We start from the raw sequence: 57671 nt of genomic DNA on the forward strand, positions 1-57671 counted from the left end.
TGCTTCTTCGCGGACGAGTGCAGCTGCAGCACCTGGGAGGACGGTACAAATAGTGACCTTGCGGTCAGTTCCTGCAACGTTGATTGGAGCGGTTGCAGATGGAATGAATTCCTGCAGTGCAACGAGCTGGGACTCCATTGCCAGACCTTCGAATGGGCGTGGTTCACGCTCAAGTGCTGCGCGTTCTGCGGCGCGTGCTGCAAGTTTTGCCTGACGGCGGCTCATGCCCTCAGGTAGCTGTTCATTCTTCTTATTCTTCTTTGCCATGCGCATTAGCGTACATGGCGGGCTTGGACTGTGCTTTCAAAAGCTCGGCTGCGTGGTCCGGATAGTTCGTCGCCAGCATGTCCACGCCCTGGTCGCGCGCCCACAGCATGTCTTTTTGCTTGTCGACGGTGAAAAGATAGGTGGGCATACCCTTGATTCCGATGAGTTTCGGATCCATTTTCGCCCGCTCAATAGAAAGGCCAAGGCCAGTTGGTGAACCACAACGAAGGTCTTTCGGATTCCCCCATCGTTCCCAAGACCTGCGCAAATGGATGCGATCAATTTCTGGGGCAAGCCGTTCCATACGAGAAATTGCAGGAAGCGCAAAAGAAATAATGTGAATGTGCGGATCTTGCATGAGCCCGCGGTACTTCAAAATCTTTGTTACTTCTTCTTCCAACATGATGGCATAACGCATCGGATGCTTAGTTTCTATATAGAGGTGCTTATCTGGATAGTCTTCTAAAATATCCAACAGGTTATTCAGGGTAAGCACCTTTTGGGGTGCTTCTTTGCTGCCAAAGTTGAGGTCAAGCAGTGTTTCTAGATCAAGACGGGATACTCGGCCTCTGCCATCAGATACGCGATCCACGATGGGATCATGAATATTGACCACTTCACCGCATTTGGTCAGCCTCACGTCAGTTTCAATTCCGTGAATTGGCAATTCAAGAGCCGCTCTAAATGCAGCTTCTGTAAGTTCCGGGAATCGCGAAGATAATCCTCGGTGCGCGATGATCTTCATGTTCACATCTCTCCTAGCCCTAAAATACCCGCTACCTCTTCTAGTATCCTCCCAATTTTGCATCTCCGCAGCGTGGGGCGAGATATCTACATTACAACCAATTTGTGATGCGCGTTACAGAAATTGCATAAGCTGGTCATACTGCAGAATTGGCCCCTTATACACATTGCATAAGCTGGTCATACTGCAGAATTGGCCCCTTATACACAAGGAAATCATCATGTCCGAAGAGCTCATCAGGCAAGAACTCGACCCAGCAGTCGCAGCATTATTGACGCCTGAAAATTCACTGCCCACTGTGTCCGATGAAAGCTACATGCTCCTCAAAGAAGCAACTTTTACAGGTCCAGCACTGGCCCAAGAGGCTGCCGCTGCACACAATGTCACCTGGGAAGACCACACAATCGATGGTCCAAACGGCCCCATTGAGGTCACAGTATTAAAACCTGCGGAATTTAAAGGAAACTCTCCGCTCTACATAGCAATTCATAGTGGCGGCATGGTTCTTGGCGATCGCTGGACAGGCCTTGGCTCCTACGATGAATTTGCGTGGATCAATGAACACAACATGATTGTCGTGACCCCGGAATATCGCCTCGCACCCGATAATCCCGCGCCAGCCGGAGTGGAAGATTGCTACGCCACGCTCGTTTGGGCAGCATCCCAGGCGGAGGCATGGGGACTCAATAAAGATCGCATTATGGTCGGCGGAGCTTCCGGCGGTGGCGGACTGGCCGCAGGCGTTGCCCTCATGGCTCGCGATCGAGGCGAAGTGCAGCTTTTCGCACAGTGCCTGATCTACCCCATGCTTGATGATCGCAATGCAACCATTTCCGCGCAGCAATACGGCGAGCCTTATGGCAAGATTTGGCCGCGAGAATCCAATGAATGGTCCTGGAATGCCATCCTTGGTGAAGGTCACGAAGATCGGGAAGTAAGTCCCTACACAGCTCCCGCTCGAGCAACTGATCTCGCAGGACTTCCCACCACGTATATCGATGTTGGATCCGCAGAAATGTTCCGCGATGAAGATATCAAGTACGCACTTCGCCTCCTAGAGTCCGGAGTACAGACCGAACTCCATGTATGGCGTGGCGGTTTCCACGGATATGACGGATTAGGCACAGGAACGCCCGTCGCAGATGCAACGACAGAGACCCGCAGCGGTTGGATGAGGAGAATTCTCACCTAAACCAATACAATCCCAAGTAGCAATCGTTTGCATAATTCCCCACTTCAAACAGAAGTAAAGGGGATCCAACTTAAACAGGCAAATTTATCGCGACTAAACTCCCTCGCAGTGTTAAATTATTCAGTGATGACCATGCATTTTCGTAGAGAATGTGGCGCAAATCTCATCACCCGTGTAGTTTGATCATACTTATTTCATCCAAGTCAATTACTGAGAAGGATTTTCCCTATGGATACTTGGGAACAAACCCTTGGAACGGGCGCATTGCTCGGCATCGCTGCCGGAGCAATCGCCCTTATCCTTGTTCTTGTTATTGTTTTTAAACTGCACGCCTTCCTCACTCTCGTGCTTGTTTCCATTCTCACCGCACTCGTTGCAGGCATTCCAATGAATGCAGTGGTGGACACCCTACTCGGCGGATTCGGAGGAACGCTCGCTTCAGTTGCCCTGCTTGTTGGCCTTGGCGCGATGCTGGGCAGACTCGTGGAAACATCAGGTGGTGCAAAATCCCTAGCCGATGCGATGGTTCGAATTTTTGGTGAAGCACGCGCACCATTCGCTCTTGGTGTGGCATCACTGATCATGGGCTTCCCCATCTTCTTCGATGCTGGTCTTGTGGTTATGCTGCCGGTTATCTTCGCAGTAGCCCGTCGACTTAATGGTTCAGTTCTTACCTTCGGTATTCCTGCTGCTGGTGCTTTCTCTGTCATGCACGTGTTCGTGCCACCTCATCCAGGCCCCATTGCGGCTTCTGAATTCTTTGGTGCGCAGGTTGGATATGTACTGATCGCAGGCATTATTGTCGCGCTGCCAACGTGGTACTTGACCGGTTACCTGCTGGGTAAATTCTTAGGCCGGAAATTCCCACTGCCAGTTCCAGATCTTCTCAGTGGTGGAGCTCAAGAAGAAGATCAGCCTCATAACCCTGCAAGTGCAGCGTCAATTATTGTCATTTTGCTCATTCCGATGCTGCTCATTTTCGGAAATACTGGCACCTCAATGGCAGTGTCCGCAGGCGTTCTTGATGCGGAATCAGCAGTGGTCAAGGTCTTGGGCTTCCTAGGTGAAACCCCAGTTGCTTTGCTGATCACCGTGCTTATCGCACTGTTCTTCCTCGGCAACCGTCGCGGCATCAGCGGATCTGCACTGGAGAAAACTGTTGAAGGCGCGCTCGGCCCCATCTGTTCCGTCGTGTTGATCACCGGTGCTGGTGGCATGTTCGGTGGAGTGCTGCGTACCTCCGGAATTGGTGGAGCTTTGGCAGATTCCATGTCTGATCTGGGACTACCTGTTATTGCTGGCTGTTTCATCGTGGCAGCGGTTCTTCGCATCGCCCAGGGTTCTGCAACTGTTGCTCTCACTACTGCGGCAGCGCTGATGGCTCCTGCTGTTGCAGCTACCGATTTCAATGAGTTCCAGCTGGCTGCGATTGTTATTTCCACTGCTGCAGGTTCTGTTATTGCCAGCCACGTCAACGATTCCGGTTTCTGGCTAGTTGGCCGTTTGATGAATGCAGACGTTCCAACCACGCTGAAAACTTGGACAGTAAACCAGACTTGCATTGCCATCGTTGGCTTCATTCTGGCTTATGCCATGTTCGGTTTGGCGTCCTTGCTCTAAGGATTTTCCAGGTGCTACCCTGAGCCGTTTTAAGAGGTCGACTTTCCCGAATGAACATTTACATGGAAGCGACTCTCAGAAGTCCTTAAAAGCGATTTTAGGGAGGGCACTTTTCAGGGGCAGACCTTGAAGTTTTCACCAAACCAAATGAGAGTGCCCACGGCAGCTTAAAACCTGCTCCGTGGGCACTGTGGTTTGGTTATCCAAGCTCGAAACCGGTCACAGCTGCCCAAATTTCAGATTTCATGGGCTCGTGGGCACTGTCGTTTGGTTTCCAGAGTCTGCACCAGCCAGCATGTCAAAATCTCGCAATTTCTGAAGATCTCTGACATTCTGAAGCGCTTTTTCGCACCCGAAACCCGGTTTATTCTTCCCAGCTTTTCACCTTGCGCAACAACAACCTACTTTTGCGCTGCGATGCTCCCAGCTTTCGGCTCATTTTCGTCAGTACCTTGATGGCATCGTTGATGTGGGGGCCCTTGTTCAGCATGACACACTCAGCGCGCAAGGCCATTGCGGCATCGGTGATTTCTGCGCGGGAAGGTAGTCCGTTTTTGGCCATGTTTTCCAGCACTTGGGTGGCCAGGATTGTCGGAATATGAGCTGCTTCGGCGAGAGCCATGATCAACTGTGGAACTTCAGCCATGCGGTCAAAGCCCAGTTCAACGGCTAGATCACCGCGGGCGATCATGATGCCAAAGTTTTCGTGGCGCATGCCGGTGAGCAAGATTTGAGCCAGGCCTTCAAATCCTGGAATGGTTTCAATCTTGAGCACTAATCCGAGGCGTTCCACTGCTGCAGGATCGTTGATATCTTCGAGTGCTTGGAGGAGATACTCCACGTCAGCGACATCGCGGATGAAGGAAATCGCTGCGATATCAGCATATTTCACCACAAAGCGCAGGTGGTCGAGGTCTTCTTCGGTCAGGCTTGGCAGCGGAAGTTCGGAATCTGGCAGGTTGATACCCTTATAGGCTGCCAGGTTCACGCCTTGTGGGCGAGCGCGAGTAACTTCAAGTTCTACGTTTGTGACACCGTCAGCTGTGTTTTTCTCGATGCAGACTGCAGAGATGGCGCCGTCGTCGAAAAGCACGCGGTGTCCAACCCTGATCGCGCCGACTGCCTGGGGCAGGGTGCAGCTGATGCGCGGGGTGCGTCCGGATCCGGAGGAAGGATCATAAACTAATTCTTCATCTGTGAGAATGAGGCGGTTGCCCACTTTTAAGTTGATGCGCTGGACAATGGCGGGGATTCCGTAGACGCGGGAACGATCATAATCGTGTTCTAGAAGCGTGCCGTTGGAAACATATGCTTTTTGTGGGCCTTCGGCCAGCACTGCGCCGTCAAAAGTCCTGGTGACGGTGAAGGCACGGCGGGAACCACGGGTATCGGGAACGTTGATTACGCTGCCGGTTTTCAGCTTGGTAAACCAATCGGGAGCAACTTCGATGGGTAATGCTTCGCGGCCGGGAAGATTTGTTGGAATGGGAACAGGATCAGAGCCATGCGCAGTGATCCACAATTTTGCTGGTGTCAGCACTTTTCCGGCTTCATTGCGCGTTACTCGCGCACGCCCGACTTCTGCGCCCGGTGCAATTTCACCAGTGCGTACCTTTGGGCCAGCCAAATCCATGCTCACACGGATTTCTCGGCCTACCTCTTCCGCAACAGCATGGATGTTGTCGATCATTTGCTTCCAGATGGTTTCATCATCATGGGCACAGTTGATGCGGGCGAGGTCCATGCCACTTTTGGCGAATCCACGAACCAATTCAATATCAGTGGCAGCTTCGGTGGGCAGAGTGACCATGATGCAGGAAGGGGTGTCTGGCAGTGGTTCGCCGAGAAGGATTTCTGCGTGCTCATCCAAAATTTCATCCGCATCTTCAAATGCGTCAACGACTTCAGATGGTTGGTATAAAGGGCCTTCTCCAGCGAAAGCGCCAACAACGTTTCGGGCTGCTTTGAGTCGTGCTTGCACTGCTGGTTCAGTGGTGGTCAGCCGGGTGGCACCTACTGAAGAAAGTCGTTGCTGCAGGCCACGGAGGTCTTTGGTGCGCAGATGTGCATAGTGCATGAGGTTGCGGGCACCCACATAATGGGTGGGAGAAACTTTGCCAATCGCTTCACTGTGAGTTTGTGTCACCTCATCAAGCTCGAGAATCAACTCATCGAGTTCAGTCTTGATTTCTCGAAGAATGTCCTGGTCAAACTCATTCATTTGCGCTCCTTAGGCTACAAATACACACAAACCTCGGTCTAGTTCATATTTTGCACCTAAACCACACGGTTGGCAGCGCAAGTACTTCCGCATATGCTCTCGAAATCAAGCAAGCACTCACACCACCAGAGAAAACTAGAAGAACTGCTGTTGAATCTCGCGCAGCGTGTTCGCGGAGTGTTTGAAGCGATTCATTTCATGATCGGTGATTTCAAGTTCCACCACGCGGCGAATACCTCGACGGTTGATGATGGCTGGAGTGCCGATGTAAATATCTTCTTCGCCGTATTCACCATGCAGTAGTGCAGATACTGGGACGGCTACATCTTGGTTTTGTAGTACCGCGCGGGTGATTCGGGCAAGGCCCATGCCGATGCCATAGGAAGTGGAGCCCTTGGCGTCAATGATGTGATAGGCAGCGTCGCGGGTGTCTTCGAAAATTTTCTCCAGGCGACCCTCCAGTGTGGGATCTTTATCCAGCATGCGGCTGAGTGATACGCCTGCGACGGTGGCGGAAGAGATGACAGGAAGTTCGGTATCGCCGTGTTCACCAATGATGTAGGCGTGCACGGAGCTTGGGGCTACTTCATAGAGTTCGCCCAGCATATAGCGGAATCGTGCAGAATCGAGGACGGTCCCGGAGCCGATGACGCGGTGCCAATCCAGTCCGGAGAATTTCCAGACAGCGTAGGTGAGAATGTCTACGGGGTTGGATGCGACGAGGAAAATTCCATCAAAGCCGTTGTCCATGACATCGCCGACGATGGATTTCATGATTTTGACGTTTTTGTCCACCAGCTGGAGGCGAGTCTCGCCAGGCTTTTGGGCTGCGCCGGCACAAATGACAACCATGGCTGCGTCTTCGCAGTCAGCGTAGGTGCCCTTGGTGACACGGGTGCGGGAATCTGCCCACACCACGCCATGGTTGAGGTCCATGACATTGCCTTCAAGCTTTTTCTCATCGATATCAATGATCGCAAGGTGGTCGGCTATACCTTGGTTGATCAGGGCATATGCGTATGCCACTCCGACATCACCTGCGCCAATGAGGACGATTTTGTTACCGACAGTCTCTTTCATAACAATCCCGCTTTCTAAGTTCCCGCTCGCCGGGCAGCTCAGAAAATCAGCAAGAGCTTTTGCCCGGATTCCTTTGTTACACCTTTAATTATGCCCGAAAATGTGGTCAGACCAGACATTAATCTTTGTTGAAACAATCACATCCTGCAGACCCCATGGAGCTCTGCAATGATGGCTCATTATGGTTTCGCTCCCCAGATTAGCGTCCAGAGCTCTCCCCCGCCTGATAACAAAGGCAAAGATCAAACCTGCTCTGCGCTTTAGCGCACAATTACTTTCAGAACTCACGCCGGGACTCCGGATGTCTCCTCGCTATCGTCGCAACCGTATCTTGCCGGAGAATATGGGTGCGGGATTTATCGGAGCAGAAATTGCCTCTTGGTGGGCCCTCTCGCCATCGCTTCTTCCCCGCCCCTGGTGGGTGACCGCCGCTAATCTGGCGGTTTTACAAGCTGTAGGTCATGCGATGGCAACTGGAATTCACTCAGTTCTTCCCAGCACCAAGCTCACGTTTTCCAAGAATGCCACCCACATTGCAGTCGGTGCGGTCACCACAACAGCCACCATCGTCGGAGTGGTACGACACCGCGCACAGATCCGGCTCATTGGCGCTAAAAATTCCGGCCCGCAGGACACCATCGCAGGTATGGGCGTAGGAATTTTAGGCTATGGTGCACTGTTAATCGCAGGTGAATTTACCCAACACAGCATCAACAATGTCAAGCGCATTATTGAGCGCATTTTTCCCGCGTGGCTCAGCTTCATTGTCGCAGTCACAGTCATTACTTTAAGCACTCTGACCTTGGCTGATCGTGTGGTACTCAGACGCATGCTGCACAACGCGGCAATCCAGGCCGAACACCTGAATCGGGTGGTTTTTCCTGGCACTGAGCAGCCGTGGGAGCCGGAGCGTTCGGGCAGTCCGTGGTCTTATGAGCACTGGGATGCGGTCGGTTCGCAGGGGCGCGCGGTGCTGTCCGGCGGTCCACGCAAAGACGATATCATCGCGGTCACCAAATCCTCGCCGCTTGATACTCATGAGCCGATTCGTATTTTTGTGGGCATGGTTCCAGGACGGTCACTAACCAATCAAGTGGATCTGATAATCAGAGAAATGCACCGCACGGGAGCGTTGCGCCGCGATTATATTGTGCTCAATAATTCCACCGGAACCGGTTGGATCACGGATTGGTCCGCGCATACTTTTGAGTTTCTCAACCGCGGAAATTGCGTCACCATTTCCATGCAATATTCATTCCTGCCCAGTGCGCTGAGCTGGTACAAGGACAATGACGGCCCCATTAATGCGGCGAGAATGCTTCTCGATGCCGTCCTCCAGGAGCTAGCCAAGCTTCCCGCCGGCAGTCGCCCGAAGCTGTTTCTTGCGGGAGAGTCACTGGGGGCATATGGGTTGGCCGAGGTGTGGGGAGACGTCGAAAAGCTTCTTGGCACCGCTGACGGTGTGCTGTTATCTGGCACGCCGCGGTTTTCGGAGTCCATGAATGCGCTGCGCGCGCGTCGCGATGCGGGCAGCTCTGAGCGTTTGCCGGTGCTTGCTGGTGGGCGACATATTCGTTTTGCAGGGGCCCCGGAGCACCTTGATATGGCCACTACCTGGGAGTTTCCCCGGATGATCATTGCACAGCACGCCTCGGATCCGATTGTATGGTGGGATGCACAGCTATTTCTCAAGCGCCCCGGTTGGCTGAAATATCCTGACCGAGATCATCAGGATGTATTTCCGCGCCTGCGGTGGGTGCCGTTTGTGACGGGTTGGCAGGTGGCACTTGATTTGCTCACCTCCACTGCGGCGCCTGGCGGGCATGGGCACAATTATCATGAGGAATTTATTGATTATTGGGCGGCACTTCTGGATCTCGAGGTCACCCCCGAGCTGCGCCACAGCATTGCGTATTGGATCCGCTCCAACCACATCAAACGCTAATGTAAACCCATGACGACGCATGCGATCCTTTTTGACCTCGACGGTACTCTTGTCGATCACACCTCCGCTGCCCACGCCGCTCTGAAGGCTTGGTCCCCAACGTTGGGCATCGAACCAGACTTTGAGCGCTGGATCGAATTGGATAAATGGGGCTTTGCCCGTTTTGAGCGCGGCGAGACCACACATCTAGGTCAGCGCCGCGACCGCATCCGGGCATACCTTAAAGATTTAGCGCTTGACGACGCCACCTGCGATGGCATTTACACCGGCTACCTCACCGCCTATGAAGAAAACTGGACTGCCTACCCCGATGCCTTGGGAGTCCTCCAACGCGCGGTGGCAACTGGCGATCCGGTAGGAATCTTGACCAATGGTGCCGCTCCCATGCAGCAAGACAAACTTGATCGCACTGGCCTTAACCTGCCAGAACTAGTCATGTTGGCCGCCTCCACTCTAGATTCCGCCAAGCCCCGGCCAGAAATGTATGCCCGTGCGCTGGCTCATGTGGGCGCTGCATCCGCAACCATTATTGGCGATGATTGGGTCAATGATGTGCAGGCTCCCCGCGAGCTGGGCTGGACCGCCTTTTATATCGACCGTTCCGGAGCTGATCCCCGCGCAGACATCTCCTCCCTGGATGAACTGTTTCACTAGACTCGCGAGTACCGCTGTTATTTCTTCTTAAGAGTTAAGGATCGCTATGAAAATTGGTGTCATTCTAGGAAGCATCCGCGAAGGCCGCTTCGGCCAAGGCGTTGCAGAGTGGGCCATGGAACAAATCGCATCATATGACGCTCCCGATGCGGAATTTGAACTCATTGACCTCAAAGCTTTCAACGTCCCTCTGTTGGAATCAGTCACTGTGCCAGGAGCTGCCAACAAGCAATACGATGATCCCAATGTCACAGCGTGGTCTAAAGCCATCGATGCCTGTGACGCCTTCATCTTCATCACCCCGGAGTACAACCATGGCGTTCCCGGCGCGTTCAAAAATGCCTATGACGTGCTAGGGAATGAGTGGCTGGATAAACCAGTTGCTTTCGTTTCTTATGGTTCGGTCGAAGGCATCCGTGTTGTGGAGCAATGGCGCCAGATCATCGCCACCTTCAATATGTACGATATTCGTTCCCAACTGACCTTTTCTACTTTCACGGAAAACAAGGATGGAGTGTTCAGCCCTAACGATCGGCGTGCTGGTGAATTGGTTCGGCTTCTTGATGGCCTCCTATCGGTTCTGCGCGCTTAGGGCTCTGAGATACTGATGAGTGTGAAAGCGCATGAATCTGTCATGGATTGGGTCACCGAAGAACTCCGCAGTGGTCGGTTAAAAATCGGTGATCATCTCCCCAGCGAGCGAGCTTTATCTGAAACTCTTGGAGTTTCTAGAAGCTCACTGCGGGAGGCGCTTCGTGTGCTCGAAGCACTCGGCACAATTTCTACTGCCACGGGTTCCGGACCTCGTTCTGGAACCATCATCACGGCAGCTCCCGGACAGGCACTGTCTTTGTCAGTGACGCTGCAATTGCTGACCAACCAGGTTGGCCACCACGATATTTATGAAACCCGCCAGCTTCTTGAAGGCTGGTCAGCGCTTCATTCTGATCCAACACGTGGCGATTGGTCGGTGGCGGAGGCACTGCTGGAAAAAATGGATGATCCCACACTGCCTTTGGAAGATTTCCTGCGCTTCGATGCAGATTTCCACGTGGCGTTATCCACAGGTGCAGCCAACCCGTTGATCAGTACATTGATGGAGGCACTCCGGCTTTCCGTTGCTGATCACACCGTGGCGCGTGCCCGCGCGTTACCTGATTGGCAGGCCACCGCAGCTCGTTTACAGCAAGAACACCGCGCTATTTTGTCCGCACTTCGTGCCGGCGAGTCTGCTACAGCTTCTTCGCTGATCAAAGACCACATCGAAGGCTATTACCAAGAAACAGCCACCGCGCAGGCCGATTAATGATCCGCACCTTGTGGGCAGTCAGCGATCTGCACGTTACTTTCGCCCAAAACCAAGACACAGTGGATGCGCTTATGCCCCAACATTCAGGTGATTGGTTGATCGTTGCTGGCGATGTAGCCGAGAAAATTCCTGATGTGGTGCGCACGCTTGCGGGATTGGTGGCGCGTTTCGATACCGTCATCTGGGTTCCCGGCAACCACGAACTGTTCAATCGTAAAACTGACCGCATCAACGGAAAAGCTCGTTATCGCTCCCTCGTTGGGCAACTGCGCGCGCTGGGCGTGATCACACCCGAAGACCCCTATCCAGTCTTTGGTGGCGTGACCATCTGCCCACTTTTTACACTTTATGATTATTCTTTCCGCCCGGTTGGCCTCAGCGCGAAACAGGCTCTCGCCCAAGCCAAAATAACACTAGACGATGAACTAGCGATTGCTCCCTATGTGGATATTCCACAGTGGTGTGCCGAAAGAATTTCCTACACAGAAGACCGCCTCAAGGCCACAAAAGGGCCAAAAGTACTGGTCAACCACTGGCCCCTTGTTATCGAACCCACCCACCGACTCTTTGAAAAAGACATCGCACTCTGGTGTGGCACCACTGCCACCAGAGATTGGGCGGTTCGATACAACGCCCTCATGGCCATCCATGGACACCTGCATATTCCCGCCGAAACACGCGTCGATGGCATTAGTCATGTGGAAGTTTCTTTGGGCTACCCCTTTGAAAAGCACCCACCGCATCTGCAGCGGCCGTGGCCTTTTCCGGTCATGCAGATTAACTAATTAAGGTTTTTAGGGGGGTATTGGACGTTCTTCCAATACCCCCCTTGTTCACTGCACCCTATTGACATTTAAAGGTGATCTGTCTTACATTCTTGTGGTCTGACCATGAGGTTGGGCCACTAGGTTCAACTGCGTCCCTTAAACCCCACCGCAAGAAGAGGTCACCGATGACAACCACTGCATCAAATCAAAGTGCACCGCCGAAACAGCAGCTTAATAAGCGCGTCCTGCTGGGCAGCCTCAGCGGCAGCATCATTGAATGGTTCGACTTTCTGGTCTACGGAACAGTCGCTGCCTTGGTATTCAACAAGATGTACTTCCCCACCGACAATGAGTTTCTTTCCACGATCCTGGCTTATGCATCCTTCTCCCTTACTTTCTTCTTCCGCCCTGTCGGTGGCGTTATCTTCGCTCATATCGGTGACCGCATCGGACGCAAGAAAACCCTGTTCATCACCTTGATGCTCATGGGTGGCGGAACAGTAGCCATTGGTTTGCTGCCGGATTACAATTCCATCGGCATTTGGGCACCCATCCTGTTGATGCTCCTGCGCATCCTCCAGGGCATTGGCATCGGCGGTGAATGGGGTGGCGCACTGCTGCTTGCTTATGAATACGCACCAAAGAACCAGCGTGGACTCTATGGCGCCGTTCCTCAGATGGGCATCTCCATCGGTATGCTGCTCGCAGCCGGCGTTGTTTCCCTCCTGACGCTGATGCCAGAAGAACAGTTCCTCACCTGGGGCTGGCGCATCCCATTCGTGGGCTCCATCGTCTTGGTATTCATTGGCCTCGCCATCCGTAATGGCCTAGATGAAACCCCTGAGTTCAAGCGCATCCGCGATTCCGGCCAGCAAGTAAAAATGCCTTTGAAGGAAGTCCTAACCAAGTACTGGCCAGCTGTTCTAGTCTCCATTGGTGCAAAGGCTGCCGAAACCGGCCCGTTCTACATCTTCGGCACCTACATCGTGGCGTATGCAACCAACTTCCTGGGTATTCGTAACAACATGGTGCTCCTGGCCGTTGCTTGTGCAGCACTGGTTGCCACCATCTGGATGCCACTGTTCGGTTCCTTCTCTGACAGGGTCAACCGCGCAACGTTGTACAGGCTCTCCGCATGCGCAACCATCGTGTTCATCGTGCCTTATTACTTGATCCTCAACACAGGTGCTGTGTGGGCACTGTTTGTCACCACCGTTTTCGGCTTCGGCATCCTCTGGGGCAGCGTAAACGCTATCCTGGGCACCGTCATTGCAGAAAACTTCGCACCCGAGGTCCGCTACACCGGCGCTACTCTGGGGTACCAGCTTGGAGCTGCACTCTTCGGCGGCACTGCACCACTGATCGCAGCATGGATGTTTGAAGCTTCTGGCGGACAATGGTGGCCAATCGCCATCTATGTCGCAGCATGTTGCATGATCTCCGTGATTGCATCGTTTTTCATCAAGCGTGTTGCACACCAAGAAAACTAGAACCAACTTCTTTAAAAAGGATCCTCTAACATGGTCAAACGCCAACTTCCCAACCCAGCTGAACTTCTTGAACTGATGAAGTTTAAAAAGCCAGAGCTCAACGGTAAAAAGCGCCGCTTGGACTCCGCGCTCACCATCTACGACCTGCGCGATATCGCTAAACGACGCACCCCCGCCGCCGCATTCGACTACACCGATGGCGCAGCCGAGGCCGAATTCTCCATCAAACGTGCTCGCGAAGCTTTTGAGAACATCGAGTTCCACCCGGACATCCTCAAGCCTGCAGAAAACGTAGACACCAGCACCCAGATCCTCGGTGCATCTTCCTCCATGCCTTTCGGCATTGCACCCACTGGCTTTACCCGCCTCATGCAGACTGAAGGCGAAATTGCTGGTGCTGGCGCTGCTGGTGCAGCAGGAATTCCTTTCACCCTCTCAACCTTGGGTACCACCTCTATTGAAGACGTCAAAGCAACAAACCCAGGTGGTCGAAACTGGTTCCAGCTCTATGTCATGCGCGACCGCGATATCTCCTATGGCCTGGTCGAACGTGCAGCTAAAGCAGACTTTGACACCCTGATGTTCACCGTGGATACCCCTGTCGCCGGCTACCGCATCCGCGATTCCCGCAACGGTTTCTCCATCCCACCACAGCTGACCCCATCTACCGTGCTCAACGCAATTCCACGCCCTTGGTGGTGGATCGATTTCCTCACCACCCCAACCCTGGAATTCGCATCCCTTTCCTCTACTGGAGGCACCGTCGGAGATCTCCTCAACTCCGCCATGGATCCCACCATCTCCTATGAGGACCTCAAAGTCATCCGTGAGATGTGGCCTGGAAAGCTCCTGGTCAAGGGTGTGCAAAACGTTGCCGATTCAGTGAAACTTCTCGATCACGGCGTCGATGGCCTGATTCTTTCCAACCATGGTGGACGCCAGCTCGACCGCGCACCAGTTCCATTCCACCTGCTGCCACAGGTCCGTAAGGAAGTCGGCGCTGATCCAACCATCATGATCGACACCGGCATCATGAACGGCGCAGACATCGTTGCAGCTGTTGCCATGGGTGCTGATTTCACTCTTATCGGACGTGCTTACCTCTACGGTCTCATGGCTGGTGGACGTGAAGGCGTAGATCGCACCATCGCCATTTTGCACAGTGAAATCAACCGCACCATGGCACTTTTAGGAGTCTCCTCCCTCGAAGAACTCGAACCACGCCATGTCACTCAGCTAACCAAGATGGTTCCTGTTTCTGACAATGTGAAGAACCTCAGCGACCTCGTCTAAGACCTGTTGCATCTGCCACTTGTGGCCAATTGGAGAGAATTCAATTGACCACAAGTGGCATCATTATTTTTAAAGCCCCTCGAAAGTTCCACTTATCAGAAAGAGCACCATGAGCAATGAATTAAGCGCCATCACCACCTGGACTTTTGAACAAGAAGTTCCCATTCCCAACGATCTTGGCACAATCCTCGTCCCTGGCGAACGCCCTATCACCGCTTATAAGACTTTTCGTGATTCCGCCGTGTTCACCGATCGTCGACTAATTGTTCGCGATGCCCAAGGTATCCGCGGCAAAAAGGTCGAGATGTATTCTCTCCCTTATTCTTCAATCAATATGTGGTCTTCAGAGAACTCCGGAACCTTGGATTTCAATTCTGAGCTCGAGCTTTGGACTAAAGCTGGGCACATCAAAATTAAGCTCGGCAGAAATGCCGATATCCGTCGCCTTGATCTTCTCATCGCTCACGCAGTGTTCGGTGTTTTAGGAAATTAATTAGAAAACTGCCCGCATTCATGGTGAATGCGGGCAGTTTTTTAACAAGCAGTATTAAAAGGTGACTTTAAAGTTTGATGCCGAAGTTAGCCAATACCTCAGTCAATGCTCCGCCACCTGCAAAGAGTCCACCGACAAAGCCGAAGATAGCTAGCAGTGGAGCAAGAATTGCGGCCAAGCCGAACTCAGAAGAACCGGACTCGGAAGAGGAATCTTCTACTGGAACTTCAGATTCTTCATCGCGCTGTTCCTTGGACAGAGTGAACTGATCCACAAGTGCACCGGTAACAGCATCCTTGGTGGTCACAGTCAGACCTTCTGAAGTGAGTTCAACGTTGGTGTAATCCTGTACCTTGTCCTGATCCCAGATTGCGGTGTAGGTACGGATCTTGCTCTGCTCAACGGTGTCCTGGAAACCCAAACCATTCTCATCGTTTTTGCCGGTCTGGAAATCATAGAAATCGTAGAACTTAGATCCAGAGGAAGAGTTCGCAGCGACATAAACAACTTCTCCGTCCTTCGGATGCAGCATTTCACCGGCTACTGCCTCACGTCCTGCATCTACCGGGGTGAAACCGTTCATCAGGTGGGAACGAGTGTAGATGTGATCATGTCCGCCCAGAACCAGGTCAACGTTGAGCTCAGAGATCACTGGGGTCAAACGTTCGCGCTGGTACTTAATGCGAGTGTCATCCATGTGGTAGGCCTGGGAGTAGGTCGAGTGGTGGTAGGTCAAAACGATCCACTCTTTGTCTGCTCCATGAGCAGCAACGGTATCGCGCAGGAATGCGATGTCATCGTCGATGTCCATGTAGTCATTGGAGTCCACGGACAGGAAAAGCGCGTTGTTGTATTCGAAGAAGTAGTTCTCATCTACCTGGTTTGGACGTGGGTACATCGCGTCGTAGGCATCGTAGTTGTACTGATCGTGGTTACCGTTGTTGACAGCCAGACGGTAGCTACGCAGGGTCTCTGGGGAAATATAGGCGGAGTGCTCATCCCAGTTGGAGTGGTTTGCCTGGTCACCTGCAGACAGGATGAAAGAGGTCTCTGGGTTTTCAGAGGTAGCGAGTTCCAGGTTGGAAGCCCAGTTCTGTACTTCTTCTGCACGGTCTGAGTGGGTGTTGTATAGCTGGGTATCGCCGAAGAAGAGGAAGTTCCAGTCATCGCCATAAGTGCTGGTGTTGAGGGTTTGCACCTCAGACCAGCCATCAGTTTCAGAACCAACGCGGTAGGAGTAGGTGGTGTTTTCTGCCAAGCCGGTTACGGTAGCGCGGTTGACTGCACCAGCACGGTACTCGACGTACTCGCCTTCGGCCTTCTTACGGAAGTCACCTTCAGTGTTCACAATGTTTACGTCTTCGGACACTGCCTCAACGGTGAGTGGGGCTGCAAAAGAATCATCTAGAGACAGCTGCGCAACCTGGCCGTTGAGTCCCTGAGCTGTGATCCAGTTGAAGATAATCTCGGATTCAGTTGCGCCGACTCCGACAACCACATCATGTGGAACAGAAGTGAAGGCTGCATCGCGGGCGATACCAGAATCGAAGCCAACAGCAGGTGCAGTAGTCTCAACTGCGATTGCTGGGGTAAGGGAAAGGCCGAGAGAAGCTGCAGTAATGCTTGCGGTAAGCATCATACGAAAACGGCGGGAAGCCATAATGGAACTCCTAGGAGAAAGATTCAAGACGATAAATTAGTACTACTTACAAAAAGCTAATAGTTATCTGTCAAAATCTCTCTCGATGAATACGAGTAATCTGCCGGCCACATGGGTTTTAAACAAAACTTTGTCAAGAGTTCACTCTCTCGACAGGTAAGGGACATTCCTAGGACATGCTTCGGGGGCGACAGTAGCCACCCTCCCCTTTTATAGCCCTGACCAGTAACAATTCTTCTACATGCACTCCACAGGCTCGTAAAAGCTAATTATTCTCTTTCGCCCGGATCAGATCCAACGCCACCATGCCACCGATAATTACTTTTCGGATGTCTTCTGGAACTTGTTCATCAAAAATTACTGCATAAGTACTGCGCCCTAACAAGCCTTTGGCCGCACCAGACCATTTTCTTGATACCTTCGCTGGAATGCGATCCCCCATGCGGAATTCGAAATCAAAGCCGAGGAAATTTCCGTGCATCTCAATAACACTGCCACCGGCAAGCTCAATATCCATACGCTTATTAAAGAAGGTAAAGCGCTTGCGCACATGAGCAATCGGGGTGCCATCGCTATCAGTGATTTCAAAGGTGTCGCGTACAAAATTCATCGGATCGCGCACCTGCATAACGGGTGTACCGGAGGCATCTACCAAGGTGAAACGACGATCGCCTTTGACCAACCGGGAACCCAAAGATCCTTCGGTGTTGATCTTTAAGACAACCTCTCCCTGCGGGTTGTAGATCTCAAAGTTGTTGGTCAAAAATGAAGAAACCTGCTGGACAATCAAGGTGTCATAGCTAAATGGATTCATTGTGGCCCTCATTTTTTACTAACCATGCAGAAGCTGCGACAACAAGTGCCTCGATACCGCGATCAAGGGTGGGTTGAATATCTGGTGCAAATGCTGGCGAGTGATTACCCGGCGCGGCTGCTGGATCTGCAAAACCACCCAAGCCCCAGTAGGAATATGGAACGCCAAAGGCATCCGGGATAATGGAGAAATCCTCAGAGGCTGGAACCTGCGCTAAATCAGTGGACTCTTCTCCGAAGTATTCATCGAATGCTGCACGAACGCGCGCGGTGGCCGATACTTCGTTATGGGTTAATGGGTACTGGTCATAATACTTAAACTCAGGTGGCTCCGGGCTCCTGGCTGCTTCGCATTCATGGCGCACAATCCGCTCAATTGCCTCATGTAAGTGGGCTGCAACTTCTTTGGAAAAAGCACGGGTATTTAGTTGAAGCACGGCGGAATCTGGAATGATATTAGATTTTGTGCCGGCGTGAAAACTGCCCACGGTCAGCACTGCGGTCTCGCTAGCTGCGATTTCTCTTGACACCACAGATTGCAGACGCGTGACGATAGCGGCACCCAGCACAATCGGATCCACACCGAGGTTGGGCATAGAGCCATGCGATCCTTTGCCGTGCAGCGTAATTTCAATCGACGCAGCCTCCGACATCACCGCACCCACGCGCGTGCCCACCGCCCCGCCGGGCAGGGTGCCCAGCACATGCTGGCCGAGGTAGACATCCGGGGTAGGAAGCTTATCGACGATCCCCTCCTCCACCATCATCTTTGCACCAGCTGCTGTCTCTTCAGCTGGCTGGAAAACGGCAATAAATGTGCCATTCCAAGATTCCTTATGGGAGTTAAGTGCCTGCACTGCACCCAGCAGGGAGGAAATGTGCACATCGTGACCACAGGAATGCGCTACTGGAGTTTCTTTACCGGTGTTGTTATCAACTTGGGTAACTCCAGTTGCTGCATAATCCTTATCGGATCGTTCTGCCATAGGAAGTGCATCAATATCACCACGAGCTGCAACAACTGGGCCATCACCATTGTTGATCACTGCGACAACTCCAGTGTCACCAATGCGTTGAACATCCTCCACACCATAAGATTCCAACTCTGCGATGATGCGCTTAGCTGTCTCAAATTCTTGCAGGGATAGCTCCGGATGCTGATGGAAGTACTTATACAGTTCTTCTCGGTAGCCGCGGGTTTGGTCCAGGTCTGAAAGAATTGTGGAAAGCGTCATGCCTTAAGCGTAATCCGATGTGGAGAGGCGCGTCGACAAGCAAAAATCTTTTAAGCTTCTACGCCGCATGGAATCCCGGTGGAGTGATGAGGGCAGTAGCCCTCCGGATTCTTGTCCAGGTATTGCTGGTGATAATCCTCCGCCAGGAAATATTCCGCAGGAGAAATAGCACCGATCTCCGTGGTGATCGCACCGAAACCATGCTGCGCAAGAGTTTGACCATAGGCATCTACCACGGCTTTGACGCGCGCAGCATCTTCTTCATTATCGGTGAAATACGCCGAGCGGTACTGAGTGCCCACATCATTTCCTTGGCGGAAACCTTGGGTGGGATCGTGGGCTTCCAGGCCGCGAGCCACCAGCTGCTCTAGAGACACGCGTGTTGGATCATAGACAACTTCCACGATTTCCGTGTGGCCGGTGCGACCGGAACAGACCTCGCGGTACGTCGGATTGGGCGTGTAGCCACCGGCATAGCCCACAGAGGTGCCTTCCACGCCATCCATTTTCCAATACATTTGCTCAACGCCCCAGAAACAACCAAGACCAATCCAGATCCTTTGCTGCTCCTCTTTCCACGGTCCAGTGATCGGGGTCCCCAGCACAGTATGTGGTGCGGGTGTTTCTAGAACTGGATGCCTACCACCTTTGAGTGCCTCTTCTGGGGTGACCATAACGGGCTCGGGTGCGAAAAACCATGCCATAACGTGAAGTGTTCCTTATCTTAAATTGAGGAAGCCTTATGCCCTTTCAACCACTATGCAACACCCAATATTCCATCGCATTTTCCCCTCCCCCAATAAATAGGTGGGATGAAAGGATTGATTGCAATATCAACAAAAAGGCCTATCATTGGGAAGTATCGCACAGAGCACTTTTGCAAAGCGCCATCTGACGGATTTTCAAAAGGTGTATATGCTCGGTGCGGAAACCTACGAAAGGATTACACATGGCTGTATACGAACTTCCCGAACTTGATTACGCATACGATGCACTCGAGCCACACATCGCGGCTGAGATCATGGAGCTTCACCACTCCAAGCACCACGCAACCTACGTTGCTGGCGCTAACGCTGCACTTGAGGCACTAGAGAAGGCACGCGAAGAGGGCACCAACCCTGACCAGATCCGCGCACTGTCCAAGAACCTTGCGTTCAACCTTGGTGGACACACCAACCACTCCGTGTTCTGGAAGAACCTTTCTCCTAACGGTGGCGGCGAGCCTACCGGTGAACTAGCTGAGGCTATCAACCGCGACTTCGGTTCTTTCGCTAAGTTCCAGGATCACTTCAACTCTGCAGCTCTTGGCCTGCACGGCTCCGGCTGGGCAGTTCTTGGCTACGACCACATTGCAGGTCGCTTGGTTGTTGAGCAGCTCACCGATCAGCAGGGCAACATCTCCATCAACATCACCCCACTGCTGATGCTTGATATGTGGGAGCACGCTTTCTACCTGCAGTACAAGAACGTTAAGCCTGATTACGTCAAGGCTGTTTGGAACGTCTTCAACTGGGATGACGTGGCACAGCGTCTCGCAGCTGCATCCAAGTAAGCATTAGTTTAACTAACCACTCTGGTTTTCCAGGGTGGTTTTTTGCTGCCCTTTGGGGTGTTTTTCAGGTTAAGGGGTTTAGGGAGTTTAGACTCTCGGGGATCTAGCTTGGGCCGTTGTGTTTCCTACACCATCAGCCTGGCAGAGAGAGCGCTTGTTAGGATCTGCCACAAATCTCTAAATTTTGTGATTTGTGGTGGATTTTTGCATTTCACCGGCGGCGAATTCAATCGCTAGGATTCACCACATATCCATCGGTAGGCTTCAGATGTGACAGGTCCTTGCACCGGAACTTTTCAGCAACCCTACAAGACCAACATCAGCCTCAATGTCCACAAAAATAACACGCTCAGAATCGCCCCTGAGTGCCCGTCAGGATCAAACTGAGACAACAGGACATTGGGCACATTCAAGCCCTTAAAATAGCACTCATAGCTCAGCCTTCTTCCAGCGCATATCGTGATCCCGCCACGAAATCTCGGAAATTTTCCACAGCTGGCGCAGGTCCCGCATCTTTACGCCATACCAATCCCAACTCTCTAAACGCTGAAGGATAAATGGGAAGTTGCACGATCCCCACGGTAGGCAAATAGGGATCATCCATCGGCACCACTCCAACGCCAAGCCCGGCACTCACCAGACCTGCCACGGTGGTCAGCTCCATGGATTCAAAAACAACATTGGGCATAAAACCAGCTTCTTCAGCCAAATTATCCATGAGCACCCGAGTGCCAAACCCTGTCCGCATGGCTACAAAAGGTTCGTGTTGCACCATCTCCATGCTAACTTCTGCCTCATTAGCCAACGGATGATCTGCTGGAACAGCTACTGCCAGACGTTGACGCAACAACGGCACCCAGCCCAAGCTGGCGCCCACCTCTGGGGGTTTGGGACCGACCAAGGCGAGATCTGTGTCATCAGCCAAGACCCGCTCTACCAGCAACATCGCCGCAGCTTGGTGCAGCTGAAATTTCACATGTGGATGCTCCACACGAAATGTTCGAATGAGTTCTGGAACCATCCAGGTACCAAGTGAATGCATAAAATCCAGGCGGATCGTTCCTTTTTCAGGATCCATGAGGCGCTTGATTTCCGTGGTGGCAGATTCCAACTGCGCCACCATCTCACTGGCATGAACCAACAATGCCTGTCCACGCTGATTGAGGACGAGTTTGCGCCCCACACGATCAAAAAGCAGCGTGCCTGCTTGTTTTTCCACACGCCCAATACGCCGTGAAAGGGTCGGCTGCGGGATGCCCAACTGTTCCGCGGTTTCGGTGAGGTGCCCTGATCTCGCCACTGAAATGAAGCTGCGTAGATCATCAATACGCATCTCGCCGCCGCTATTATCCATGGTCACAGCGTACATGCATAAAATGAATCAAAAACAGCTCTTTCTAACATTTTACTAATGTTTTTAGCTGGCGCATGATGGTGCCCATGAGCACAGCAATAATCAGTCAAGGCATTGAACGTGGCACCCGCACCTACACACGCGCTGTGTTCGCCATGCTGGCTGCTGGCCTTGCTACATTCAATGGTCTTTATTGCACCCAAGCGCTGCTGCCCACCATGACACAAGATTTAGGGATCACCCCCACCCAATCTGCACTCACGGTTTCTGCAGCTACTGGCATGCTTGCGCTGTGCATTGTGCCCGCATCAATCCTGTCTGAAAAATTTGGCCGAGGCCGCGTCCTCATTATTTCCTTAACTTTGGCCGTGCTCGTGGGATTAATTCTTCCCCTGGTTCCCAGCATCACCATGCTCATTGCCCTGCGAGGACTCCAGGGAGCACTGCTTGCAGGCACTCCGGCAGTCGCCATGACCTGGCTTTCCGAAGAGATTCATCCACGCGATCTGGGCCATGCCATGGGCATTTATATCGCGGGAAATACTGTCGGTGGACTCATGGGCCGCATGATCCCGGCAGGATTACTTGAGCTCACCCATTGGCAAAATGCGCTCTTGGGCAGTTCCATTGCCGCTCTTATTTTCGGCGTCCTCATGGTGTGTCTCCTGCCACGGCAACAGCGCTTCCAGCCGAAAAATATTACGTTGCGCCATGAGTTTTCCGCGATGGTCTCCCATTGGCGCAATCCTCGCCTAGCGCTACTTTTTGCCACCGCTTTTCTGGGCATGGGCACCTTTGTTTCCCTATATAACTACTTGGGCTTCCGCATGATTGAGCAATTTGGACTCAGCGAAGTCCTGGTGGGCGCAGTATTTATTATGTATCTCGCCGGCACTTGGAGCTCCACCCAGGCAGGTGCGTTGAGAGAAAAGATCGGCAACGGTCCGACAGTAATTTTCTTAAGTCTGACCATGATCGCATCGATGGCACTCATGGGGATCAATAATCTGTGGCTCACACTGGCAGCGCTCTTTGTGTTCACCGCCGCATTTTTCGCACTCCATTCCAGCGCTTCCGGATGGATTGGCATTATCGCTATAAAAGATCGCGCTGAAGCCTCCAGCATGTACCTATTTTGTTATTACGTTGGCTCTTCCGTGATTGGCTGGTTCTCTGGGTTCATCTTCACCCATTTGCCCTGGATTGCGTTCATCGGCTGGTTGGTTTTTCTCCTCTGCGGTGTGTTGGTCATTTCGTTGACTTTGGCAAAGCTTGCACGACAAAGCATTTAATACGGTTTTACCCGTGCTTAAATGGGCGCTAATGTTATCTCTATGCGTACCGATTCCACGTGGAACAGTCGAACCTGGCATAGAAAAGCAAGTAAACCAGTATCGCTCTGGCTAATGACCCTGGTTATCGCCGGACTGATCCACCCAATCCTCCCCGAATATCGCTGGGTGCTCATTCACCTCTTTACCCTCGGTGTCATCACCAATGCCATCGTCATTTGGTCGCAGCATTTCACTGAAAAGTTCCTGCACCAAAGAGTCGACGACGCCAAACGCCCGGCACAATTGCTGAAAATTCGGGTACTCAATATCGGAATCATCATCACACTCATCGGCCAGATGAGTAGCCAATGGATGATCACCAGCATCGGCGCAACCATTATCGGCAGTGTTTTGGCCTGGCACGCGCTAAGTTTGGCCGCACAATTTCGCAGCGCCAAACGCGGACAACCCTTTGCCTCTGCCATCGTGGCTTATATCGCAAGCGCATGTTGTTTGCCCTTTGGCGCCTTCGCCGGCGCACTGTTATCCAAAGAACTTTCCCATGGACTCCAGGAGCGTGTCCTTTTAGCCCACACCGTGATCAATATCCTCGGCTTTGTCGGTCTCGCCGCACTCGGCTCCCTCTCCGTCCTCTTTGCTGCAATTTGGCGCACCAAAATCATGACAAATTTTACCCCGTGGGCCGTGGGAATTATCGTCCTGAGCTTGCCTATTACCATCGGTGGCATCCTGCTCAATAACGGTTATCTCACCGCCGCAGGCCTGAGCGCCTACGCGGCAGCATGGTTGCTGAGCATGGCGGGGTGGGGGAAGGCGTCGATAAGCAAACTAAGCTTTTCGACGTCTTCCATCACAACCGCCCCGCTCTGGCTGATCGGCAGCCTCATTTGGCTGGCTGCGCAGGCAATGATGCATCACGGCGAGCTTTATCATGTGGAAATTCCGACAATTGCGCTGGTCATCGGTTTTGGTGCACAGCTACTGATCGGTGTGATGAGCTATCTCCTACCGTCCATAATGGGTGGCGGGGCCAGTGCAGTGCGAACCGGCACAGAAATTCTCAATACTGCAGGGCTATTTCGGTGGACGGTGCTCAATGGCGGCCTAGCGATTTGGCTCTTGACGCAAAACTCCTGGCTGCGGGTTGTTGTATCGCTGCTCAGCATCGGTGCACTCGCGATTTATGTCATTCTGCTGCCGCGTGCAGTACGAGCCCAGCGTGGCGTTATCACCAAAAAACGTGATCCAATCACGCCTCCTGAACAGCCACGATTCAACCAAATCACCGCCGGAATTTCTGTCCTGGCACTGATTCTGGCAGCTTTCGGTGGACTCAATCCCGGCGCAGTTCCTGTTACTTCCGTAAATTCCGACGTCTATCCCGTCACCATTACTGCAGGTGACATGGTATTTTCCCCTGATATCATCGAGGTGCCTCTTGGGAAAACTTTGGAAGTCACGCTGATCAACCAAGACGATATGGTGCACGATCTCAAATTTGCCAATGGAATACAGACCGGCCGTGTTGCACCTGGCGATGAAATCACCGTCGTGGTCGGCGAAATCACTGAAACTATGGATGGCTGGTGCACAATTGCCGGCCACCGCGCACAAGGAATGGTCTTAGAAGTGCGAGTCAGCCACTAGCTGTTAAAAACCAGACCAGGAAACCAAAACTTCCCAGATAGTCCAGATTTTGGTCGCCTAGTCTGATGTGAAATTTTTAAACTGGACCAGGTGACCAAGATGTACAAGGGCAGCGTGACGTTTGGTCGCCCTGTCTGGTCGGCTCAAAAACATAAGTTCACACCTGAAAAAAGTGACCTCATAGAATCGCATTCAGGAGCCTTAAAGCAGCACAACTAAGTGAATGCCCATTCTGCAATTAAGAGCCGGCAAATCGCCCTTTAAAGCGCATCTCCTAAAATCGGCGCAGAACGAGCACCCTGCCGAAGCCAATGCCGGACGGCAGCTGTTGCCCGGCAATCATCTCCGTTATAACTCAGCAACTGAGAACGCGCGGCTTCGGCCTCTTCGCCTACAGCCGTGGACGCAATCAAATAAGCATGCAGACTATCTTCACCAGCGAAGTCTTCTTCTTCCCAATGGAATCCTGCAGCTGGAGCTAATTGCTTCAGACCTAATCCACCAGGGCCAACCAATTGGGATCTGGCAACAGCAAACATGTCATTCCACTGATCAGAGCTGATAAAACTGCGAATTTCCTGCTCATCTGGGACTCCGCGCACCTTGCCATAGAAACGGCGTGCGGTAGAAAGCATCCAGTGGTTTTCGCCGTTGCTTGCGTAGCAAAAGACTCCGAATGTTTGGCCATGCTGTCGAGCTTTATCCCGGCGCGCTTTAAGCCAAGCCCAAAACTGAGCAAAGTTTTCACCTTCGGCAGCTTCACCAAGATCTGACCACATGACAAAAGGTGTGTACGTTTCGCCGTCCCAGGCTCCCCATAGGTATGCGCCCAGATCTAGGTAGGCTTCCACGTCGACATCGATCTCAACATCGAAACGTGGAGCGGTGGTCTGTGCAGTTTTGCGCAGCACTGGGATATCTGCCCGCCAAGCTGCGGCTATATGTGAAATCTCGCCAAGATTCGCGTCGATGAGCTCTTGGGTCGTGTGGATTCCTTTGTCTCGATATGTCTCGGCACGATCACCAGAGAGGAACAGGCTAATTTCATCAGCTGCTTGTAGTTCAGGTTCGCATGTTGGCCAGAACCTGCACGTTGAGCATTCTTTCACTCGGCGTGGAGCAGTTGGCGCAGGGGCAAGCAACGCTCGGTGGGCAGCTGGAGCGTATCTGGCGATATCCACCAAATATGCCCAATCACGGTCTTGTCCGACAACTGCGCCAACGGATGTGTCAGGTGCAGCACCAGCTTCTTCCAACCCCATGAGCGCAAGAGTCAGGCGGTAGCCATCAATAGTGTGGTGGCGCAGGGTGGCATTGACCGCTAGAGGCTGACCCATGCCCAAACGAGAGACAGAAATTCCACGCATTGTTTTATGCGGATCGGGACGAGCCACGCGGTGATTGCTCACCATCACTGGCATATAACTGCCATCGGGATTGCGCACCAATAGATCAGCAAGTACTTCCCATTGCACTCCCTCATAGGTGCCGGTAAATATTGCTCCGGTGATCAGGCTTTCGCCCGCAGCGATTGCCTCTAAAGTATCAAACTCAGCTAATTCGCCATCGCTGTCTAAATCAATCCGAGTAAAAGGAATTCGGCCGCGCTTTTTCGGCGGTTCGGGAAGACGGTCTAAAACTTCTGCCAAACCTACTGCTCGACGAGCTCGACGCTGCATCGTCGCAGGTAAGGGCGAGGTTTCTGGGTAACGTACGCGCTGTATCTGGCGGTACCTGCATCCCACCAGATCACTTGGAGTTAACCGTTCCAATTGCATTCTTCCCACAATGACATGAGCTTATTGCAACATCGTGGGTAAAGTTGAATCGAGAAGTCGAGAAATAGCCGACCGATGAAAGAGTTGAGACACTAATGGGCATCTTCGAAGCCATTCGAGCCGCACGCGCTAAGACCAAAGCTGAAATCAAAGCAGCTGAGGTAAAAGTAAAAACTGAGGCAAAAAACAAAGCCAAACTAGACCTCAGGCGCGAGAAGCTTCTTGTACAGCAAGAGAAAAACCTTTTGAAGGCTGAAGAAAAAGGTCTGAAAAAGCGCAACAAGCATGAGCTGAAGGTGGCGAAGAATATCCTTGAACAAAAACGTCAAGGTCGCTTGAACAAGGATAAGGTTGGCCGCTGGGCTAGCACTGCACGCGTACTCATTCCCCTACTGCTGCCAATTATTTATCGTCTCTCCACCGAAGCCCGCGATCAGGTTGTGCAAGGACGTGCTCGTCGCGCTGGAGTCACCGCAGAGCAGCTCAGCCAATTTGCAGGCCATGCTGCAACGCTGAAGGCTCGCATCCAGGGTGTCCGTGAAACTGCACAACAGTCCGGCCTGCCAGCTGGTTTTGTGCGTGATGTTGAAGAGCGCCTCAATGAGCTAGAAGCGGCTGCGAATAACTCTGAGTACATGTCCCCTGCACAGCGCAATCGTGCACACCAGTCCATTAATCGTGATCTCAACCAGGTTTCGGATCAGATCCAGGATCGACTGCTGGACAAGTAGCTGATTACTTTTCTTCCATCACAGTTGTGGCGGTGGAGATGAAATAGGAGATGACTGCCGCCGCCAGCTTCGGGGAGGGAGCTGCTCAATGAGGAACGTATATCCAGCCAAGAAAAAGTCACCGAGATGCTCGCAGACTGGCCCGAGGAGGATCTACGTACCTTCGTCGAACTGCTCGGGAAAATGAATAAAGCCGCGGAGAAACGCACCGGCCGTGACCTACTTACCCTGCCACATGACTAGAGAGGCAGGGAGTCGCATTTAGTGCCACTCTTTATAAGTTTCAACACATACGGACACCGCTCTCCAGCACGGATTTCTACAATAAGCCCTGCTCGCGGGCAGCTGCGACGGCTGAGGTGCGTGAACGTACACCAAGTTTGTCGTAGATATGCACCAGGTGGGATTTCACCGTTGCTTCGGATAGGAACAAAATTCGGCCGATGTCACGGTTCGAAGAACCACCGGCAACCAGCTTCAAAACCTCCAGCTCACGAGGGGTAAGCGAAGTTTTAGGGGTACGCACACGCGTCATCAAACGGTTCGCCACCATCGGCGACAATGTGGAGTCACCCTCAGCGGCGGAACGCACTGCGGCAAGCAATTCGCTTGGAGGCGCATCCTTGAGCAAGTATCCCAAGGCGCCGGCTTCAATCGCGCCAAGAATATCCGCATCAGTGTCATAGTTGGTCACCACCAGAACCTTTGGTGGATTATCGATATTGCGCTTGATCGCAGCAGTAGCATCAGCGCCTGTAGAAACCTGAGTTCCCTGCACACCTGCACCGAAACGCAGATCCATCAAGATGACGTCAATGCCGCCTTCTTGGGCTGCCTGCACCGCACCTTCTGCGGTGGAAACTTCGCCCACCACCTCAATATCATCGGTGCTTTCCAGCACAGCCCGGAGTCCGAGCCTCACGATTTCGTGGTCATCAGCAAGCAGCACGCGAATCATTGTTTGAACTAGGTCCTTCCCAATGGCTAATTCCCTATGGCTAATTTCTTAAGAAAATCTGCCTTCAAGAGTATCGATGAGCAAATGAATCGTACTTTAGTCTAGCCTTCTTCAACTTCAGTTGGAGAAAGCAGCCCATCCGGCCCACTCTTAAATTCCACAGGTGGATCCACCGGCAGTGCTGCAGAAACTGCCGTGCCCTGCCCGTATGCAGATTCCACAATGACTTCACCATGTAATTCCACGGCTCGTTGATGCAGCGCACTTAAGCCAATATGGCCGAGTCCTGCAGGTCGGTTCGATATTTCAGAAGGCTCAAACCCTACTCCATCATCAACCACATCTAGCCGTACTTCTGTGTCCTCGTAAGTGAGTGTGACATGGCAGTTTTTCGCCTCGGAATGCTTTGCCACATTGCCAATTGCGCCTTGAGCAATGCGCAGCAAGGTGGCTTCTGTTTTCATCGGCAGCTGTCGGATATCGCCGTCGACAGAAATCACAAAATTAATGCCCAACAATGGTTCTGTCACCCGGTGCAGTGCAGCTTCCAGAGAAGTTTTAGACAATGCCGCTGGCTGCAACGCTGCGATCATCGCGCGCGCCTCGCTGAGATTATCCGAAGCCGTCTGCCTTGCAAGCCGCATCTTCTTCACAATGGCTTCTTTGGGTTTTTCTTCCATGTCGACTGCCAGAATTTCCTGCTCAGAAACATGCAGCAACATCTGAATCGACGACAAACCCTGCGCCACCGTGTCATGGATTTCATGCGCAATACGCTGCCGTTCCGCTGCGATACCTGCATTTCTTTCCGTCACAGCCAATTGTGAACGAGTCTCGATCAACTGATCAATCAATTCCTGCTTCTCATTGTTAACCCGCCACAGTGTCCGGAATGCATAATCAATGGCCACGGTAACAATCGCAGACACCAACGGCCCCATCACACCACCAAAAGTCAGCCCCACCGAATACTGGCTGGCAATCGCAATAGAAGTTGCACCCACCACCGCGATAATTCCCCGCACATCAGGCATCACCTGCAGATACAAGAAGAACAGTGGAAATAGCAGGTAAATCGATACCGGCACAATCGGCACCATGACAATCCATACTAAAGTCAGCACAAATAGCCATGCCAGCTGCATTCCATGGGAGAAATCTACGCGCTTGGTCGAACCATAAAAATAGAAAAATCCCCATACAAATAACAACACGCACGACAGCGCAAACATCGGCAACGTGAGGCGGGCAGAAGAACCCAATCCCACGACCAGCAACGTTGCTGTCAAAATATGGATGCTGTTGCGATAACTCATGGCACCCGGCTGACCACCGCGTTTCACCAAAGTTTCAACATCGAGCTCATTGCGTCCTAATTCCGGCTCACGATCTAGGCTTGACTGCATGCGTCGTACATTACCGACTTTCCTCCTGGCCTCCATCATGCTCACCGCGTGCGCAGCACAAGAGCCAGCCGAAGTCACCACTCTAGTGGCAGCAAACACCTCAACTGAGGTACCTGAAATAAGCACCGACGGCCTGCCCATCGACGCGCTGCCGGCCGTCGCACGCACCGCCCAAACCGCGTGTCCATATCTGGACACCACCTGGGTTGCCGATACCAACGGTCAGCGCGTCACGGGTTACGGCACAGACGAACGCTTTTCGACGCCCTCCTGCGTTTTCTATTCCTTCCCCGAAGAGCCTCAACTCACCGTGATCATCCGCGAAATGGCCACCGTCGACGATGCCATCGCAGTTGTCGATTGGGCAGCTCCCATTGATTCCACCGAACCTGCCGAAGAACCCCTCGGCTGGTCTGGCGGACGCCGTGGCGGAAATACTGAATCCGGTGCACTCTATGCCGTTCAAAAGGACAAAACTGCAGTAATCGTCTTCACCAACCAGGACCAATCCCTCAAAGCTCAACTCATCGCTGAGGAAACCATCCAAAATCTGGGATTGTAGATATTAATGGGGCCTTGGACAGATAGACCAACTAACAGTTGATCACAACATGTCAAAGAGTTGTATCGCTTCTTGGCGTCCAAAGCAGATCTGATTGAAACTGTTCAGGAAAGTCCATCTCTACTAACCATTCTTCTTTTGCAGTAAGCAAATGCATTCGCAAATCTGCAATGCTCTCAGAGGTGGGATCAACCTTTTGAACAATATAAGCAGCAATAGTTAAAACATAATGAATACTTGATTCATCCGCACCCTTGAGCGCACTTTGCAATAATGCCGGTACGTTGCGAATTCTGACTCCTCTTAGAGCCGTCTGACGATTCCAGATTCGTGAATGGTGAGCAGCCCCATTACGCAACACAGTAAACAACCTCAAAAAGCTAGTTAACACATGTTGATTTAGTCCGGCTTCAGCTGCAATGGCTTTTCTGAGGCTATCTTCTCGCAAGTTTCCATACCACTTAGAAAGTTGACCCAACGACATCAACTCAGTTGCCATCCAGATAGGAGGACGTCGATTATTGTATTTTTCATGAAAAGCAACTACGAATCGCTCAGGGGAATCTGCTCCAAACATTTCGTCAAACTTTGCCAGGTCCCTAATAAAGGCATCATTGTTCGCATAAATCTTTGGATCTAAGTACCCCATCGACCCATGCCTTTCAGCAATATGATTGGTAAAAGCGGCACGGAGCCAGATCTCAATGGAATGCGAAAATCTTAGAACATGCGTCCTTAGTTTTGCATCAAAGGCATAGAGTTCAAGCACATCTGCCAAAGAGGTCCCTGGGCGTACAACTTCCCATTGATCATCTTCGTAAAACCACCACAAGTACCCTGCTAGCCTGTAATAGCTCATCCGCCGCAAAACTTTATTCAGCTCTTCTGCGTCAGCTTGGAGTCCTCTACCTAATAGTCGATCAGCCTGTTTATCTAGCGGGAGTGAAGGCTTTAGAAAAGGAACTTTCGACAATTTAAAAACCCACCTATTTGAGGAATCATCTACTTGAAGCAGAGCTAGCCTTGGCGGGTCTTGTTATCCTCTACCCTAAACCAAAATTAAGCTTTAGTCCACTTAACGTAGCAGATTTCATATGTGACGTCTTGCTCGACTGTAACAGCCTGATTCTTTATTCCCCTCATTAACTAGCTGTGGAAGAGTCGTTAAAAATCTCTAACGCAAATACTCATAAACCTACTGCCAGGCTTATTCGCACCTGCTAAGTGACAAAAATTGAGCTTTTAAAACGCCACATCGTTATAAGGCATCAATGTGGATACCCATGGGAATACAACATCCATGAGGACATAAAAAGCTAAGGCTAAAAGAGCCAACACGATAAGTAGTTTCACAAACCATGGTCCTGGCAAATAGTGCCACAACAGTGAATACATCTAGCTTTCCTCCAAAACTGCGGGGCGTTCTCCGCTGGTTTTATCGATCTCTTCTACCAGCATTGCGTGCACAATCATGCGCTCGGCATTGGAAAACTGTGGGTGGCATGTGGTGAGTGTCAGTAGGGCCTCTGTACCTTCACTGACTGAAGTTTCCAGAAATCCAGGATTTGGGTAGGTCACATCGATGCGATCTGGGGTGGTAATGCTTCGCCCTGCTACGTGGGCATAATCGCCTTCAGCGATACGTCCGACCTGGGTGTCATGGAAGCAATTTACAGCTTCGGCAGCTCGGTCTGTGCTAGTAGAAGACATGGGCAGCACTCGGTAAACATCCCAAGAATTGAAGGTCTCCACCACGATGGCATCGCAGACTTTCAGGTTTCCAAGATCATTAAATGGTGCGCCTTTGCCAACACGGTGACCGGCTACGGCAAAGTTTCCGGCTTCACCTGGCAGTTGAGAATCTACATAGCGACCAGGGCCAGACAAGAGATCTTCTTCATCTGTTCCCTCAATCACGGCGAAGTTGAAATCTGAACCAAAGGTAGGGATATACATTCTTGCGAATGCTTCACCCAACTCTGGAGTGAGTTTCTTACGAGGGTTTTCTCGTGCTTCTGCCCAGTCATCATCGAGCTTGCCAGCTGCAGAATCTTGTAGTTTTCCAGATTCCACATTGGTCCAATATGCCTCATAGTAGGCAAAGAGCAAGGCAAGGATTCCTACGGTGAGCAAGATTTCGCCAATAATTTGGGAAAAGCTAATCCGAGGTCGCGGCTTCTTTGGTCCCCTACCGCGGCGTGGAGATTCTGTGTTGAGCGTCGGTGTCATCGTCCAAAATCTTTGTTAGGTGAATCTCAACGTACTTTTAGGTACCCGTACTTCCAGGCACGTACCATGAGAACGGTGTAGTTGAGATCAATTCATATCTCGAACATTGTACATCTGTTTAGCAATTCTGATTATTGCGCAACTAAACATATTCTCTTCCGCTTTGATGCGATCTCGTCAGGAAAGGCGAACACGATAGTGCTCGATATTTTGATTTATCCGGTATCCGGTGTGATGAAGCTCTGGCATTTGCTGCTTCATAACGTTGTGGGATTGGACGATTCACTGGCATGGTTCCTTTCTTTGTTCGGCCTTGTGATCACGATTCGCGCCATCGTCGCACCATTTACCTGGCAGATGTTTAAATCTGGGCGTATTACCGCCCATGTTCGTCCGCACCGTGCTGCTCTGGTGGAGGAATTCAAGGACAAATATGATGAAGCTTCCATTCGGGAGATGCAAAAACGCCAGCGTGAATTGAACAAAGAGCATGGAGTTAATCCACTGGCAGGCTGTATTCCCAGCTTGATTCAGATGCCAATTGTTATTGGTTTGTATTTCGCTTTGCTCCGGATGGCTCGCCCTGAGGGTGGTTTAGAAAACCCTGTGCTTTCATCAATCGGTTTCTTATCGCCTGCGGAAGTGAAGTCTTTCTTAGAGGGGCACATTAATAATGTGCCCCTCCCAGCATATGTTTCCATGCCTGTAGAACAGCTCGCGTATTTGGGTACTACGAGAGCAGAAGTTCTCACTTTCGTCTTGCCATTGTTTATTACTGCGGCGATTCTCACGGCAATCAATATGGCAATGTCGATGTACCGCAGCTTCCAAACCAATGATTACGCATCCAGTGTCTCCAACGGAATGCTGAAATTCATGATCGTGCTGTCGATCCTCGCACCGATTTTCCCTTTATCTTTGGGTCTTACCGGACCATTTCCAACAGCCATCGCGCTCTACTGGGTCAGCAATAACCTGTGGACCCTGTTGCAAACCATCATCATGATGTACCTCTTAGAACGTAAATACCCACTGACTGAAGAATTCAAAGTGCATCACCTGGAGCAGCGCGAGCTCTACCGCATGAAGGAAAAAGAGAAGCAGAATTTCTTGTGGACGCGTCGCAAGAATCGCGCTCTCATGGTTCTGACTCCGTGGAATGCATCGACTTTGCATGCCGAAAACGTCGAACTCACTGACATGCGCAACGCTGCGCTCGCTGAGAAAAAGCAGGCTGTAAAGGAAATTTCGAATAAGCGCCGTGAGACTCAGCGCGCGATGAATCGGGCTTCCATGGAGCGCTTAAAAAAGCGCCGCGCGGAGGTTAAAGCTAAAAAGAAGGGGCTTATCGACGCCTCCCCACACGAACCTTCACCCTCTGAGGAAGCAGAAGAAACTAAATAGAGTAGTCCGCTGGTGGTGCGGACAGGAGCTGTCTAGCCAAATCTCGGGCAGTTTCCAATGGGCTGGTGTTTTGAACCAACCGGGAGCCAGCCAAGCCACCGTCAAGGAAGACCAAAAGTTGATTCGCCTGTGTGGTTCCTGGATAGCCGTTTTTTTCCGTCAGCAAATCAGTCAAAGTCTGATGACACCACTTGCGGTGCTCTAATACAGCTGCAACGATGCCTTTTTCACTGTCCGATTCAGGACGAGGGTACTCACTCGCAGCGTTTTGGAAGTGTGAACCACGGAAGCCCTTTGCAGGCTCCTCTTCAATACACTGATCAAAGAATGCGATGATTTTATCTTCCGCATCTTTTAGTCCTTCGGTGCGTTCCCGCCAGGCATCGCGCCACTGCTGGTCAAGGTGCTCAAGGTACGCAATAACCAGGGCGTCTTTGGATCCGAAAAGCGAGTAGAGGCTGGCTTTAGCCACATCAGCTTCGCGCAGGATACGGTCAATGCCGATGACGCGGATGCCCTCTGTAGTGAACAGATTGGTTGCGCTATCAAGGAGGCGCTGCCTTGGGCTTGGTCGATTGCGACGACGATTTGCCCCGGCACTTGTTTTACTCTTGCCTGAAGCGATAGCAGCCACGTTCGGCCACGTCCTTTCGGGGTAGGTCTCTTTTAATGTTTGACTGTTTGTCTCTTAACAATATAGACAAACCGGTTCGTATAGTTTCAATCTACAGGCGAGTCTAGCGCTTTTTCCACTCGAGAAATAGCAAAAGGCCTGTTGATATCCGAGATATCAATAGGCCTTGAAAAAATAGAAGGGCAGTTTACTTCTTACGAGTAAAGAACTGCACGATGGTCAGCAAGATGACCGCACCGATCAAGCATGTGACGAAGCTGAAGATCCAGCCGCCTCCGGCAACATCCACGCCGAATACTCCGAGGAGCCAGCCGCCGAGAAGGCCACCGATAATACCGACCACGATGTTGAGAAGAAGTCCTTGTTGAGCGTCAGTGCCTTTAATCTTGGAGGCAATCCAGCCGGCCAAGCCACCGATGATGATCCATGCGATCCAACCGAGCGCTAGCATTTGTTTCTCCTTAGCTTTAGGTGAAGGTGTTTACCCAATGGGTTCGATTGTAATTGTTTATTGATTTCTATGCGCGTTCTGAAACCAATTTTTCATGAGATCGTTATTAAAAATTAATGCCTTACTTCCCCTTCGAATAAAGGGGAAGTAAGGCATTAATCGGTGAATAATTTACTTTTCAGGTGGGCGAACCACCATCATTGGACACGGTGCGGATTGCAAGAGTGCACGTGAGGTAGAGCCAAGGAGCATGCCCTTGAAACCGCCCCGTCCGTGGGAACCGACAACGAGTAGCTGTGCATTTTCGGACGCGTCAGTGAGAGCGCGCACTGGGCGATCACGGGTGATAACCTTCTTGACCGTCACGCTTGGATACTTTGCAACCAAAGGGGCGAGGCGTTCAATCAGCATGTCAGTCTGCTGGCGTTCCACTTCATCCCACTGCTGCTGAGCTGCCGCAAGACCAGCCAGAGAAGCTTGAACCTGCATGTCCATCCAAGTGTGCACTGCAACGAGTTCAGAGCTGCGAGCTTCCGCTTCCGCAAAAGCGTATTCAGTTGCACGCTGAGAAACCTCTGAGCCATCAACACCAACAACCACTGGGCCGTACTTGGTATTCTCATTGACCGCGCTGTCTTCGCGAACGACAACCACAGGGCACTTTGCGTGGCTAACCACGGCACCGGACACGGATCCCATGACCATTCCAGACAGTCCGCCAAGGCCGCGGGAACCCATCACAATCATGGTGACATCGGAAGACATTTCCAGCAGCATATCGATGGGGCTGCCTTCTGCGATGGTGTGCCCAATCTTGATGTCTGGTGCAACCTCATGGGCAATGTCACGCGCTTCGTTGACCTTCTCCAGGGACTCTTCCTGAAGATCATCAAAAAGTTCTTGAGGTGGAACCATTCCCTCTGCATAGAGGAACTGAGGCATGGTGTAGCTGGACGCCAAACGAAGTGGAATGCCGCGTTTGTTGGCGGTATTTGCAGCCCACCGCACAGCTTGTTTGGAGGCGTTCGAGCCATCTACTGCTACAACGACAATATCTTCAATGCTCATGTCAGTTGACCTTTCATTGATTGGTGAATCCTGCGTTACAGTTTGTGTGTTTTCATGATCTCCAACACCTTTAAGTGTAGCGCGTATATCCGAAAGGCACAGCTGGTTAGTACCAGTATTTTTGAGTCTTAAGACACTATTAAGACAAAGCCTTCCAAGCCTTGCCAAGTGCAGCGATAGAGTTGAACCGAACGTGAGGATCATAGGCATACGTGACCGTAATGATCTCATCTAGCTTGTATCGATGAGCGAATTCTTGCAGTTGCTCTACGACAGCATCAGCAGTGCCGATAAAAGTCATTTCCAAGGAATTTTCGATGTGCTGCCACACCTGTGGGTCCAGCTTGTCTTTTAGATTATGTACCGGTGGTGCGAGCTTGCCGCGTGAATTCGTCACAATTCCTGCGAACATTTGTCGCAGTGTAGAGATCTGAAACTCTGCTTCTTCTTGTGTATCGCACACTAAAACATTGGCTGCAGCCATCACATAAGGATGGGTCGCTCGTTCCCTATAAGAAGCAATCGCAGGACCCATTTGGAAGGGGGCAAAGTGGCTGGCAAATACGAAAGGAAGATCCAATTGGGCAGCCATGGCGGCGCCATTGATGGAAGATCCCAACATAAATAGCGGAACATGGGAAGTAATCCCTGGATGCGCGATGACCAGCGGGCGTTCATCGGGGGAGTCCAAATAATTTTGGAGGGAAGTAACCTGAGAGAGGACGTCGTCGACAAGCGAACTTGCCCTACCCAATTCCCGCGCCGTCATGGGATCCGTGCCTGGTGCACGCCCCAGGCCAGCTTCAATGCGGCCAGGGTAGATTGCCTCTAAGGTGCCTAGCTCCTCAGCCACGTGCAGCGCCGAGTGATTCGGCAGCATAATACCGCCTGAGCCCACACGAATACGCTCAGTGTGGCCAGCAATATGACCCATGAGCAGCGTCGTTGCAGATGACGCCAAGCTTTCCGAATTGTGATGCTCTGCCACCCAAAAACGAGCATATTCATGCTCTTCGGCGATTTGCGCTGCACGCACAGTATGCGCAATGGCCTCACCGGCCGTCATGCCTTCGCTCAATGCCACCAGATCCAGCACGCTCAATCGTGGTTTTGGCTGCTCTCCGACTACACTGACCATATTAAATTATCCCGCGTTCACCTGTGCAGCATCAGTGTTTGCAGGGAACAGCAGGTCAAATAGCACGCGGCCAACCTGGGCAAAAATAGCACCAAGGTCCGTGCTGAAGAATTCGATGATTGGGTTGATGATTGCGTTGAAGTCCATGTCTAACAGGGTAGTACAAAAGCCAAAGATGAAGGCTCCATTACCCATCCGCGACGGGCTCAACCCTTCCCGAATCCGCCTGCCGCTTGATGCAGAGCCCATCCGCGCCATCGACTTTGTCGAATATCTAATTTCCACACAGCGCCACCGTAACCCCCTCGACGACGCACAAGCACTAAAAGAGCGTTTCGACGCCAACCTCGTTGTCAATCACTACGGCGTGCCTTATGCTGCCGACGATATGGTCAACCCCGACGACGATATTTGGTTCTACCGCATGCCCGCCGCCGAGTGGCCCGTCCCCTATGAAATCCATGTCATTTTCGAAGACGACGATATCTTAGTCATCGACAAACCACCCTATCTAGCTAGCATGCCCCGCGGCCGACATATCACTGAAACTGCACTGGTAAAAATGCGTGTCCGCACCGGCAACAATGATCTCACCCCAGCTCACCGCCTCGATAGACTCACCTCTGGAGTGCTAGTCATGGTGAAAAAGCCCGAGCTACGTGGCGCCTACCAAACACTCTTTGCCAGGCGCGAAGCCTCCAAAACCTACGAAGCAATTGCCGAATATATCCCAGGGCTACTAGACAATGGGCCAGCTATTTGGGAATCACGTATCGAAAAAGAACGTGGCATTGTGCAAGCATTTGTTGTGGAAGGCCCCATCAATGCACGCACTGAACTCGTCTCAGTAACCCCTGTTGATGATGCCGAACAACGCGTCCTGGAAGATATGCACGGCCCGCTCCCCCGCCAAGCCCGTTATGTTCTAGCTCCATCAACAGGAAAAACCCACCAGCTGCGCATCCACATGCGTGACTTCGCAGCACCTATTCTTGGCGACCCACTGTACCCAGTACTGCATGCAGTTGATGATGAAGACTACACCACCCCGATGCATCTGATCGCCCGCACTTTAACCTTCGTGGACCCTCAAACCCATGAAGAACGAACCTTCGTGAGCACCCGACCTACCGGTAGTTTGTAATCCTGCAGTGCTTGTTAAAAGTGTTTTATACTTGCTCCGCAAAATATGCGATTCTATTTAGATCTGAAGAATACCAAGTCTAACGATCATTGAAGATTCGCTTCACTCAGTTTTTAAAACTGAGCAAAAGTAAATGCTTCTAGTACCAAGAAAAGCCGGGTTGCACAGATACAGAACGTCGCTTCTAGCAACTCCGGCAGAGTAATTTTTATACCGCAATTGATACAAAATAATTGCTCGTTTTAGCACCAGGTATGAAACGAGTAACAGCGGTCCAACATCTCTATCAATCTTCGCAGATAAAAGCCCCATACCAGCAGGAACCATACTGTTTTCCGCGCTTGGTATCTCAACACGACTCAACGAATGATGATAGTACCCATGTGCCGCTGCGCTAGACATACGCCATAGCTGCTGTATGTTCGAACGAATAAGCTGGTCTTCTGTAGTGTCTCCACTGAACGCTTCAAGAACAACTGTTTTAATCACCTCAGTCTGGATAATCTGGTGTTTTTTAGCATCCAAATTCGGATAAATACTCTGACCAATCTCATCGAGTTCAGTGCGTTTATTGACTAATCGTTGCCTTTCAATCTCTATTTTCAGCCCAATTACCGAATGTAGGCAACTTAGTTAAAGCAGAAAGGGACTCTTTTACTTCCTTTGCCTTCAATTTAAATGCACGTTTTAAATGCACGTTGCTGTCGTTCTTTCCGTAACAATCGTCCAGTTGTTGGCTGGACAATGTCGAGGGTTTCATCAGCGGCGCTTATGGTTGATACATGTCCCAGATCGAACGAGAACTGCCCAATGATTATTCCGATGCTCTAGCGACTTTAAAGACGCTGATTCATGACGCTCAGCACCGCGCCCAGCGGGTGGTCAATACGGCCATGGTTGAACTGTACTGGAATATTGGACGAACCATTCTTGATCGTCAGGCAGAACATCCGTGGGGAAGTAAAGTTCTCGACTAGGTCCTATCGCAGAGTTGAGGAAAAATGGAGGCGGTTTTAGAGGTGGAAGATTCTAAAGATGACAAAACGACACCACCGATCATCTGCCCTGTTCCTTTATGGGAGCTAGACAAGGCGCATCAGTTTTTTTCTGGTAAAGATGTTTCAGAAATGTTTGTTCGGACTAGGTTGTTCGAAGATGATGTGTTTGCAGAATTTACAATTGCAGAGTTAATTGAATTGAAATGGTACAGGGATATCTCTTCTTTAATCCTGCAGTATAAAAAATGGCATGAGGTTGGAGTGCTTGAGTGGATTCCGGATCAGAGAGTACATCAAGAGACTTCTCCTTTTTCTGTCTACTTTTCGGAGACTAAAATTCCCGAACTATATCTCACCGAAGAACCAGATCATAGCCACTGGGGCCCGGTAAAGTATTGGGGAGAGCGAAGAACACCTCGAGAATCATGGGAGCTAGATTAGTAAGCAACCTTCAATAAGAGACTTGAAGTAGATCTAGAATGAGCAAAAGTGTGTCATTTTTTGGGCGGCGGATTTTCCCGCATACGGTATAAGCCCTGTTTTTGGGTATAAAAAAGAGGGGTGGGTAAGACCAACAACAACTGTTGGTCTTACCCACCCCTGTTCATAGAAACACGGATAAGCCCAGCAACACTAAAACGTGTTGCTGGGCTTATCCATCTATCTTTTTAAGTTTTAGGTCGGCGGTAACCTACTCTCCCACACCCTCCCGAGTGCAGTACCATCAGCGTAACCAGGCTTAGCTTCCGGGTTCGAAATGGGACCGGGCGTTTCCCTGCTACTATCACCACCGACACACCTTGTGTCACACCAAACACCAACCAATAAGGTTGGTTGTGTTGTGTCAGATACTGCATAATGGACGCGAGCTTATATTCATTTGCTCTTTGTTACGTTGCGTTACACCACACACTAATCGTGTTGTGGGTGTTGTTATCGGTAAATTAGTACCAGTCACCTCCACACCTTACAGTGCTTCCAGATCTGGCCTATCAACCCCATAATCTCTAGGGAACCTCAAAAGAAACCTCATCTCGAAACAGGCTTCCCGCTTAGATGCTTTCAGCGGTTATCCCTTCCGTACGTAGCCAACCAGCCCTGCTCCTGGCGGAACAACTGGCACACCAGAGGTACGTCCGTCCCGGTCCTCTCGTACTAGGGACAGCCTTCCTTCAAGTTTCAACGCGCGCGGCGGATAGAGACCGAACTGTCTCACGACGTTCTAAACCCAGCTCGCGTGCCGCTTTAATGGGCGAACAGCCCAACCCTTGGGACCTACTCCAGCCCCAGGATGCGACGAGCCGACATCGAGGTGCCAAACCATCCCGTCGATATGGACTCTTGGGGAAGATCAGCCTGTTATCCCCGGGGTACCTTTTATCCGTTGAGCGACACCACAACCACAAGTTGGTGCCGGATCACTAGTCCCGACTTTCGTCCCTGCTCGAGCTGTCACTCTCACAGTCAAGCTCCCTTGTGCACTTACACTCACCACCTGATTACCAACCAAGCTGAGGAAACCTTTGGGCGCCTCCGTTACATTTTGGGAGGCAACCGCCCCAGTTAAACTACCCACCAGGCACTGTCCCCAACCCAGATCATGGGCCAAGGTTAGACATTCAATCCGATCAGAGTGGTATTTCACCAACGACTCACACACAACTAGCGTCACATGATCACAGTCTCCCACCTATCCTACACAAACCGAATCAAACACCAATACCAAGCTATAGTGAAGGTCCCGGGGTCTTTTCGTCCTGCCGCGCGTAACGAGCATCTTTACTCGTACTGCAATTTCACCGGGCCTGTGGTTGAGACAGCAGGGAAGTCGTTACGCCATTCGTGCAGGTCGGAACTTACCCGACAAGGAATTTCGCTACCTTAGGATGGTTATAGTTACCACCGCCGTTTACTGGGGCTTAAATTCTCAGCTTCGCCTTACGGCTAACCGGTCCTCTTAACCTTCCAGCACCGGGCAGGCGTCAGTCCGTATACATCAACTTAAACGTCTTCGCACGGACCTGTGTTTTTAGTAAACAGTCGCTTCCCTCTATTCTCTGCGACCACAACACGCTCCCAACGAAAAGTTGTTCACATATCATGGCCCCCCTTCTCCCGAAGTTACGGGGGCATTTTGCCGAGTTCCTTAACCACAGTTCACCCGAACGCCTTAGTATTCTCTACCTGACTACCTGTGTCGGTTTAGGGTACGGGCCGAATATCAACATCGCTAGAGGCTTTTCTCGACAGTACAGGATCACTCACTTCACCCACGAAGGGCTCCGCATCACGCCTCACACAAAAAACCGGCGGATTTACCAACCAGTCGTGCCACACGCTTACACCACAATCCAATAAGTGGCCAAGCTACCTCACTGCGTCACCCCATCACTTAGCTACTACCAGATCAGGTCCCACGCAACCACACACCACGACAATCAAAGATCATCTATGGGTGCTTATGGGCGGTTAGTATCACTGATTCACCATGGTCGCCAATACTCGGGTACGGGAATATCAACCCGTTATCCATCGACTACGCCTGTCGGCCTCGCCTTAGGCCCCGACTCACCCTGGGAAGATTAACTTGACCCAGGAACCCTTAGTCATCCGGCGGATACGTTTCTCACGTATCAATCGTTACTCATGCCTGCATTCTCACTCGCACACACTCCACACCCCGTCACCAGACTGCTTCAACGCGTGCACGACGCTCCCCTACCCAACAATCTTCAAAAAGATCATTGCCGCGGCTTCGGCGGTGTACTTAAGCCCCACTACATTGTCGGCGCGGAATCACTCGACCAGTGAGCTATTACGCACTCTTTCAAGGATGGCTGCTTCTAAGCCAACCTCCTGGCTGTCTTCGCGACCCCACCTCCTTTTCCACTTAGCACACCCTTAGGGGCCTTAGCCGGCGATCTGGGCTGTTTCCCTCTCGACTACGAAGCTTATCCCCCGCAGTCTCACTGCCGTGCTCTAACTTACCGGCATTCGGAGTTTGGCTGATGTCGCTAAGATTGTAGTCCCGCTAAACCATCCAGTAGCTCTACCTCCGGCAAGAAACACACGACGCTGCACCTAAATGCATTTCGGGGAGAACCAGCTATCACGGAGTTTGATTGGCCTTTCACCCCTACCCACAACTCATCCCCTCAGTTTTCAACCTAAGTGGGTTCGCGCCTCCACAACCTCTTACAGCTGCTTCACACTGGCCATGGGTAGATCACTCCGCTTCGGGTCCAAGACATGCCACTAATTCACCCTAGTTAGGATTCGGTTTCCCTACGGCTACCCCACACGGGTTAACCTCGCGACATGCCGCTGACTCGCAGGCTCATTCTTCAAAAGGCACGCCATCACACCACAAGGATGCTCTGACGGTTTGTTAGCACACGGTTTCAGGTACTATTTCACTCCCCTCCCGGGGTACTTTTCACCATTCCCTCACGGTACTAATCCGCTATCGGTCATATCAAGTATTCAGGCTTACCGGGTGGTCCCGGCTAATTCACAGCAGATTCCACGAGCCCGCTGCTACTCGGGGTATCAACAACCACACACACCACCATGATCTTCGTGTACAGGACTCTCACCTACTCCGGTAGGCGTTTCCACACCACTTCCACTAATCACGCAGCACATGCCAACATCCGGCAGAATGTTAACGCCATTGCCCCACAACCACCTACATGCAACCCCTGCCGGGTATCACACACATAAGTTTTAGCCATCATCCACGTTCGCTCGCCACTACTAACGGAATCACAATTGTTTTCTTCTCCTACGGGTACTGAGATGTTTCACTTCCCCGTGTAAACCTCCACACTGGCTATATATTCACCAGCAGGTAACCACACATTACTGCAGCTGGGTTTCCCCATTCGGACATCCTCGGATCAACGCTTAGTTGGCAGCTCCCCGAGGCATAACGCAGCCTCTCACGTCCTTCATCGGCTTGATATGCCAAGGCATCCACCGTGTGCCCTAAAAAACAACACACACAACACAAAAAACTACCAACCACACACAGTGCGATTGGCGCGTTCGGTTACACAACAAAAAAACAAAAAAATAAAGATGCTCGCGTCCACTATACAGTTCTCACACAACACAACACCACCACCAACAAACATCAATACACACTGTGTATCTCATATTTCTTGCTGATCGTATTCGATGTAGAAACAACCCACACACACTACTTACCGTAATGTTTGCGATGTCATTCCAGACACCCAACAGCATGCCACCTATTACCTAAAACTCTGTTGTCTTAGCTTTTGTCACCCTAGGGGTCATCTCCACCCGATTAATAGTGTGTTGATGGCAACCACGAACGGGTTCCAACACCAACAACCACACACACAACACACAGTGTTGCCGGTGGTTAATAAAGCTCCTTAGAAAGGAGGTGATCCAGCCGCACCTTCCGGTACGGCTACCTTGTTACGACTTCGTCCCAATCGCCGATCCCACCTTCGACAGCTCCCCCCACAAGGGTTGGGCCACTGGCTTCGGGTGTTACCAACTTTCATGACGTGACGGGCGGTGTGTACAAGGCCCGGGAACGTATTCACCGCAGCGTTGCTGATCTGCGATTACTAGCGACTCCGACTTCATGGGGTCGAGTTGCAGACCCCAATCCGAACTGAGGCCGGCTTTAAGAGATTAGCTCCACCTTACGGTGTGGCAACTCGCTGTACCGACCATTGTAGCATGTGTGAAGCCCTGGACATAAGGGGCATGATGATTTGACGTCATCCCCACCTTCCTCCGAGTTAACCCCGGCAGTCTCTCATGAGTACCCACCATAACGTGCTGGCAACATAAGACAAGGGTTGCGCTCGTTGCGGGACTTAACCCAACATCTCACGACACGAGCTGACGACAACCATGCACCACCTGTGAACCGACCACAAGGGAAAACGTATCTCTACGCCGATCCGGTCCATGTCAAGCCCAGGTAAGGTTCTTCGCGTTGCATCGAATTAATCCACATGCTCCGCCGCTTGTGCGGGCCCCCGTCAATTCCTTTGAGTTTTAGCCTTGCGGCCGTACTCCCCAGGCGGGGCGCTTAATGCGTTAGCTGCGGCACAGAAGACGTGGAAGTCCCCTACACCTAGCGCCCACCGTTTACGGCATGGACTACCAGGGTATCTAATCCTGTTCGCTACCCATGCTTTCGCTCCTCAGCGTCAGTTACTGCCCAGAGACCTGCCTTCGCCATTGGTGTTCCTCCTGATATCTGCGCATTTCACCGCTACACCAGGAATTCCAGTCTCCCCTACAGCACTCAAGTTATGCCCGTATCGCCTGCACGCCCGAAGTTAAGCCTCGGGATTTCACAGACGACGTGACAAACCACCTACGAGCTCTTTACGCCCAGTAATTCCGGACAACGCTCGCACCCTACGTATTACCGCGGCTGCTGGCACGTAGTTAGCCGGTGCTTCTTCTCCAGGTACCGTCAAAATACATCTTCGTCCCTAGCGAAAGGAGTTTACAACCCGAAGGCCTTCATCCCCCACGCGGCGTCGCTGCATCAGGCTTTCGCCCATTGTGCAAGATTCCCCACTGCTGCCTCCCGTAGGAGTCTGGGCCGTGTCTCAGTCCCAATGTGGCCGTACACCCTCTCAGGCCGGCTACCCGTCGAMGCCTTGGTAGGCCATTACCCCACCAACAAGCTGATAGGCCGCAGGCTCATCCCACACCGCAAAAGCTTTCCACACCTTCCCTACGAAGATGTGAATATTCGGTATTAGACCCAGTTTCCCAGGCTTATCCCAAAGTGCAGGGCAGATCACCCACGTGTTACTCACCCGTTCGCCACTCATCCACCGAAGCAAGCTCCAGTTTCAGCGTTCGACTTGCATGTGTTAAGCACGCCGCCAGCGTTCGTCCTGAGCCAGGATCAAACTCTCCACAAAAAATGAAAACATTTTTAGGCCGTGAAAAGCCCAAACCTGACAAAAAACAACAACAACCACCCACACACAGTGCGACTAGTTGTAGCTGACATTTCATCAAAAAATTAATGATTACCCACACCCACAACGTGGGCATGGAAGATATATGGGCCTCTTCCCTTGACGGGGAACAAGAAGACCCACAAAAAATAATCATGCCAACAAAATTTACACACCCACCACCGAAATGATGACTATGCTTTATTTACAGTGATGGATACAATTGGCAATCCACCACCCGGCATGACCCACAACCAAAAACACTGTTTCCGGTTGTAGTGACAAATAAAATAAATGGCACACTATTGAGTTCTCAAACAACATACGCACACCCCAAGTGCATAACCTCTGTTTAGGAGTTCATGTCTTGTTGGCAGCTTGTTCAACTTTACTTTACCTTCGCACTCTGAGCAAATCAGCGTGATGTTCGAAGTTATCGGTAGTTGTTGAATGTCAGTAACGCTTGTTTTCCTGTTATCCGCCTCAGCGTCCACACATACTGTGTGGTGGGGCGTTGTTGGTCGCGCTGACTCGAATAAATCTACACACCCACTCATTGATCAGCAACACACCAGGTCAGAGGCCAAAAGTTACTCATAAAGTCCTCGACTTTCAGCAACTTGATCAAGAAGTGCATGAATATCGGTGCGACTGAACCCAAGAAGGATGGATTCGTCGATAAGCGGAGCTACATATGTTGCTGCGAACGCAGCAACCCGACGCTCTTGGATGATTGCTGAGGCCTGCGCGCTGACAAACATTCCAATTCCACGACGCTTATATAGGACACCGTTCTTTATAAGGAGTGCGATGCCTTTGCGCGCAGTTGCGGGATTAATCCGATGAAACGTGGCTAGCTCATTAGTAGAAGGTGCACGCTGATCAATCCCGAGAGTGCCATCCACGATGGAATCTTCAATCAGGGCAGCAATCTGCTTAAAGAGAGGCTCCGTCACAACGGCCCTATTGGTTGGTTATTCATATAACTAACCTTAGGCGTTTTCCAACCCTGCAAAGACTGTATGACGACAAATTATTCGACTATAACTGCAGATATTCAGTATTTACGCTCTAAAAATAGACGCATATTCGCAAGATAAGGCATGCTTGGATAAATAGATTATTACTCAACGAACACTCAACAGAATCGGAATTAGGAGCCATGCTTGAACGCACTCAGGTATTCGTGGACACGTCCTACCTGCTCGCAAGCTTTTACAACTCTTGGGAGACAGGCGCACGCGCCCAATTAGAAATCGACCTCCCCGAGGTAGTCGGGGTTTTAGGAAGGATGATAGAACAGCAGCTTAAACAACCAGTACAGCGTCAAATGTGGTACGACGGAATCCCTGACTCCGGCCCCCACCGTTACCAACGTGCACTACGCACCTGTGACGGCGTGCAACTTCGTGCTGGACAATTAATTGAATGGGGCGAGCGTCGTACACAAAAGGCTGTAGATACTCGCCTTGTAGCTGACCTTGTTCTTGCAGGCGTACGCGGACAATGTTCCGATATCGTCCTAGTCAGTGGCGATGCCGATATGATCCCTGGCGTTCAAGAAGCCGCGAATGCTGGACTTCGTGTCCATCTATATGGCTTCGGTTGGGATTCTATGTCTTCCCAGCTACGTCACTGCTGCGATACCACTACTATCTTGGATCCTCGAGAAGATTTTGCTGACTGCATGCAGTTACAAGTTCTCGAAGGACCAGTACCTCCTGTTGTTCGCATTAAGCCCATTAATGATGCAGAGCCCATTGAGGATCTAGATTTCACTCCAGTTCCGGGCGTTGCACCAGCTTTTGAAACTCAAACACCGAAAACTTCAGAAAATGCAGCCGTCACATCTGAAGAAACAGAAGAAACCGCAGTAGCACCTCCTAAAGAAGCACAAAGTTCACCTGCGCAGGCTTCCCCTGTACAAGAAAAGGACGCTGAACAAGCTGAGGAAAAGTTCTCCCCTCGTCCTGGAGAACCTGCTGAAGCCTTGTCTGATCAAGTCTGTGAAGCGCAGAACGCAATCGTCAAGATTGAGGAAGAATCCGCGCAGACTGCGGCTACATCAGTGTCAAAACCAGCAAAACCTACTTCTGCATCATTAGCTAAAACTAAGCCAGCTGCACAAGCAACTTCTTCTGCGCCGGCAGCACCAAAGCCAAAGCCTTCCCCAGGCGAAGCGCCTAAACCAGGAACACCAAAGCCAAAGACTCCAGCACCCGTTCAAGAAGCGCCCTCAGAGCAGACAGACGTCAATACTGAGGCACAATCTGAAGTTGAAGCTGAAATTGAAGAGTCACGGTCCAAGATTCCCAATCCATCCATGATGGCTCCTCGTCGAAAGCTCCGCTCTCGGTATGTCCCACTCCCTAATGAAGTCTGGGCTACATCCGGTTTTCAGACTCCTTATGATGTAGGTCAGCAGTACGCATCTTGGTGGTTTGAAAATGCTGCCACTGTCATTCAGCGAGATCAGGCTCATTTATTATCTGGCGGCGGTCTACCACCAGAAATCGATCGGCCACTGCTCCAATTCGCATGTGAAACTCTCCACGAGTACACCCTGACAGAAGCGCAACGCGTGAGCCTACGCGATGGCTTCCATTCTGGGATCCGCGGAGTTTTACTCAATCAGCGAGACAGCTAAAAACGACAAAAGCTGGGGTGATTTCTTATATAGCGAAATCACCCCAGCTTTTGCGTTGGCTAATTAAGCTTTGCCGGTTTCTGCAGTATCAGATTCTGCAGCGTCAGCTTTCGTGGTTGTTTCGGAATCGGCCGAAGGTTCGTCGATAAGCTCTTCCGCATCCTCAACGCCTGCTTCAAGCTGTGCCTTTGGCGCTGCTGAAGCACCACCACCAAGTGCCTCAGCACGCAGCTCAGCCAGTCTAGCTGTTGCGCGCAGATCTGAGCCAGACTGCTGAATCTCCGCCATACGATCACTCACAGTGCTTTGCGTAAGCTCCTGAGCACCCAAAGCATCTGCGTATCGACGCTCAATCTTGTCACGCACCGCATCCAAGGTTGGCACTGAAGAATCCTGAGTACCAAACTGGTTCAAGCTATCCATTGATTTAGTAACAGTTTCTTGCATTTTCGCCTGATCAGCCTGTGAGCGAAGTGCATCAATCTGAGACATCTGTTCCTTCAAACGCATCTCAGATTCCTTAGACTTAGCCACCGCATCCTTCGCAGCGACCTCTGCCTGCTGGTGCAACGCAGTAGTCTGCTCCAACTGCTGTTCCACAGCCACCAACTGAGAAGCAAAAACCTCTGCAGTGTTGTTGAACTCTTGCGCCTTGATGCTATCGCCGTCTTGTGCGGATTTATCCGCCAACTGGATGGCCTGACGAGCTTGGTCTTGCAATTTATCGCGATCAGTAACCAAACGGCTCAGCTTCATCTCAAGCTGCTTCTGCTGGCCAATGATCTGAGAGGCGTGCTGCATAATCTGCTGATGCTGCTTCTGTGCAGCCTCAGTGGCCTGTTGGATTTGCACCTTCGGGTCAGCATTTTCATCAATCTTGCTGTCGAACGATGCCATGAGATACTTCCAGCCCTTACTGAGCGGATTAGCCATTATCAGTCACTTCCCTGCGGTTTTAGTTGCGTTTATCTAAAAAAGTCATTTCTATTCACACGAGCAAATCGCTGCTGATGATTCGCTGTTCAAAACTCGAGTCTACGCAAATTTAGGCCTCATGGAGCACGCATCGATAAAAAGTCAGGGTTTAAACGGGGGTCTGCCCTGAAGAATCAGGCAAACGGGAAAATTCCTGCTTACACTGGTTACCTGCATGCCTTACCGAGGATTTTAACCATGGAATGCCTAATTCTCAGCTAGTTCAAGCAATCACATTTCACTGCGCCCAACTGCCTCAGAAAAACAAAAAAGTCGCTGAGAAGATTTCTTCTCAGCGACTTTCATGCAAGAGCTTATGCTTCTTCGGAACCCTGTTCCTGCTGCTCTGCAATCTGGCGACGGACATCATCCATGTCCAAGCCCTTGACCTGGTTGACCAGATCATCCAATGCTGGAGCAGGCATGGTGCCAGCTTCGCGGAAAACCATGATGCCATCACGGAAGATCATCAGAGTTGGGATGGACTGGATTTCCAGAGCTGCGGACAGCCCCTGGTTTGCCTCAGTATCCAACTTGGCGAAGGTTGCGTCGGTGTGAGTTTCCGAAACCTTTTCATAAGTTGGTGCGAACTGACGGCAAGGGCCACACCAAGAAGCCCATGCATCAACGAGAACAATTCCCTCGCCGGTAACGGTTTGCTCAAATGTGTCTTCGGTTACATCAATCGTTGCCATTAAGAATCTCCGTTCAATATTTGTAAGGTCTGTATATAGACCAACTTTCAGTGGCTATGGGTTATTCCCGTCAGAAGAAAACTTTCATTGACAGGTAAGCCACCTGATCCACTGCACATCGTACATTGATCAACGTGCAGACTTCAGGCGCCACTGGATTTCATCAAATCGGAAGGAAGAGATTTTTGAGTACTAAAAATTACCACGTCGAAGGTTTGACCTGCGAAAATGGCGTCGCTTCCGTAGAGGATGAAATCAGCATCATCGCGGGCACACAAGGAGTCGACATCGACCTGGAGACCGGCCGCGTAGCCGTGACCGGCGAAGGATTTACCGATGATCAAATCATCGAAGCAGTCCAAAATGCGGGTTACAAAGTTACAAGCCCCTAAAATAATTACACATTCATCTCATCAGACCTGATGAAAATGACACCCCTATATTAGGGTGCCATTTCCGATACGGCCATTCCGCTGTAGCACTTATGCGCTCAGCCGGGGTGGCCGTTTGTGTATGGATTTTGCTTGTCGACGCCCCCTTTTGATTTTAAAGGCAAACATTTTACCCCATAAGGAGTAACCTTTTCGGGCATGAACCTAACCCGGAATGACAGGCTTGATCGACTGCCCGTAACTTCCAAGCACAAGAAAATCCTTGGCGGCTCTGGAATCGGCTGGGCACTAGACGCCATGGACGTTGGTCTCATCTCTTTCGTCATGGCCGCGCTAGCCACGCATTGGGGCTTAACCCCCACCGAAACTTCCCTTCTTGGATCCATCGGCTTCGTAGGAATGGCCATTGGCGCTTCTTTCGGAGGCCTGCTGGCAGACAAGCTGGGCCGTCGACAAGTTTTTGCCCTATCTTTATTGGTCTACGGCATAGCCACTGGTGCCTCCGCGCTTTCCGTTTCCCTAATCATGCTCATGGCACTGCGTTTTATCGTAGGACTCGGCCTCGGCGCCGAGCTCCCCGTTGCCTCCACACTGATTTCCGAATTCTCCCCACGTAAAGTTCGTGGACGCATGGTGGTTATCCTGGAAGCCTTTTGGGCTCTGGGTTGGATCATGGCGGCTATTATCGGCACATTTGTTGTAGCGGCTTCCGACAATGGTTGGCGCTGGGCACTAGCACTTGGCTGCGTTCCAGCAATTTATGCCGTCTATGTTCGCCTCGGGCTCCCAGAGTCAGTGCGCTTCTTGGAAAAAAAGGGACGCCACGAAGAAGCAGAGGCTATCGTTGCAAGTTTTGAAAAAGTAGCAGCCGATGAAGGCAAATCCTTGGATGATTCCATCGCAATTGAACGAGACGATGCGGCTACTGGTTCAGTGTCCATTTGGTCAGCCGCCTTGCGCAAGCGCACTACTGCTCTATGGATCGTCTGGTTCTGTATCAATCTGTCTTATTATGGAGCCTTCATCTGGATTCCATCGCTGCTTGTTGCAGATGGTTTTACGCTAGTGAAGTCATTCCAATTCACATTAATCATCACCTTGGCGCAGCTTCCGGGTTATGCCGTTGCAGCGTGGTTGATTGAAAAATGGGGCCGTCGCAGTACATTGGCAACGTTTTTAGTGGGCTCAGCTGTCTCAGCAGCACTTTACGGCCTGGCAGATGTAGAGTGGCAGATCCTCGTCGCCGGTTGTTTGTTATCTTTCTTCAACCTGGGCGCTTGGGGGGCGCTGTATGCCATTGGGCCGGAGCTTTATCCTACAAATGTTCGCGGAACCGGAACAGGCGCAGCTGCGGGATTCGGACGCATTGCATCCATTATTTCTCCGCTGATTGTTCCACCAGTTATTGCATTTGGCGGACCTATCTCCTTGTTCGCTTTGTTTGCCACCGCTTTTGCGATCGCAGCGATTGCGGCGTTTACGCTACCTGAGCAGAAGGGTAAAGCTCTCGCTGATTAGTGAGATCCTTCCACCAGTTTTTCATCTGCCCCACGATTGAAGGTTTCTGCGATTCGCGGAAATCCTCCAAATTGCGGGGCAGATTTGCAATTACGGTGACACCGTTCGTGCGCTTGACCACGATATCTTCACGTAGGTGTATAGTGTTTGGGTTAAATTCTCTTGATGTCATCTGCGGCTCTCCTTAAAATCTCGACTATTTGCTCGGCTTTGTCTTCGGGCGCAGCTTTCGCCGCTTCCCTCACCTTGTGAAACTCATTGCGGATATTAAACACGTGCACTTCTCGGGATTCTGGATTGCGATAGGCCTCCAGAATTGCTCCCCAGACTTCCAGGTTCTCTTCCACTTCTTGCACGCCCTCATCAGTAAGACGCGCCATTTTCCGTCCCAGCTCATGGGAAATGGAAATCAGGCCTTCATCTTCAAGCATGGACAAAGTTGGATAAATGGTTCCTGGACTTGGAGTCCAATTACCTTCCGTCTTTTCAGCAATGGTGGTGATGAGCTGATAACCATGCATGGGTTCTGCTCCTAGTAAAACTAGGATCACATGGCGCAGATCGCCTCTGCCGGCACGTCCACCGCGACCACGTCCAGGACGCCTGCCGTGTTGTTGGTGTCCATGTCCGTTTATATCTCGGCGAGCATGGCGTCTGCCCGGCTGGCCTTGAAAGCCTGTAATTCCACAAGGTTCATTATTGAGTTCTCTAAACTGCATGTCTTTAAATCTCCATATTATGATGTGAACTTAAAGATATATCGCAACATATCTCTATGTCAACGATACTGCCATTTTAGATCAACTTCGCAGCTCAGTCTATGTCGGTAAGTCTTGCCAAAGATAGGGTTGCCTGCACTGCGTGACTCCAATAACTCCAGAAGGGCAATGCAGCACTGGGTTACATAATAAAAAAAGCATGCTACTGGCGGTTAAAACCGCCAGTAGCATGCTTAATTATTAAATGTTTTTAGCCACGTGCCATATCTACAAAACGTGAATAGTGCAGCTGGTGTGCAACCTGAACAGTATCGATAGGGCCACCACGGTGCTTAGCCAAAATAATGTCAGCTTCGCCTGCACGCTCATCATCTTTATCCTGGGAGTCAGGACGGTACAAGAGCATAACAATATCGGCATCCTGCTCTAGCGAACCAGATTCACGAAGGTCAGCCAGCTGAGGCCTTTTATCTGTACGTGCTTCTGGACCACGGTTAAGCTGAGAAATCGCAATCAAAGGAACATCAAGCTCCTTGGCCAACAGCTTGAGCTGACGCGAGAACTCAGAAACTTCCTGCTGACGGGATTCCACACGCTTGCCAGAGCTCATCAGCTGCAGGTAGTCCACAACGATCATCTTCAGATCATGCTTTTGCTTCAGCTTGCGCGCCTTGGAGCGGATTTCCATCATGGTGAGGTTTGCGGAGTCATCGATAAACAAAGGAGCCTGAGCTACCTTGTCTAGCTTTTGCACCATCTTCTCCCACGCATTTTCATCCATCTTGCCGCCGCGCATATCAGCCAACCGAATTTCAGTCTCTGCAGAGAGCAAACGCATCACGATCTCTGACTTGGACATTTCCAAGGAGAAGATTACTGACGCCATGTTGTGCCTGATAGATGCCGAGCGCATGAAGTCCAACGCAATAGTGGATTTACCCACACCTGGACGCGCCGCCACAATAATCATTTGGCCGCCACGAAGGCCGTTGGTGAGATCATCAAGATCTTTAAAGCCGGTAGGAATACCTGCTGCGATGCCACCCTCATTGAGCATCTCAAGCTCTGCCATGGTTTCATCTAGCACATCAGCAAGGACAGAATAGTCTTCGCTTTGATTCTTCTGGGAAACCGCAAAGACTTCCTGCTGCGCGCGGTCAATGACCGCGTCAATCTCTGCGCCTTCGTCGCCCTCATAGCCAAGCTGAACCACCCGGGTGCCGGCGTCGACAAGTCTGCGCAGTACTGCTTTTTCCGACACGATTTCCGCGTAGTAGCGAGCATTGGCAGCTGTGGGGACAGACTGGATGAGATCATGCAGATAAGCGCCACCGCCAACACGATCAAGATCATTAGTGCGATCAAGTCGGCCAGAAACAATAACTGGGTCAATATCCCGGTTATCACTGAACAAATCAATGATCGCCTGGAAAATCAGCTGGTGAGAAGGTCGGTAGAAATCATCTGGGGTAAGGATCTCCAGAATATCGATCACAGTTACCGGGCTGAGCAACATAGCACCCAAAACACCCATCTCTGCGTCGTTGTCATAAGGAGGTGAGCGGAAATCACGGTATTCCCTGGACTCGTCCTTACGACCCTTTTTCTTCTTGAAACCTTCGGAATCTCCACCTCTACGCGCATCAAAAGCTTTGGCCGGGGAGAAATCTTCAAATGCCGGAGCTGGGGCGCCTAAGTGCGCTTCATCAGCAAAGGAATCTCCCGGTTCCTGCGAAGGCACGTAGTCATCATCAAAACTTGCGGCTTGTGTATCTGTAGCCATTCTCTCAATCTCCCCAATCTCGTTCTAGATCCACTCTAGTTCCTTAAAGCGATAAATCTATAGGCACAAAAACTCATTCCCCACACCATGTGATGTCAGACTCTCATCCGGTATAAAAATAAGGTTCTTCTCCAAAAACAATTCACAACCAACCAGGTTAACAACTGAAATTACTCACAGTTTTTGAAAGTTGCACACAATTGCACCCCACACCTGTGGATAACTTGTGGACAACTCCCCTGCAAACCTCCCAAGATCAGCTATACCAGCAGGTCACAGCGGTGTGTCCCCCTGTGGATAACCTCGAACAATCCGTGGATAACTATTCCTACCTGCGGTTTTACTATCTCTAATCTGGTCGCATAGCACTTAAGCAGGGGTTATACGGTGTGCTAACGCCAGGTTAACTATCCACAATTTTCCACAGTTATCCACAGGCCTGGGATAACTTCCCACAGGGCTATATTTTCACCCTTTAGCGCTTGCGTAAACAGCAAAATATGTTAGATAAAAATACTTCAACCCCACTCCTGCTGTTGGAGTGGGGTTGAAGAATGCTGTTGTCGTTGGGTGATTTAACCTCATCTGTGGGTAAATCACCGCCGTCGCATGCGCGTTGTCGTTACGCTGCGACGACCTCAAACTTCACGCGGGAAACAAGTCCGTCGGTGAGTTTTGCTTCTACCTGGTACTTACCGGTGGTCTTAACCAGGTTCTTCGGGAGAACAATGGCACGCTTGTCCAGGTTCGGGCCGCCGGCGGTCTTGACTGCAGCGACGATGTCGTCAGTCTTAACAGAGCCGAACAGTTTTCCGCTCTCGGAAGTGCGGACTGCAACGGTAACACCTTCAAGTGTTTCCAGTGCTGCCTTTACTTCGCGAGCGTGGTCGAGGTCGCGAATTTCGCGAGCCTCCTGGGCACGCTTGATGCCTTCGATCTGCTTCTCAGCACCCGGGGTGGCAACGATGGCCAGGCCACGGGGGAGCAGCAGGTTACGTCCGTAGCCGTTCTTAACCTCTACGATGTCGCCAGCGACACCAAGGTTTTCAACGGCGGCGGTGAGGATCAGCTTCATGATCCCTGCCTTTCGTGGTTTTTGAGTGTTTGTGAATTTTGGAAAAGAAAAGTTTTAGAACGGTGGCTCATCGTCTGCGCCACCAAACCCGCCGGAGCCAGCAGGTGGTGCAGAATTCCAAGGATCATTATCTGGTGCAGCCTGTGGGCTGCCTCCGCCAAATCCACCTTGGTTGAAGTTGTTGCTCTGAGACTGGTTTTGGTTTCCACCAAATCCACCCTGGTTGCTGCTCTGGTTTCCACCGAAGCTGCCGCCAGCGTTCTGGCCTCCGAATCCACCTTGGTTGCTGTTTTGGTTTCCACCAAATCCGCCACCCTGGTTTCCGCCACCGAAGTTTCCACCGGAATTTCCACCACGCGGTGTGCGCTGAACATCTGCCTTAGCAAATGTCAAAGATGGTCCGACTTCATCCGCTTCGACCTCAAATACGCTGCGCTTCTCGCCCTCGCGGGTTTCATAGGAGCGCTGCTTGAGACGACCGGTGACAATAACGCGCATACCCTTTGACAGGGATTCTGCAACGTTTTCAGCTGCCTGACGCCAAACGTTCACAGTAAGGAAAAGGGCTTCGCCATCTTCCCACTGGTTGGTTTGACGATTGAACGAGCGGGGAGTTGAAGCAATGCGAAAATTAGCCACTGCCGCACCCGATGGGGTGAAGCGAAGTTCCGGATCAGCAACAATGTTGCCAACTACGGTGATATTGGTATCTCCGATTGCCATGTTTCTTCAACTACCTCTCTAGAGCCTAAAAGTTCTTTACTTGTCGAGTCGCAGAACCTTGGTGCGCATGACACCATCATTCAGGTTCAGAACACGATCAAGTTCGAGCACAGTTGCGGACTCGCACTTGAGATCGACGACGGCGTAAACGCCCTCTTCCTTCTTGTTGATTGGGTATGCAAGACGGCGCTTGCCCCAAACATCAACCTTCACAACGTCACCCTTGTCCTTGCGGACAACCTCGAGGAATTTATCCAGGGACGGGGCAACAGTGCGCTCATCCTGGGAAGGATCGAGAATGATCATAAGTTCGTATTGACGCACGGACCTCATCACCTCCTATGGTCTAGTAATTGTTTTTTCGGCCATGCCATTGTTGGCATAGCAGGAGGGTCGTTGCGTCAGCAACCTATTCAAGGTACACCAAACGCGCGGAAATGTCGAGTTCTGATTTATGCGTTTTCGTTTATTGTGCCCGCATGCAAATTATGCTCCGGCTTCAACGCACTCGCCTCGGTGCTGGAGATGCTTGCCAATGTCAACGCTGAAACTGCCAGCATGCCTACAAAGGTGGTTGAATTTTTCGACTTTTTCATCCAGACACCTGCCTTTCTACCTCTTTTAACGCACAGCGTTTAGGGAAAGTTCCCGCAGGTAGAAGGAGGCGTCGACAAGCATTTTTATGCGGGCGTTGTGGCCCAGAAAACCGCAATTATTACTGGAATCACCGTGATCAGCACAAGTGAGATGCTGAAAAGCGACCAAATCTGCCGGTTCGATTTTTTATACATGAAACTGGCAAACGCGCCGCCGAAAAATAGAAAACCTACAAAAACGCTCACCATTGTGACAAACAAAACTGTTGTGCTCAATTTACTTCCTTAAACGCTTTTCGACGCCCACCCGCACCGCAAACGGCCCGGCCAGGGGATCACGCCCAGCGTGCGCATCCAATACTGGATCAGCGCATCGCCCCATCATTTGTCTGACTACTCCTACAATCATGACCACAATGAAGGCATCTCGAGAAATCACAATGAGATCCAGCATCCCATGGGGGAGCCCGTTATTTTCCGCCCCGAGCATATGCCACATCAAAATCGGCCACACCATGGCATCCACAACCATCCACGGAAACAGCACTTTCCACTGGGGAAATGCCAGTACAGCCAAAGGAACCAGCCACAAAGAATACTGTGGACTCCAGACTTTATTGAAAAGTAAAAACGCAGCCACAATTAAAAAAGCCAACTCAGCGACGCGGGGGGTGCGCTGGGCTTTGAGCCCCAAAACGAGAATGGCCAAACAAGCGCCACCAAACAATGCAAAACTCAACACATTAAGTGCAACCGGATCAGCCAAGTCCACCGGAAGATTACGATCAATCACCTGATAAATGGTGGTCCACTCAGCACCGCGTTCCCTGTTGAGACGCAAAAACTCATTCCATGCTTCTGGATATGCGATCATCACTGGGATATTCACCACCAGCCAAGTCACTGCAGCCGTGGCAGCCATGACGATAAAAGGCTTAAAGGTTTTGTTCTTAATAGCCAAGACTAAATACGCGCCCAGCAAATATAGCGGCCACAATTTGAAAGCTGTACCAGAACCGATTAGCAGACCGGCCAGCAATGGGTTTCCCCGTTTCACAGCAAGCATCGCAGCCACCACAGCAGCGATGGCAGGAGTATCCCAATTAGTAAAAGCATGGACAGCAACCAGGGGAGAAGCAGCAACCAGCACGGTATCCCACACTCGGTTTTCAGTTAGCTCCACCATCATGCGGATCACCATCACCCAAAAGAAACTCAAGGTGAGTGCTGTGACGATGAAATAAAAACCAGATTCAGGAAGCGTATGAAACGGAATGGCATCTACAACCGGGTACAAGAACCTGGTGACCATGCCACAAACCCACTGAAAAATTCCACCCAGCACTGGATATTCCATATAGCGAGTGAGATCGCCCTCCTGCCAGGAAAAGGCATAAGGAAAACCTGGAGCATTAATTCCGCGGCCCCCGTACAGCGGAACAATGT

54 protein-coding genes, 3 rRNA genes and 1 pseudogene (2 of these 58 running past the window's edge) are annotated in these 57671 nt (G+C 51.3%); 23 read left to right on the plus strand and 35 right to left on the minus strand.

Annotation, left to right across the window (positions count from 1 at the left end; translation table 11 throughout):
* Positions 1 to 267, minus strand: the 5' portion of a protein-coding gene (locus tag ccrud_RS13245) for a DUF5926 family protein (RefSeq protein ID WP_066568835.1). The gene continues 648 nt to the left of window position 1, outside the view; 267 of the gene's 915 nt are visible here — the first part of the coding sequence; its start codon is at positions 265 to 267; the stop codon falls past the left edge of the window.
* The gene (locus ccrud_RS13250) at positions 251 to 1012 is read right to left on the minus strand and encodes a glycerophosphodiester phosphodiesterase (RefSeq protein WP_066568838.1); all 762 of its coding nucleotides are present in this window, start codon (positions 1010 to 1012) and stop codon (positions 251 to 253) included. Before ccrud_RS13250 ends, ccrud_RS13245 begins: the two co-directional genes overlap by 17 nt.
* Positions 1013 to 1232: 220 nt before the next feature.
* Here ccrud_RS13250 and ccrud_RS13255 point away from each other — a divergent pair, with 220 nt between their 5' ends.
* Both ccrud_RS13255 and ccrud_RS13260 read left to right on the plus strand, forming a co-directional pair.
* Positions 1233 to 2204 carry an alpha/beta hydrolase gene (locus ccrud_RS13255; protein ID WP_066568840.1) on the plus strand — a complete coding sequence of 324 codons (972 nt, stop codon included), beginning with the start codon at positions 1233 to 1235 and terminating at the stop codon, positions 2202 to 2204.
* Between the two features lie 228 nt (positions 2205 to 2432).
* A complete protein-coding gene (locus ccrud_RS13260) occupies positions 2433 to 3824 on the plus strand; it encodes a GntP family permease (RefSeq protein ID WP_066568845.1) in 1392 nt (463 codons plus the stop codon).
* A gap of 364 nt (positions 3825 to 4188) precedes the next feature.
* On the opposite strand, the gene ccrud_RS13265 is transcribed toward ccrud_RS13260, so the two are convergent.
* Together ccrud_RS13265 and ccrud_RS13270 are read right to left on the minus strand one after the other, a co-directional pair.
* On the minus strand, positions 4189 to 6045 hold the full coding sequence (locus tag ccrud_RS13265; RefSeq protein WP_066568846.1) for a pyruvate kinase: 1857 nt from the start codon (positions 6043 to 6045) through the stop codon (positions 4189 to 4191).
* A gap of 135 nt (positions 6046 to 6180) precedes the next feature.
* Complete coding sequence (locus ccrud_RS13270; RefSeq protein WP_066568847.1) at positions 6181 to 7125, minus strand: L-lactate dehydrogenase; 945 nt, start codon at positions 7123 to 7125, stop codon at positions 6181 to 6183.
* A 301-nt stretch (positions 7126 to 7426) separates the two neighbouring features.
* Between ccrud_RS13270 and ccrud_RS13275 the strand changes: the two genes are divergently transcribed.
* The 8 genes from ccrud_RS13275 to ccrud_RS13310 all read left to right on the plus strand — a co-directional run bounded on the left by ccrud_RS13275 (position 7427) and on the right by ccrud_RS13310 (position 15076).
* Positions 7427 to 9070 (plus strand): alpha/beta-hydrolase family protein, encoded by a 1644-nt coding sequence (locus ccrud_RS13275; RefSeq protein WP_245670290.1) that lies wholly within the window; start codon positions 7427 to 7429, stop codon positions 9068 to 9070.
* Positions 9071 to 9079: 9 nt separating this feature from the next.
* Positions 9080 to 9724 (plus strand): HAD family hydrolase, encoded by a 645-nt coding sequence (locus tag ccrud_RS13280; RefSeq protein ID WP_066568853.1) that lies wholly within the window; start codon positions 9080 to 9082, stop codon positions 9722 to 9724.
* A 46-nt stretch (positions 9725 to 9770) separates the two neighbouring features.
* On the plus strand, positions 9771 to 10316 hold the full coding sequence (locus tag ccrud_RS13285; protein ID WP_066568855.1) for an NADPH-dependent FMN reductase: 546 nt from the start codon (positions 9771 to 9773) through the stop codon (positions 10314 to 10316).
* Positions 10317 to 10331: 15 nt separating this feature from the next.
* Entirely contained in the window at positions 10332 to 11030 is a 699-nt protein-coding gene (locus ccrud_RS13290; RefSeq protein WP_066568857.1) for a FadR/GntR family transcriptional regulator, read from the plus strand.
* Positions 11030 to 11818, plus strand: coding sequence for a metallophosphoesterase family protein (locus ccrud_RS13295; protein ID WP_066568858.1), 789 nt, complete (start codon positions 11030 to 11032; stop codon positions 11816 to 11818). Before ccrud_RS13290 ends, ccrud_RS13295 begins: the two co-directional genes overlap by 1 nt.
* A 167-nt stretch (positions 11819 to 11985) precedes the next feature.
* On the plus strand, positions 11986 to 13290 hold the full coding sequence (locus ccrud_RS13300) for an MFS transporter (protein WP_074025536.1): 1305 nt from the start codon (positions 11986 to 11988) through the stop codon (positions 13288 to 13290).
* 30 nt (positions 13291 to 13320) lie between these two features.
* Positions 13321 to 14583, plus strand: coding sequence for a quinone-dependent L-lactate dehydrogenase (gene lldD / locus ccrud_RS13305; protein WP_066568869.1), 1263 nt, complete (start codon positions 13321 to 13323; stop codon positions 14581 to 14583).
* Positions 14584 to 14692: 109 nt separating this feature from the next.
* Positions 14693 to 15076 (plus strand): PH domain-containing protein, encoded by a 384-nt coding sequence (locus tag ccrud_RS13310; protein WP_066568871.1) that lies wholly within the window; start codon positions 14693 to 14695, stop codon positions 15074 to 15076.
* Positions 15077 to 15143: 67 nt separating this feature from the next.
* Here the strand turns inward: ccrud_RS13310 and ccrud_RS13315 are convergent, their stop codons facing one another.
* From ccrud_RS13315 to msrA, 4 genes are all read right to left on the minus strand, one after another.
* A complete protein-coding gene (locus ccrud_RS13315; protein WP_066568876.1) occupies positions 15144 to 16736 on the minus strand; it encodes a purple acid phosphatase family protein in 1593 nt (530 codons plus the stop codon).
* A 265-nt stretch (positions 16737 to 17001) separates the two neighbouring features.
* A complete protein-coding gene (locus tag ccrud_RS13320; RefSeq protein WP_066568878.1) occupies positions 17002 to 17550 on the minus strand; it encodes an LURP-one-related/scramblase family protein in 549 nt (182 codons plus the stop codon).
* Complete coding sequence (locus ccrud_RS13325; protein ID WP_066568888.1) at positions 17537 to 18784, minus strand: amidohydrolase; 1248 nt, start codon at positions 18782 to 18784, stop codon at positions 17537 to 17539. The genes ccrud_RS13320 and ccrud_RS13325 overlap by 14 nt, the downstream gene beginning before the upstream one ends.
* A 50-nt stretch (positions 18785 to 18834) precedes the next feature.
* Positions 18835 to 19488: a peptide-methionine (S)-S-oxide reductase MsrA gene (gene msrA, locus ccrud_RS13330; RefSeq protein WP_066568890.1), complete on the minus strand. Its 654-nt coding sequence runs from the start codon at positions 19486 to 19488 to the stop codon at positions 18835 to 18837.
* 245 nt (positions 19489 to 19733) lie between these two features.
* Here msrA and ccrud_RS13335 point away from each other — a divergent pair, with 245 nt between their 5' ends.
* Complete coding sequence (locus ccrud_RS13335; protein ID WP_066568896.1) at positions 19734 to 20336, plus strand: superoxide dismutase; 603 nt, start codon at positions 19734 to 19736, stop codon at positions 20334 to 20336.
* A gap of 436 nt (positions 20337 to 20772) precedes the next feature.
* Here ccrud_RS13335 and ccrud_RS13340 read toward each other — a convergent pair whose 3' ends face one another.
* The gene (locus ccrud_RS13340) at positions 20773 to 21690 is read right to left on the minus strand and encodes a LysR family transcriptional regulator (protein WP_066570018.1); all 918 of its coding nucleotides are present in this window, start codon (positions 21688 to 21690) and stop codon (positions 20773 to 20775) included.
* Between the two features lie 74 nt (positions 21691 to 21764).
* Between ccrud_RS13340 and ccrud_RS13345 the strand changes: the two genes are divergently transcribed.
* Positions 21765 to 22982, plus strand: a complete 1218-nt coding sequence (locus ccrud_RS13345) for an MFS transporter (RefSeq protein WP_074025537.1) — start codon at positions 21765 to 21767, stop codon at positions 22980 to 22982.
* Positions 22983 to 23096: 114 nt separating this feature from the next.
* A complete protein-coding gene (locus ccrud_RS13350) occupies positions 23097 to 24632 on the plus strand; it encodes a cupredoxin domain-containing protein (RefSeq protein WP_074025538.1) in 1536 nt (511 codons plus the stop codon).
* A 260-nt stretch (positions 24633 to 24892) separates the two neighbouring features.
* Here the strand turns inward: ccrud_RS13350 and ccrud_RS13355 are convergent, their stop codons facing one another.
* Positions 24893 to 26311, minus strand: a complete 1419-nt coding sequence (locus tag ccrud_RS13355; RefSeq protein ID WP_074025539.1) for a TM0106 family RecB-like putative nuclease — start codon at positions 26309 to 26311, stop codon at positions 24893 to 24895.
* A gap of 194 nt (positions 26312 to 26505) precedes the next feature.
* Here ccrud_RS13355 and ccrud_RS13360 point away from each other — a divergent pair, with 194 nt between their 5' ends.
* A complete protein-coding gene (locus ccrud_RS13360) occupies positions 26506 to 27141 on the plus strand; it encodes a DUF6474 family protein (protein WP_066568903.1) in 636 nt (211 codons plus the stop codon).
* A 319-nt stretch (positions 27142 to 27460) separates the two neighbouring features.
* On the opposite strand, the gene ccrud_RS13365 is transcribed toward ccrud_RS13360, so the two are convergent.
* Together ccrud_RS13365 and ccrud_RS13370 are read right to left on the minus strand one after the other, a co-directional pair.
* On the minus strand, positions 27461 to 28099 hold the full coding sequence (locus ccrud_RS13365) for a LuxR C-terminal-related transcriptional regulator (RefSeq protein ID WP_066568906.1): 639 nt from the start codon (positions 28097 to 28099) through the stop codon (positions 27461 to 27463).
* Between the two features lie 101 nt (positions 28100 to 28200).
* Complete coding sequence (locus tag ccrud_RS13370) at positions 28201 to 29505, minus strand: sensor histidine kinase (RefSeq protein ID WP_066568908.1); 1305 nt, start codon at positions 29503 to 29505, stop codon at positions 28201 to 28203.
* Between ccrud_RS13370 and ccrud_RS13375 the strand changes: the two genes are divergently transcribed.
* The gene (locus ccrud_RS13375) at positions 29504 to 30067 is read left to right on the plus strand and encodes a DUF2020 domain-containing protein (RefSeq protein WP_066568910.1); all 564 of its coding nucleotides are present in this window, start codon (positions 29504 to 29506) and stop codon (positions 30065 to 30067) included. The two genes, ccrud_RS13370 and ccrud_RS13375, sit on opposite strands and share 2 nt — an antisense overlap.
* A gap of 52 nt (positions 30068 to 30119) precedes the next feature.
* Here ccrud_RS13375 and ccrud_RS13380 read toward each other — a convergent pair whose 3' ends face one another.
* The 3 genes from ccrud_RS13380 to ccrud_RS13385 form a co-directional block, all read right to left on the minus strand.
* Positions 30120 to 31040: an Abi family protein gene (locus ccrud_RS13380; RefSeq protein WP_157776029.1), complete on the minus strand. Its 921-nt coding sequence runs from the start codon at positions 31038 to 31040 to the stop codon at positions 30120 to 30122.
* Between the two features lie 269 nt (positions 31041 to 31309).
* Positions 31310 to 31462, minus strand: a complete 153-nt coding sequence (locus ccrud_RS15365; protein ID WP_074025540.1) for a hypothetical protein — start codon at positions 31460 to 31462, stop codon at positions 31310 to 31312.
* Entirely contained in the window at positions 31463 to 32296 is an 834-nt protein-coding gene (locus ccrud_RS13385; RefSeq protein ID WP_066568917.1) for a class E sortase, read from the minus strand.
* 198 nt (positions 32297 to 32494) lie between these two features.
* Here ccrud_RS13385 and yidC point away from each other — a divergent pair.
* Positions 32495 to 33697: pseudogene (gene yidC, locus ccrud_RS13390) on the plus strand (membrane protein insertase YidC); the annotation flags it as partial.
* On the opposite strand, the gene ccrud_RS13395 reads toward yidC, so the two are convergent.
* From ccrud_RS13395 to ccrud_RS15535, 5 genes are all read right to left on the minus strand, one after another.
* The gene (locus ccrud_RS13395; RefSeq protein ID WP_066568922.1) at positions 33693 to 34334 is read right to left on the minus strand and encodes a TetR/AcrR family transcriptional regulator; all 642 of its coding nucleotides are present in this window, start codon (positions 34332 to 34334) and stop codon (positions 33693 to 33695) included. The pseudogene yidC and the gene ccrud_RS13395 sit on opposite strands and share 5 nt — an antisense overlap.
* Before the next feature lie 187 nt (positions 34335 to 34521).
* Positions 34522 to 34785 carry a GlsB/YeaQ/YmgE family stress response membrane protein gene (locus ccrud_RS13400; RefSeq protein WP_066568924.1) on the minus strand — a complete coding sequence of 88 codons (264 nt, stop codon included), beginning with the start codon at positions 34783 to 34785 and terminating at the stop codon, positions 34522 to 34524.
* Positions 34786 to 34956: 171 nt separating this feature from the next.
* Positions 34957 to 35853: a universal stress protein gene (locus tag ccrud_RS13405; protein ID WP_066568926.1), complete on the minus strand. Its 897-nt coding sequence runs from the start codon at positions 35851 to 35853 to the stop codon at positions 34957 to 34959.
* A gap of 139 nt (positions 35854 to 35992) precedes the next feature.
* The gene (locus tag ccrud_RS13410; protein ID WP_066568929.1) at positions 35993 to 36991 is read right to left on the minus strand and encodes an LLM class flavin-dependent oxidoreductase; all 999 of its coding nucleotides are present in this window, start codon (positions 36989 to 36991) and stop codon (positions 35993 to 35995) included.
* 6 nt (positions 36992 to 36997) lie between these two features.
* On the minus strand, positions 36998 to 37138 hold the full coding sequence (locus tag ccrud_RS15535; RefSeq protein WP_169816480.1) for a hypothetical protein: 141 nt from the start codon (positions 37136 to 37138) through the stop codon (positions 36998 to 37000).
* 28 nt (positions 37139 to 37166) lie between these two features.
* Between ccrud_RS15535 and ccrud_RS13420 the strand changes: the two genes are divergently transcribed.
* Positions 37167 to 38135: a pseudouridine synthase gene (locus ccrud_RS13420; RefSeq protein WP_066568934.1), complete on the plus strand. Its 969-nt coding sequence runs from the start codon at positions 37167 to 37169 to the stop codon at positions 38133 to 38135.
* 102 nt (positions 38136 to 38237) lie between these two features.
* Here the strand turns inward: ccrud_RS13420 and ccrud_RS15595 are convergent, their stop codons facing one another.
* Positions 38238 to 38660 (minus strand): hypothetical protein, encoded by a 423-nt coding sequence (locus ccrud_RS15595; protein WP_157776030.1) that lies wholly within the window; start codon positions 38658 to 38660, stop codon positions 38238 to 38240.
* 257 nt (positions 38661 to 38917) lie between these two features.
* On the opposite strand from ccrud_RS15595, the gene ccrud_RS13425 reads away from it, so the two are divergent.
* Together ccrud_RS13425 and ccrud_RS13430 are read left to right on the plus strand one after the other, a co-directional pair.
* A complete protein-coding gene (locus tag ccrud_RS13425; protein ID WP_066568935.1) occupies positions 38918 to 39112 on the plus strand; it encodes a DUF1016 N-terminal domain-containing protein in 195 nt (64 codons plus the stop codon).
* 42 nt (positions 39113 to 39154) lie between these two features.
* On the plus strand, positions 39155 to 39574 hold the full coding sequence (locus ccrud_RS13430; protein ID WP_169816481.1) for a hypothetical protein: 420 nt from the start codon (positions 39155 to 39157) through the stop codon (positions 39572 to 39574).
* Between the two features lie 237 nt (positions 39575 to 39811).
* Here the strand turns inward: ccrud_RS13430 and rrf are convergent.
* From rrf to ccrud_RS13450, 4 genes are all read right to left on the minus strand, one after another.
* Positions 39812 to 39928 (minus strand): 5S ribosomal RNA (rrf, locus tag ccrud_RS13435).
* Positions 39929 to 40057: 129 nt separating this feature from the next.
* A 23S ribosomal RNA gene (locus tag ccrud_RS13440) occupies positions 40058 to 43135 on the minus strand.
* Positions 43136 to 43540: 405 nt separating this feature from the next.
* A 16S ribosomal RNA gene (locus tag ccrud_RS13445) occupies positions 43541 to 45063 on the minus strand.
* Together the 16S, 23S and 5S rRNA genes form the textbook arrangement of a ribosomal RNA operon.
* 629 nt (positions 45064 to 45692) lie before the next feature.
* Positions 45693 to 46058: a GntR family transcriptional regulator gene (locus tag ccrud_RS13450; RefSeq protein ID WP_066568965.1), complete on the minus strand. Its 366-nt coding sequence runs from the start codon at positions 46056 to 46058 to the stop codon at positions 45693 to 45695.
* 206 nt (positions 46059 to 46264) lie between these two features.
* Here ccrud_RS13450 and ccrud_RS13455 point away from each other — a divergent pair, with 206 nt between their 5' ends.
* Complete coding sequence (locus ccrud_RS13455; RefSeq protein ID WP_066568982.1) at positions 46265 to 47749, plus strand: NYN domain-containing protein; 1485 nt, start codon at positions 46265 to 46267, stop codon at positions 47747 to 47749.
* 63 nt (positions 47750 to 47812) lie between these two features.
* Here ccrud_RS13455 and ccrud_RS13460 read toward each other — a convergent pair whose 3' ends face one another.
* Entirely contained in the window at positions 47813 to 48682 is an 870-nt protein-coding gene (locus ccrud_RS13460; protein ID WP_066568988.1) for a PspA/IM30 family protein, read from the minus strand.
* A gap of 356 nt (positions 48683 to 49038) precedes the next feature.
* Positions 49039 to 49419 carry a thioredoxin gene (gene trxA, locus ccrud_RS13465; RefSeq protein ID WP_066568991.1) on the minus strand — a complete coding sequence of 127 codons (381 nt, stop codon included), beginning with the start codon at positions 49417 to 49419 and terminating at the stop codon, positions 49039 to 49041.
* Positions 49420 to 49604: 185 nt separating this feature from the next.
* On the opposite strand from trxA, the gene ccrud_RS13470 reads away from it, so the two are divergent.
* The gene (locus tag ccrud_RS13470; protein ID WP_066568999.1) at positions 49605 to 49811 is read left to right on the plus strand and encodes a heavy-metal-associated domain-containing protein; all 207 of its coding nucleotides are present in this window, start codon (positions 49605 to 49607) and stop codon (positions 49809 to 49811) included.
* 198 nt (positions 49812 to 50009) lie between these two features.
* The gene (locus ccrud_RS13475) at positions 50010 to 51329 is read left to right on the plus strand and encodes an MFS transporter (protein ID WP_066569004.1); all 1320 of its coding nucleotides are present in this window, start codon (positions 50010 to 50012) and stop codon (positions 51327 to 51329) included.
* Here the strand turns inward: ccrud_RS13475 and ccrud_RS15095 are convergent.
* The 6 genes from ccrud_RS15095 to rpsF all read right to left on the minus strand — a co-directional run bounded on the left by ccrud_RS15095 (position 51289) and on the right by rpsF (position 55953).
* Complete coding sequence (locus ccrud_RS15095) at positions 51289 to 51501, minus strand: hypothetical protein (protein ID WP_245670291.1); 213 nt, start codon at positions 51499 to 51501, stop codon at positions 51289 to 51291. The two genes, ccrud_RS13475 and ccrud_RS15095, sit on opposite strands and share 41 nt — an antisense overlap.
* The gene (locus ccrud_RS13480; protein ID WP_074025541.1) at positions 51482 to 52048 is read right to left on the minus strand and encodes a PadR family transcriptional regulator; all 567 of its coding nucleotides are present in this window, start codon (positions 52046 to 52048) and stop codon (positions 51482 to 51484) included. The genes ccrud_RS15095 and ccrud_RS13480 overlap by 20 nt, the downstream gene beginning before the upstream one ends.
* A 250-nt stretch (positions 52049 to 52298) precedes the next feature.
* Positions 52299 to 53831 (minus strand): replicative DNA helicase, encoded by a 1533-nt coding sequence (gene dnaB / locus ccrud_RS13485; RefSeq protein ID WP_066569006.1) that lies wholly within the window; start codon positions 53829 to 53831, stop codon positions 52299 to 52301.
* A 622-nt stretch (positions 53832 to 54453) separates the two neighbouring features.
* On the minus strand, positions 54454 to 54906 hold the full coding sequence (rplI, locus tag ccrud_RS13490) for a 50S ribosomal protein L9 (protein ID WP_066569008.1): 453 nt from the start codon (positions 54904 to 54906) through the stop codon (positions 54454 to 54456).
* 54 nt (positions 54907 to 54960) lie between these two features.
* Positions 54961 to 55629, minus strand: a complete 669-nt coding sequence (locus ccrud_RS13495; protein WP_066569012.1) for a single-stranded DNA-binding protein — start codon at positions 55627 to 55629, stop codon at positions 54961 to 54963.
* 36 nt (positions 55630 to 55665) lie between these two features.
* Entirely contained in the window at positions 55666 to 55953 is a 288-nt protein-coding gene (gene rpsF, locus ccrud_RS13500) for a 30S ribosomal protein S6 (RefSeq protein WP_074025542.1), read from the minus strand.
* A gap of 72 nt (positions 55954 to 56025) precedes the next feature.
* Here rpsF and ccrud_RS15540 point away from each other — a divergent pair, with 72 nt between their 5' ends.
* Entirely contained in the window at positions 56026 to 56268 is a 243-nt protein-coding gene (locus tag ccrud_RS15540) for a hypothetical protein (RefSeq protein ID WP_169816459.1), read from the plus strand.
* A gap of 41 nt (positions 56269 to 56309) precedes the next feature.
* On the opposite strand, the gene ccrud_RS13505 is transcribed toward ccrud_RS15540, so the two are convergent.
* Positions 56310 to 56501: a hypothetical protein gene (locus ccrud_RS13505; protein ID WP_066569017.1), complete on the minus strand. Its 192-nt coding sequence runs from the start codon at positions 56499 to 56501 to the stop codon at positions 56310 to 56312.
* Position 56502: 1 nt separating this feature from the next.
* Positions 56503 to 57671 carry the 3' portion of a glycosyltransferase family 87 protein gene (locus ccrud_RS13510; RefSeq protein WP_245670292.1) on the minus strand. It continues 277 nt past the right edge of the window, so only the last 1169 of its 1446 coding nucleotides appear in the window; its start codon lies off the right edge, out of view; its stop codon occupies positions 56503 to 56505.

Origin of the sequence: Corynebacterium crudilactis (assembly GCF_001643015.1) — a bacterium.
Lineage (GTDB): Bacteria > Actinomycetota > Actinomycetes > Mycobacteriales > Mycobacteriaceae > Corynebacterium > Corynebacterium crudilactis.

Coding starts and splice junctions, on each gene's coding strand:
- ccrud_RS13250 (WP_066568838.1), bottom strand. CDS start 1,012: ATGAAGATCATCGCGCACCGAGGATTATCTTCGCGATTCCCGGAACTT.
- ccrud_RS13255 (WP_066568840.1), top strand. CDS start 1,233: ATGTCCGAAGAGCTCATCAGGCAAGAACTCGACCCAGCAGTCGCAGCA.
- ccrud_RS13260 (WP_066568845.1), top strand. CDS start 2,433: ATGGATACTTGGGAACAAACCCTTGGAACGGGCGCATTGCTCGGCATC.
- ccrud_RS13265 (WP_066568846.1), bottom strand. CDS start 6,045: ATGAATGAGTTTGACCAGGACATTCTTCGAGAAATCAAGACTGAACTC.
- ccrud_RS13270 (WP_066568847.1), bottom strand. CDS start 7,125: ATGAAAGAGACTGTCGGTAACAAAATCGTCCTCATTGGCGCAGGTGAT.
- ccrud_RS13275 (WP_245670290.1), top strand. CDS start 7,427: ATGTCTCCTCGCTATCGTCGCAACCGTATCTTGCCGGAGAATATGGGT.
- ccrud_RS13280 (WP_066568853.1), top strand. CDS start 9,080: ATGACGACGCATGCGATCCTTTTTGACCTCGACGGTACTCTTGTCGAT.
- ccrud_RS13285 (WP_066568855.1), top strand. CDS start 9,771: ATGAAAATTGGTGTCATTCTAGGAAGCATCCGCGAAGGCCGCTTCGGC.
- ccrud_RS13290 (WP_066568857.1), top strand. CDS start 10,332: ATGAGTGTGAAAGCGCATGAATCTGTCATGGATTGGGTCACCGAAGAA.
- ccrud_RS13295 (WP_066568858.1), top strand. CDS start 11,030: ATGATCCGCACCTTGTGGGCAGTCAGCGATCTGCACGTTACTTTCGCC.
- ccrud_RS13300 (WP_074025536.1), top strand. CDS start 11,986: ATGACAACCACTGCATCAAATCAAAGTGCACCGCCGAAACAGCAGCTT.
- lldD (WP_066568869.1), top strand. CDS start 13,321: ATGGTCAAACGCCAACTTCCCAACCCAGCTGAACTTCTTGAACTGATG.
- ccrud_RS13310 (WP_066568871.1), top strand. CDS start 14,693: ATGAGCAATGAATTAAGCGCCATCACCACCTGGACTTTTGAACAAGAA.
- ccrud_RS13315 (WP_066568876.1), bottom strand. CDS start 16,736: ATGGCTTCCCGCCGTTTTCGTATGATGCTTACCGCAAGCATTACTGCA.
- ccrud_RS13320 (WP_066568878.1), bottom strand. CDS start 17,550: ATGAATCCATTTAGCTATGACACCTTGATTGTCCAGCAGGTTTCTTCA.
- ccrud_RS13325 (WP_066568888.1), bottom strand. CDS start 18,784: ATGACGCTTTCCACAATTCTTTCAGACCTGGACCAAACCCGCGGCTAC.
- msrA (WP_066568890.1), bottom strand. CDS start 19,488: ATGGCATGGTTTTTCGCACCCGAGCCCGTTATGGTCACCCCAGAAGAG.
- ccrud_RS13335 (WP_066568896.1), top strand. CDS start 19,734: ATGGCTGTATACGAACTTCCCGAACTTGATTACGCATACGATGCACTC.
- ccrud_RS13340 (WP_066570018.1), bottom strand. CDS start 21,690: ATGGATAATAGCGGCGGCGAGATGCGTATTGATGATCTACGCAGCTTC.
- ccrud_RS13345 (WP_074025537.1), top strand. CDS start 21,765: ATGATGGTGCCCATGAGCACAGCAATAATCAGTCAAGGCATTGAACGT.
- ccrud_RS13350 (WP_074025538.1), top strand. CDS start 23,097: ATGACCCTGGTTATCGCCGGACTGATCCACCCAATCCTCCCCGAATAT.
- ccrud_RS13355 (WP_074025539.1), bottom strand. CDS start 26,311: ATGCAGCGTCGAGCTCGTCGAGCAGTAGGTTTGGCAGAAGTTTTAGAC.
- ccrud_RS13360 (WP_066568903.1), top strand. CDS start 26,506: ATGGGCATCTTCGAAGCCATTCGAGCCGCACGCGCTAAGACCAAAGCT.
- ccrud_RS13365 (WP_066568906.1), bottom strand. CDS start 28,099: ATGATTCGCGTGCTGCTTGCTGATGACCACGAAATCGTGAGGCTCGGA.
- ccrud_RS13375 (WP_066568910.1), top strand. CDS start 29,504: ATGCGTCGTACATTACCGACTTTCCTCCTGGCCTCCATCATGCTCACC.
- ccrud_RS13370 (WP_066568908.1), bottom strand. CDS start 29,505: ATGCAGTCAAGCCTAGATCGTGAGCCGGAATTAGGACGCAATGAGCTC.
- ccrud_RS15365 (WP_074025540.1), bottom strand. CDS start 31,462: ATGTATTCACTGTTGTGGCACTATTTGCCAGGACCATGGTTTGTGAAA.
- ccrud_RS13385 (WP_066568917.1), bottom strand. CDS start 32,296: ATGACACCGACGCTCAACACAGAATCTCCACGCCGCGGTAGGGGACCA.
- ccrud_RS13400 (WP_066568924.1), bottom strand. CDS start 34,785: ATGCTAGCGCTCGGTTGGATCGCATGGATCATCATCGGTGGCTTGGCC.
- ccrud_RS13405 (WP_066568926.1), bottom strand. CDS start 35,853: ATGAGCATTGAAGATATTGTCGTTGTAGCAGTAGATGGCTCGAACGCC.
- ccrud_RS13410 (WP_066568929.1), bottom strand. CDS start 36,991: ATGGTCAGTGTAGTCGGAGAGCAGCCAAAACCACGATTGAGCGTGCTG.
- ccrud_RS15535 (WP_169816480.1), bottom strand. CDS start 37,138: ATGGACTTCAACGCAATCATCAACCCAATCATCGAATTCTTCAGCACG.
- ccrud_RS13420 (WP_066568934.1), top strand. CDS start 37,167: ATGAAGGCTCCATTACCCATCCGCGACGGGCTCAACCCTTCCCGAATC.
- ccrud_RS13425 (WP_066568935.1), top strand. CDS start 38,918: ATGTCCCAGATCGAACGAGAACTGCCCAATGATTATTCCGATGCTCTA.
- ccrud_RS13455 (WP_066568982.1), top strand. CDS start 46,265: ATGCTTGAACGCACTCAGGTATTCGTGGACACGTCCTACCTGCTCGCA.
- ccrud_RS13460 (WP_066568988.1), bottom strand. CDS start 48,682: ATGGCTAATCCGCTCAGTAAGGGCTGGAAGTATCTCATGGCATCGTTC.
- trxA (WP_066568991.1), bottom strand. CDS start 49,419: ATGGCAACGATTGATGTAACCGAAGACACATTTGAGCAAACCGTTACC.
- ccrud_RS13475 (WP_066569004.1), top strand. CDS start 50,010: ATGAACCTAACCCGGAATGACAGGCTTGATCGACTGCCCGTAACTTCC.
- ccrud_RS15095 (WP_245670291.1), bottom strand. CDS start 51,501: ATGACATCAAGAGAATTTAACCCAAACACTATACACCTACGTGAAGAT.
- ccrud_RS13480 (WP_074025541.1), bottom strand. CDS start 52,048: ATGCAGTTTAGAGAACTCAATAATGAACCTTGTGGAATTACAGGCTTT.
- dnaB (WP_066569006.1), bottom strand. CDS start 53,831: ATGGCTACAGATACACAAGCCGCAAGTTTTGATGATGACTACGTGCCT.
- rplI (WP_066569008.1), bottom strand. CDS start 54,906: ATGAAGCTGATCCTCACCGCCGCCGTTGAAAACCTTGGTGTCGCTGGC.
- ccrud_RS13495 (WP_066569012.1), bottom strand. CDS start 55,629: ATGGCAATCGGAGATACCAATATCACCGTAGTTGGCAACATTGTTGCT.